This window comes from Rhodopirellula baltica SH 1, assembly GCF_000196115.1.
GTDB lineage: Bacteria > Planctomycetota > Planctomycetia > Pirellulales > Pirellulaceae > Rhodopirellula > Rhodopirellula baltica.
Genome location: NC_005027.1, coordinates 6,291,104 through 6,348,774, shown reverse-complemented (window position 1 = coordinate 6,348,774; position 57,671 = coordinate 6,291,104). Strand labels below are relative to the sequence as shown.

At 56.3% G+C, this 57,671-nt stretch carries 31 protein-coding genes (2 of these 31 running past the window's edge); 10 read left to right on the top strand and 21 right to left on the bottom strand.

The annotated features are described in order from the left end of the window. Positions 1–13,769, bottom strand: partial view of a Calx-beta domain-containing protein gene (locus tag RB_RS24475; protein WP_011123429.1) — the 5' portion only. It extends 10,753 nt beyond the left edge of the window; only the first 13,769 of its 24,522 coding nucleotides appear in the window; its start codon is at positions 13,767–13,769; the stop codon falls past the left edge of the window. A gap of 1,653 nt (positions 13,770–15,422) precedes the next feature. Between RB_RS24475 and RB_RS24470 the strand changes: the two genes are divergently transcribed. Continuing rightward, on the top strand, positions 15,423–16,901 hold the full coding sequence (locus RB_RS24470; protein ID WP_011123424.1) for a Gfo/Idh/MocA family protein: 1,479 nt from the start codon (positions 15,423–15,425) through the stop codon (positions 16,899–16,901). 1,137 nt (positions 16,902–18,038) lie between these two features. Beyond that, positions 18,039–18,860: a methyltransferase domain-containing protein gene (locus RB_RS24465; protein ID WP_011123419.1), complete on the top strand. Its 822-nt coding sequence runs from the start codon at positions 18,039–18,041 to the stop codon at positions 18,858–18,860. A 95-nt stretch (positions 18,861–18,955) separates the two neighbouring features. Here the strand turns inward: RB_RS24465 and RB_RS24460 are convergent, their stop codons facing one another. The 11 genes from RB_RS24460 to RB_RS24410 form a co-directional block, all read right to left on the bottom strand. Beyond that, on the bottom strand, positions 18,956–19,459 hold the full coding sequence (locus RB_RS24460; protein WP_011123417.1) for a hypothetical protein: 504 nt from the start codon (positions 19,457–19,459) through the stop codon (positions 18,956–18,958). An 80-nt stretch (positions 19,460–19,539) separates the two neighbouring features. Beyond that, a protein-coding gene (locus tag RB_RS24455) for an IS3-like element ISRba6 family transposase (protein ID WP_164921275.1) occupies positions 19,540–20,711 on the bottom strand; the annotation gives its coding sequence in 2 pieces (ribosomal slippage) (positions 19,540–20,462 and positions 20,462–20,711; 1,173 coding nt in all). A gap of 390 nt (positions 20,712–21,101) precedes the next feature. Beyond that, positions 21,102–22,613, bottom strand: a complete 1,512-nt coding sequence (locus RB_RS24450; protein WP_011123415.1) for a DUF1501 domain-containing protein — start codon at positions 22,611–22,613, stop codon at positions 21,102–21,104. A gap of 1 nt (position 22,614) precedes the next feature. Then, the gene (locus RB_RS24445; RefSeq protein WP_011123414.1) at positions 22,615–25,473 is read right to left on the bottom strand and encodes a PSD1 and planctomycete cytochrome C domain-containing protein; all 2,859 of its coding nucleotides are present in this window, start codon (positions 25,471–25,473) and stop codon (positions 22,615–22,617) included. Positions 25,474–25,817: 344 nt separating this feature from the next. Next, a complete protein-coding gene (locus RB_RS24440; RefSeq protein WP_011123411.1) occupies positions 25,818–27,107 on the bottom strand; it encodes a DUF1559 domain-containing protein in 1,290 nt (429 codons plus the stop codon). 168 nt (positions 27,108–27,275) lie between these two features. Further along, complete coding sequence (locus RB_RS24435) at positions 27,276–27,458, bottom strand: hypothetical protein (RefSeq protein WP_164922460.1); 183 nt, start codon at positions 27,456–27,458, stop codon at positions 27,276–27,278. Between the two features lie 499 nt (positions 27,459–27,957). Continuing rightward, complete coding sequence (locus RB_RS24430; RefSeq protein ID WP_007328055.1) at positions 27,958–28,737, bottom strand: NRDE family protein; 780 nt, start codon at positions 28,735–28,737, stop codon at positions 27,958–27,960. A 293-nt stretch (positions 28,738–29,030) separates the two neighbouring features. Continuing rightward, positions 29,031–29,879, bottom strand: a complete 849-nt coding sequence (locus tag RB_RS24425; protein WP_007328056.1) for a sugar phosphate isomerase/epimerase family protein — start codon at positions 29,877–29,879, stop codon at positions 29,031–29,033. A gap of 74 nt (positions 29,880–29,953) precedes the next feature. Continuing rightward, positions 29,954–30,631 carry a hypothetical protein gene (locus RB_RS24420; RefSeq protein WP_007328057.1) on the bottom strand — a complete coding sequence of 226 codons (678 nt, stop codon included), beginning with the start codon at positions 30,629–30,631 and terminating at the stop codon, positions 29,954–29,956. A 78-nt stretch (positions 30,632–30,709) separates the two neighbouring features. Beyond that, positions 30,710–31,738: a hypothetical protein gene (locus RB_RS24415; RefSeq protein WP_011123405.1), complete on the bottom strand. Its 1,029-nt coding sequence runs from the start codon at positions 31,736–31,738 to the stop codon at positions 30,710–30,712. A gap of 8 nt (positions 31,739–31,746) precedes the next feature. Then, positions 31,747–32,541, bottom strand: a complete 795-nt coding sequence (locus RB_RS24410) for a CAP domain-containing protein (protein ID WP_011123404.1) — start codon at positions 32,539–32,541, stop codon at positions 31,747–31,749. 63 nt (positions 32,542–32,604) lie between these two features. On the opposite strand from RB_RS24410, the gene RB_RS24405 reads away from it, so the two are divergent. Then, the gene (locus RB_RS24405) at positions 32,605–32,898 is read left to right on the top strand and encodes a hypothetical protein (RefSeq protein ID WP_231845949.1); all 294 of its coding nucleotides are present in this window, start codon (positions 32,605–32,607) and stop codon (positions 32,896–32,898) included. A gap of 100 nt (positions 32,899–32,998) precedes the next feature. Here RB_RS24405 and RB_RS24400 read toward each other — a convergent pair whose 3' ends face one another. From RB_RS24400 to RB_RS24380, 4 genes are all read right to left on the bottom strand, one after another. Then, the gene (locus RB_RS24400; protein ID WP_011123401.1) at positions 32,999–34,942 is read right to left on the bottom strand and encodes a DEAD/DEAH box helicase; all 1,944 of its coding nucleotides are present in this window, start codon (positions 34,940–34,942) and stop codon (positions 32,999–33,001) included. Further along, positions 34,942–35,535 (bottom strand): hypothetical protein, encoded by a 594-nt coding sequence (locus RB_RS24395; RefSeq protein ID WP_011123400.1) that lies wholly within the window; start codon positions 35,533–35,535, stop codon positions 34,942–34,944. Before RB_RS24395 ends, RB_RS24400 begins: the two co-directional genes overlap by 1 nt. 306 nt (positions 35,536–35,841) lie before the next feature. Next, complete coding sequence (locus RB_RS24385) at positions 35,842–37,284, bottom strand: trypsin-like peptidase domain-containing protein (protein ID WP_164922459.1); 1,443 nt, start codon at positions 37,282–37,284, stop codon at positions 35,842–35,844. A 507-nt stretch (positions 37,285–37,791) separates the two neighbouring features. Further along, a complete protein-coding gene (locus tag RB_RS24380) occupies positions 37,792–39,999 on the bottom strand; it encodes a tetratricopeptide repeat protein (protein WP_231845947.1) in 2,208 nt (735 codons plus the stop codon). Between the two features lie 225 nt (positions 40,000–40,224). Between RB_RS24380 and RB_RS24375 the strand changes: the two genes are divergently transcribed. The 4 genes from RB_RS24375 (at position 40,225) to RB_RS24355 (ending at position 47,246) form a co-directional block, all read left to right on the top strand. Continuing rightward, positions 40,225–40,995 carry a hypothetical protein gene (locus tag RB_RS24375; protein ID WP_007328068.1) on the top strand — a complete coding sequence of 257 codons (771 nt, stop codon included), beginning with the start codon at positions 40,225–40,227 and terminating at the stop codon, positions 40,993–40,995. 141 nt (positions 40,996–41,136) lie between these two features. Beyond that, entirely contained in the window at positions 41,137–42,000 is an 864-nt protein-coding gene (locus RB_RS24370) for a Nif3-like dinuclear metal center hexameric protein (RefSeq protein ID WP_007338546.1), read from the top strand. 70 nt (positions 42,001–42,070) lie between these two features. After that, the gene (secA, locus tag RB_RS24365) at positions 42,071–45,787 is read left to right on the top strand and encodes a preprotein translocase subunit SecA (RefSeq protein ID WP_007338547.1); all 3,717 of its coding nucleotides are present in this window, start codon (positions 42,071–42,073) and stop codon (positions 45,785–45,787) included. A 145-nt stretch (positions 45,788–45,932) separates the two neighbouring features. Beyond that, a complete protein-coding gene (locus tag RB_RS24355) occupies positions 45,933–47,246 on the top strand; it encodes a 3-deoxy-D-manno-octulosonic acid transferase (protein WP_011123393.1) in 1,314 nt (437 codons plus the stop codon). Between the two features lie 1,516 nt (positions 47,247–48,762). Here RB_RS24355 and RB_RS24350 read toward each other — a convergent pair. Further along, positions 48,763–49,236: a hypothetical protein gene (locus RB_RS24350; RefSeq protein ID WP_007327389.1), complete on the bottom strand. Its 474-nt coding sequence runs from the start codon at positions 49,234–49,236 to the stop codon at positions 48,763–48,765. A 285-nt stretch (positions 49,237–49,521) separates the two neighbouring features. On the opposite strand from RB_RS24350, the gene lepA reads away from it, so the two are divergent. Both lepA and RB_RS24340 read left to right on the top strand, forming a co-directional pair. After that, complete coding sequence (gene lepA / locus RB_RS24345) at positions 49,522–51,318, top strand: translation elongation factor 4 (protein WP_007334775.1); 1,797 nt, start codon at positions 49,522–49,524, stop codon at positions 51,316–51,318. A 258-nt stretch (positions 51,319–51,576) separates the two neighbouring features. Beyond that, positions 51,577–51,777: a hypothetical protein gene (locus RB_RS24340; RefSeq protein WP_144043561.1), complete on the top strand. Its 201-nt coding sequence runs from the start codon at positions 51,577–51,579 to the stop codon at positions 51,775–51,777. A gap of 205 nt (positions 51,778–51,982) precedes the next feature. Here the strand turns inward: RB_RS24340 and RB_RS24335 are convergent, their stop codons facing one another. The 3 genes from RB_RS24335 to RB_RS24325 all read right to left on the bottom strand — a co-directional run bounded on the left by RB_RS24335 (position 51,983) and on the right by RB_RS24325 (position 55,562). Continuing rightward, entirely contained in the window at positions 51,983–53,050 is a 1,068-nt protein-coding gene (locus RB_RS24335; RefSeq protein WP_164922457.1) for an alpha/beta hydrolase, read from the bottom strand. A gap of 116 nt (positions 53,051–53,166) precedes the next feature. Beyond that, the gene (locus RB_RS24330) at positions 53,167–54,612 is read right to left on the bottom strand and encodes a sigma-54-dependent transcriptional regulator (RefSeq protein WP_011123376.1); all 1,446 of its coding nucleotides are present in this window, start codon (positions 54,610–54,612) and stop codon (positions 53,167–53,169) included. After that, positions 54,609–55,562, bottom strand: coding sequence for a two-component system sensor histidine kinase NtrB (locus tag RB_RS24325; RefSeq protein WP_011123375.1), 954 nt, complete (start codon positions 55,560–55,562; stop codon positions 54,609–54,611). The genes RB_RS24330 and RB_RS24325 overlap by 4 nt, the downstream gene beginning before the upstream one ends. Before the next feature lie 104 nt (positions 55,563–55,666). Here RB_RS24325 and RB_RS24320 point away from each other — a divergent pair, with 104 nt between their 5' ends. Continuing rightward, entirely contained in the window at positions 55,667–56,068 is a 402-nt protein-coding gene (locus RB_RS24320; protein WP_164922456.1) for a hypothetical protein, read from the top strand. Positions 56,069–56,769: 701 nt separating this feature from the next. Here RB_RS24320 and RB_RS24315 read toward each other — a convergent pair. Next, a protein-coding gene (locus RB_RS24315) for an MFS transporter (protein WP_011123371.1) crosses the window boundary here: on the bottom strand, positions 56,770–57,671 show its 3' portion. The gene runs 451 nt beyond the window's last position; the window shows 902 of its 1,353 coding nt (coding positions 452–1,353); its start codon lies beyond the right edge, outside the window; it ends in the stop codon at positions 56,770–56,772.

Genomic DNA, 57,671 nt, shown 5'->3' with positions numbered 1-57,671 from the left:
TCTGCGGTCGAGACCACGACACTCACGTTCTTGTCGGCGTCCAGGTCGCGAGTGATCGTGAACGTCGCGACGGTCGGCGGCGGAACCGCTGGGTCCCCTTCGTTGACCGTCACATCTGCGATCTCAAAGCTGACGACATCGTCATTCAAAATCGTACCTGTGCTTGTATCCGAGGTGACGATATCGCGAGTCCCCACTGGAGTGGTTGGACTGACCGCAAGCGATGATGTGAACGTTTCGTCACTTTCGACCAATGTCTCGTCCACTGTGGTGACAGTGACGGTCTTCGTCGTCGCGCCGTCAACAGCAAAGAACGTGACAGTCTGAGTCGTCGCGTCGTAATCCGTGCCGTCGGTCGCGGTCACACCCGCAAACGAAACGTCGATGGCGACATCAATGTCGATGGCCTCATCGAGTGTCACAGTGAAGACCAGATTCCCTCCCTCAGTCACCGAGACGTCATCGATAGTGAAGGTCGCGGTATCGTTGTCAACGATCTCGGTATTGACGGTGATGTCGGCAACAGCCGTTCCGGTGCCATCGTCACCCAACAGACGCACGTCGGCACCCGTCGAGCTGCCAGGATTGTCAATCGTGATCTCGACGTTCTCAGTGCCCTCAACCAACGAGTCATCGGTAGCTACCACGCTGACGACCAATGGATTCGTCAGTGCCGTGTCCGCACCCGTTCCATCCCCATTGCTACCGGCAAGGTACGTCAGGACAACAGGGGCAGTTCCACCCGCAAAAGTTGCAGTCAAGAAACCTGAAGCCGGGTTGGCAGTGTTCCAAGCTGTCACGGCACTCTGAATTGCTGTCACTGCGTCGGCGTAGTCGACTCCGTAATCAGTCGTCAATTCGTCGACCTGAACTTCAACCGAGGCATCTTCACCTGATTGGAACAGGTAAGGTGCCCCACCGCTGCCGCTACCGGTCAGCGAGAACGTGTAATCCACCGTGCCACCTTCGGTCACGGGTGAGCCACTTTGAACCAAGTTCCACTCCGCCAAGTCGTTGTCAATGATCTCGGTATTGACCGTGATGTCGGCAACAGCCGTTCCGGTGCCATCGTCACCCAACAGACGCACGTCGGCACCCGTCGAGCTGCCAGGATTGTCAATCGTGATCTCGACGTTCTCAGTGCCCTCAACCAACGAGTCATCGGTAGCTACCACGCTGACGACCAATGGATTCGTCAGTGCCGTGTCCGCACCCGTTCCATCCCCATTGCTACCGGCAAGGTACGTCAGGACAACAGGGGCAGTTCCACCCGCAAAAGTTGCAGTCAAGAAACCTGAAGCCGGGTTGGCAGTGTTCCAAGCTGTCACGGCACTCTGAATCGCTGTCACTGCGTCGGCGTAGTCGACTCCGTAATCAGTCGTCAATTCGTCGACCTGAACTTCAACCGAGGCATCTTCACCTGATTGGAACAGGTAAGGTGCCCCACCGCTGCCGCTACCGGTCAGCGAGAACGTGTAATCCACCGTGCCACCTTCGGTCACGGGTGAGCCACTTTGAACCAAGTTCCACTCCGCCAAGTCGTTGTCAACGATCTCGGTATTGACCGTGATGTCGGCAACAGCTGTTCCCGTGCCATCATCACCCAACAGACGCACGTCAGCGCCAGTCGAACTACCAGGATTGTCGATCGTGATTTCGACATTCTCGGTGCCTTCAATCAGCGAATCATCCGTAGCGACCACGCTGACAACCAACGGGTTGGTCATTGCTGTGTCGGCACCCGTTCCGTCACCGTTGCTACCGGCAAGGTAGGTCAGCACAACTGGAGCTGCTCCACCGGCGAACGTTGCTGTGAGGAAACCCGAGGTTGGGTTGGCAGTGTTCCAAGCTGTCACGGCACTCTGAATCGCTGTCACTGCGTCGGCGTAGTCGACTCCGTAATCAGTCGTCAATTCGTCGACCTGAACTTCAACCGAGGCATCTTCACCTGATTGGAACAGGTAAGGTGCCCCACCGCTGCCGCTACCGGTCAGCGAGAACGTGTAATCCACCGTGCCACCTTCGGTCACGGGTGAGCCACTTTGAACCAAGTTCCACTCCGCCAAGTCGTTGTCAACGATCTCGGTATTGACCGTGATGTCGGCAACAGCTGTTCCCGTGCCATCATCACCCAACAGACGCACGTCAGCGCCAGTCGAACTACCAGGATTGTCGATCGTGATTTCGACATTCTCGGTGCCTTCAATCAGCGAATCATCCGTAGCGACCACGCTGACAACCAACGGGTTGGTCATTGCTGTGTCGGCACCCGTTCCGTCACCGTTGCTACCGGCAAGGTAGGTCAGCACAACTGGAGCTGCTCCACCGGCGAACGTTGCTGTGAGGAAACCCGAGGTTGGGTTGGCTGCATTCCAAGCGGTCACTGCATTTTGAATTGCAGTCACTGCGTCGGCGTAGTCGACTCCGTAATCAGTCGTCAGTTCGTCGACTTGCACGTCGACCGATGCATCTTCTCCGGCTTGGAACAAGTAAGGTGCCCCACCGCTGCCGCTACCGGTCAGCGAGAACGTGTAATCCACCGTGCCACCTTCGGTCACGGGTGAGCCACTTTGAACCAAGTTCCACTCCGCCAAGTCGTTGTCAATGATCTCGGTATTGACCGTGATGTCGGCAACAGCCGTTCCGGTGCCATCGTCACCCAACAGACGCACGTCGGCACCCGTCGAGCTGCCAGGATTGTCAATCGTGATCTCGACGTTCTCAGTGCCCTCAACCAACGAGTCATCGGTAGCTACCACGCTGACGACCAATGGATTCGTCAGTGCCGTGTCCGCACCCGTTCCATCCCCATTGCTACCGGCAAGGTACGTCAGGACAACAGGGGCAGTTCCACCCGCAAAAGTTGCAGTCAAGAAACCTGAAGCCGGGTTGGCAGTGTTCCAAGCTGTCACGGCACTCTGAATCGCTGTCACTGCGTCGGCGTAGTCGACTCCGTAATCAGTCGTCAATTCGTCGACCTGAACTTCAACCGAGGCATCTTCACCTGATTGGAACAGGTAAGGTGCCCCACCGCTGCCGCTACCGGTCAGCGAGAACGTGTAATCCACCGTGCCACCTTCGGTCACGGGTGAGCCACTTTGAACCAAGTTCCACTCCGCCAAGTCGTTGTCAACGATTGTGGTAGTCTTGTCGATCAGACTGACACCACCGAGCAACTGGATGTCGCCGCCAGTTCCAGCATTGCCGGGGTTTTCGATGAAAAGGTTCAGATCCTCAGAACCTTCAACAAGTGAGTCATCGGTGGCAATAATCTCGACATTCAAGTTAGTCATGGCAGTCGGATTGCCTGTTCCATCACCGTTGTCGCCAGCGGTATAGGTCAGCACGACCGGGGCCGTTCCACCCGCAAAAGTCGCCTCCAACAATCCGGCGCCCGGACCATTGTTCGTATTCCAGTCGCTGACTGCGTTCATGATCGCAGTGACGGGACTCGGATAGTCGTCTCCAATGCTGGTATCGAGTGGATCAAGCTGGACCTCGACAGTTGCCTTCTCGCCGGCCTGGAACAAGTAGGGTGCTCCACCGCTGCCGCTTGCGCTCAACGAGAACGTGTATGTCTGCGTATCGCCTTCATCAATGGTGTCGTCAGGGCTTTGAATAAGCCCCCACTCAGCTTTTTCATTATCCGTGATCTCGGTATTGACGGTGATGTCGGCAACAGCCGTTCCGGTGCCATCGTCACCCAACAGACGCACGTCGGCACCCGTCGAGCTGCCAGGATTGTCAATCGTGATCTCGACGTTCTCAGTGCCCTCAACCAACGAGTCATCGGTAGCTACCACGCTGACGACCAATGGATTCGTCAGTGCCGTGTCCGCACCCGTTCCATCCCCATTGCTACCGGCAAGGTACGTCAGGACAACAGGGGCAGTTCCACCCGCAAAAGTTGCAGTCAAGAAACCTGAAGCCGGGTTGGCAGTGTTCCAAGCTGTCACGGCACTCTGAATCGCTGTCACTGCGTCGGCGTAGTCGACTCCGTAATCAGTCGTCAATTCGTCGACCTGAACTTCAACCGAGGCATCTTCACCTGATTGGAACAGGTAAGGTGCCCCACCGCTGCCGCTACCGGTCAGCGAGAACGTGTAATCCACCGTGCCACCTTCGGTCACGGGTGAGCCACTTTGAACCAAGTTCCACTCCGCCAAGTCGTTGTCAACGATCTCGGTATTGACCGTGATGTCGGCAACAGCTGTTCCCGTGCCATCATCACCCAACAGACGCACGTCAGCGCCAGTCGAACTACCAGGATTGTCGATCGTGATTTCGACATTCTCGGTGCCTTCAATCAGCGAATCATCCGTAGCGACCACGCTGACAACCAACGGGTTGGTCATTGCTGTGTCGGCACCCGTTCCGTCACCGTTGCTACCGGCAAGGTAGGTCAGCACAACTGGAGCTGCTCCACCGGCGAACGTTGCTGTGAGGAAACCCGAGGTTGGGTTGGCTGCATTCCAAGCGGTCACTGCATTTTGAATTGCAGTCACTGCGTCGGCGTAGTCGACTCCGTAATCAGTCGTCAGTTCGTCGACTTGCACGTCGACCGATGCATCTTCTCCGGCTTGGAACAAGTAAGGTGCCCCACCGCTGCCGCTACCGGTCAGCGAGAACGTGTAATCCACCGTGCCACCTTCGGTCACAGGCGATCCACTTTGAACTAGATTCCACTCAGCCAACTCATTGTCGGTGATGGTGACCGTCTGATCGGCTGTCGTACCCAGCGAAACTTGGCCACTCAATGTGGTCAGGTTTTGCAACTCAAGGTCGACCGTTTCGTCACCCTCGACCAAGCTGTCATCAACAGGTGTCAGTGTGACAATCTGCGTATCACCGTCGACGGAACCAACGTTGAATGTGACACTGGTCGCACTCAGGCTGTAATCTGCGGGATCAATCGCACTTCCCGTCAGTAGATCAGATACATCGACAGTGACTGCGGTGCCTAAAGCGGTAGATGTACCCACCATATTCAACTCAACAGTGATGTCGAGGGCAGTTGCTTCGTCTGTGCTCTGTGTTGCCGCAGTGAATTCAACTTCAGCTAAGTCGTTGTCGGTGATCGTCAACGCAGCAGTGTCGCCGGTCGGTGCGGTGGGGGTACCACCCGTTGCAGCAATCGTGATATCCGGGTCAACCATCCCTGGGAAAGTGAATTCCGTCAATTTCACAATGACGGACTCATCGCCTTCGACCAACGAGTCGTCAATCGTATCGACACTGATCAGCTTTGGAAGCGTCGAATTGCCAGTGAACAATACCGCCGAGCCAAGGATGGCTTGGTAATCTTGGCCGGGCTGAGCTGTCTGTGGAACAACTTGGTCAGTGAAGTTGACCGAGACACTATTCTGGCTCGGGTTGGACATCGAAACTCTGAAGATTCCGTCGGTCCCTGACCCAACCGGATCCTCCGACGCCTGCTGGATTGCTTCGATTGTGATTTCAGACGAGTCATCGTCAGTCACCGTGGTCGCTTGCGTCGCGGCACCTGTAATTCCGATCGCGGGAACAATCGATCCGCCTGGATTGCTGATGTCGATGCTGAAGGACTCTGTGGGTTCAACCAAATTGGCCAAGTGCCCCGGTTGACTTGCGTTCGTATCATCGAACGTCGTCAGGTCGATCGCAAGCGTCGGCGTGTTAGCCAATCCGTCACCGGTGAAGGTGACGGTTCCCATCGAGTATGTGAACGAATTATCGTCGCCAGGTGATCTTGCAAGGGGGCCGCCACCGCCCGCCGCATTGTAAGCGTCGACAGCTTCTTGAATTGCCTCACCCAATGTCTCCGTAAAGTCGGCGGCCGTCATTGGGGAGTTGAGCGTACGAACAATGTCAATCGTCGCTGTCTCGCCAGCGCTGACCGCAGCACCGGTCAGACCCAGCGAGTACATCGCCGAATCAGCCTCATCGATTGTAGTCGGTCCGGTCTGCAACAACTGCCAGTTGGTCGAATCATCGTCGACGATCGTCGTCGTTACCGTGTCGGCTGGAGTGACCGTGTCCACCGCAACCGTTGCACCACTGGTACTCGGCGCGATCGGCGTGATGGTTAGGGTGAAGTCCTCGGGACCTTCTGAAGCCATGTCATCGAGAATCGACAATAACAATGGCAGTGTCGCGGCGGTGCCGCCTGTGTTGTTGCCTCCGGTGCCGGGATTCGTGTCGGTGTACGTGATCGCTACGCCGGTGCCACTGGCCACAGCGGTGTAATTGGCACCAAGCCCGGCCGCCGTGATCGAGTTGTTCACGTCCATCAGCAGCGAATTGGTGAAATCAGAGGCCTCAGCGGGATTATTGCTTGGCAACGCATTGGGAAAGGTCACTTCCAACTGAACCGCAGCGACTTCTCCCGCTTGGAAAGTCCCAGCCAGTGCCAGGTTGTACATCGCGTTGGTCGCACCTGGCCCCGGTGTGGGTGTCTCGTTGACCTGATTGGCAACGGTGTTGTTGTCTGTGAGCGACCACGTTGCCGGATCATTATCGGTAATCGTGGTGACTACAGCATCAGGAGTGCCGATGATGATATTGGAGAGAGGGATGCCGGTCGTGCTTCCGACTGGTGGGTCAATCAGAACTCGGAAATCCTCGGGGCCTTCGACGAGGCTGTCATCGTTTGTGTTGATCGTGATAGCAAAATCATTGGCCGTCCCGTCGGTCATGCCATGGGTGTATTCCAGCCGCGATCCGGAAAGCAATGCATACGTGCCGCTATTGCCTGCTAGAGGATTGTTGTAGGCAGCAATTGCAGTATTTAGGTCGGCAGCAAAACCGTTGAGATCACCTCCACCAAAGCTCTCAGCGGGATCCATACTCGGCCCGGTACCCAGGCCACCGCGGGAGATATCAACGGACACCGACTCACCTGCTTGGAATGTGCCATCGAGCTTTAATTGATACACAGCCCCCACACCCTCAATGACTGTCGTATCACCAGTGATCGACCAGGTGGCCACATCATTGTCGGTGATCGTCGTGTCGACACTATTGTTCGTGCCATCGATCAGAACGCTGGCACCGGTGCTGCTGGGCATGACCGCGGGAGAGTTCGCCGTCGGAACCGCATTCAGGCTGACCGTGTAGTCTTCTGGACCTTCCACCAAGTTGTCATCGTCGATTGTGATATCGAACGACAACGAATCGACGGTGCCATCAGTGCCACCATGGGTGTACTCAATGAGCACGGTGGTGGGACTGGTGACCGTCGGGGTAAACATGCCACTGGTCGGAGCGGTGCCGGAAAGGGCTATGCTGATTGCGTCGAGCAAGTCTGCCGCGTCCATGCTCGTTCCGCCGGCTGGGAAAGTGACTTCCAGCTCCACAGCCGCGTTCTCACCGGCCTGAAGCGTCCCACCCAAAGCCAACACGTAGGTGGCTACGTTGTTGCCTGTTGGATCTTCTTCAACGCCGGCTTCACCAGTGATCGACCAGGTCGCATCGTCTTGGTCAGCGATCGTCGTGCTGACACTGTTGTTCGTGCCGTCGATCAGAACGTTCGCACCCGTCGTGCTAGCTGCCGAAGCGGCCTGCAACGTGATGCGGTAGTCCTCTGGACCTTCCACCAAGTTGTCGGCGTCATCAATCGTGATCTCAAACGCAAGGCTGTCGACCGGTCCGTCACCGCCAACACCATCGTGGTCGTAGATCAACTCAACGGTCGTCGCAGTGACCACACCCACGCTGTACGTCCCGCTGGCGTGAGGTGCATTGGAAATCGCAATGTTGATCGCGTCAGCCAACTCCGCTGGATCAAGGTTCGGAGCAACATTTGGGAAGTCAACTTCCAAAGTCACCGAAGCGTTCTCGCCTGCTTGAAGGTTCCCGCCAAGGGCCACCGTGTAAGTCGCTACGTTCGATCCGGTCAATTCGCTCACTGCCGTGTCGCCACTGATCGACCAGGTCGCATCGTCTTGGTCAGCGATCGTCGTGTCGACACTATTGTTCGTGCCATCGATCAGAACGTTCGCACCCGTCGTGCTAGCTGCCGAAGCGGCCTGCAACGTGATGCGGTAGTCCTCTGGACCTTCCACCAAGTTGTCGGCGTCATCAATCGTGATCTCAAACGCAAGGCTGTCGACCGGTCCGTCACCGCCAACACCATCGTGGTCGTAGATCAACTCAACGGTCGTCGCAGTGACCACACCCACGCTATACGTCCCGCTGGCGTGAGGTGCATTGGAAATCGCAATGTTGATCGCGTCAGCCAACTCCGCAGGATCAAGGTTCGGAGCAACATTTGGGAAGTCAACTTCCAAAGTCACCGAAGCGTTCTCGCCTGCTTGAAGGTTCCCGCCAAGGGCCACCGTGTAAGTCGCTACGTTCGATCCGGTCAATTCGCTCACTGCCGTGTCGCCACTGATCGACCAGGTCGCATCGTCTTGGTCAGCGATCGTCGTGCTGACACTGTCGTTCGTGCCGTCGATCAGAACGTTCGCACCCGTCGTGCTAGCTGCCGAAGCGGCCTGCAACGTGATGCGGTAGTCCTCTGGACCTTCCACCAAGTTGTCGGCGTCATCAATCGTGATCTCAAACGCAAGGCTGTCGACCGGTCCGTCACCGCCAACACCATCGTGGTCGTAGATCAACTCAACGGTCGTCGCAGTGACCACACCCACGCTGTACGTCCCGCTGGCGTGAGGTGCATTGGAAATCGCAATGTTGATCGCGTCAGCCAACTCCGCTGGATCAAGGTTCGGAGCAACATTTGGGAAGTCAACTTCCAAAGTCACCGAAGCGTTCTCGCCTGCTTGAAGGTTACCGCCAAGGGCCACCATGTAAGTCGCTACGTTCGATCCGGTCAATTCGCTCACTGCCGTGTCGCCACTGATCGACCAAGTCGCGTCGTCTTGGTCAGCGATCGTCGTGCTGACACTGTTGTTCGTGCCGTCGATCAGAACGTTCGCACCCGTCGTGCTAGCTGCCGAAGCGGCCTGCAACGTGATGCGGTAGTCCTCTGGACCTTCCACCAAGTTGTCGGCGTCATCAATCGTGATCTCAAACGCAAGGCTGTCGACCGGTCCGTCACCGCCAACACCATCGTGGTCGTAGATCAACTCAACGGTCGTCGCAGTGACCACACCCACGCTATACGTCCCGCTGGCGTGAGGTGCATTGGAAATCGCAATGTTGATCGCGTCAGCCAACTCCGCAGGATCAAGGTTCGGAGCAACATTTGGGAAGTCAACTTCCAAAGTCACCGAAGCGTTCTCGCCTGCTTGAAGGTTCCCGCCAAGGGCCACCGTGTAAGTCGCTACGTTCGATCCGGTCAATTCGCTCACTGCCGTGTCGCCACTGATCGACCAGGTCGCATCGTCGTTGTCGGTGATGGTGACTTGGTGGGTTGTTTGCGTGCCAGCGGTCACTTGTCCGCTCAGCGCGGGCAGGTTGGTGCCAGTATCCACCAAACTGAAGTCAACGGTCTCAGGACCTTCAACCAATGAATCATTATTGATTGTCAGTGTGATTGGCACGATGGCACCATCAACCGAACCTGCGGGGAAGGTCACTGTTGCAGAATCAACCGTGTAGTCATTGGCGGCCCCCAACAATGCTGTGCCAGCACCGGTGGTCAACAAATCTTCCACGTTGATCGTGATTGGCTGCCCGGTTGCAGTCGCACCGCCCGTCAGATTGAGCTTGAGATCAACTTCCAGCGTTCCACCGGTCTCGGCAACACTGCTGCTTGCGATGTTGAATTGAACCGTTGCAGTGTCATCATCGGTGATTGTGATGGTTTCTGGGCCGGTCAGGTCGACCTGGCTGTTGATCGGATTAGTGGCACCACTGGTGTTGTTGCTAACAAGATTGGCGAAATTGACCTGAAATTGCTCGTCGCCTTCGACAAGTGAATCAGTCTTGGCGTTAACGGCGCCCACTGCAGTGAGCGTTGCGGGAACGGCACCCGCACCGATGGTGAAATTTGACCCGGTGAATTCATAGTCGGCTGGATTCAGGGCGGTCACCGTGCCACCATCAACCAGGTCGAGCTCAATTGATGCCCCAACCGGCAAGACGGCATTCCCGACGCCATAGGTAGCTCCGCCGTCGTTGCTGGTCGTGACAGAAATCGCGATGTCACCAGCAGCGGTGCCTTCGGCAAATGACTGATCGGGACCGACCAACGATCCAGATGGGTTAACGTCGAATTTGATGAAGTCGTTATCGACGATTTCGTGCGTTGTGATCGACTCCACCGGACCGGTTGGGCTATCAACGGGCCCGAGCTGAAGCGCGGTCGTCGTACCAGGATCCAAGGTGATGTTAAACTTTTCTGATCCTTCGATCAGATTGTCGTCAAGCAGTTCTAAGAATGCGACGCTACTGCCGTCCGTTTCAGGTGGAGTGCTAGCACCGTTGGAATCAACTCGATCCAAGATGAAAGTGGTGCCAGCGCTGTAATCCATCGCCGGCAGAATCAATTCCGTGCCAATCTCGAAATCGCTTCCGACTGACGCCGAAGGACCAGCAATCGGCGAGGTCGAGAATCCTAGGGTTCTCGCAGAAGCCGGCAGACCCGTCAGGTCACCTTGAACCAACAAGGTCGGGACATTTGCGGAAGTCGCCGAGACTTCTTCTTCGTCTTGTGAAGTAGTATTGCTCTCGAATTCGACGTTTGCAAAGACCGACGAAAGCGTGACGTCATTTCCGGTTCCACCGGTGTAACTCAATCGAAAGAACGAGTCATTGAAGCCGATAATATCACCCTCGGCCAAAGTCGCCGTTGTGACTCCGGCAACGGCGGGAACCAGAGTTTCGGACTGGTAGAGATCCGCACCCGAAATTGCTCCGAACGTTCCCGTGACAGCACCACCGCCTTGGTTGTTGACGATCGTAATGACTTGATTGGCAGCGGGGCTATAGCCGGGCAACACTGTCAAATCCAAAGTTGCCCCACCTAAGTCAACCGAATTGGTAACGACGTACTGGTCGTAGTCCGTCCCGGCCGTGCCAGCAGCATTGATTTCGATGTCGAGCATATCGCCCGCTCCGAGAGTCAAATCCGTTGAAGTCATGATGCCCGGGCTGAATCCAGGAACAACGCTGGATGTCCCGGTGCTGGATGCTCCGGTGACATTACCGACAACAGTCAGCGTTCCCATGATTTGGGAATTGCCAAACAAACGAACATCGCCGGTGACACTGCCACTACCGACGATTGTTTCGCTGCCAGCGATTTGAACCCCATTGGCTGCAACAAGCGAGCCACCGGAAATGACCGTCGAAGTGCCCAAGAAAGAAGTGTCAGAGTCCAATAACGTCACCGACGACGAACCGACGTTCATCTGACCCAAAGTCGTAAAATCACGAGGTGTTGCAACACTTCCGAAAGTCAGGCCTGTACCAGTCGGTGTGATCACGCTCGACGCCGAGGGGCCGGAGAAGTCAGCGTCGACAACTCCAAATCCTGTCAGCACCTCACCATCCAGAACTGCAGTTCCCGAAGCACCATTGAGCCCAGTGATTCGTCCACCAGCCAGCGTGTAAGTGTCAGCATCAACGCCGCCGTTGATTTCAAGATCGCCGGTGTAGTTTGGTGCAAGATCTTCAATGATGGTGTTGTTGATCCCGTCACCGGCATTGATGACGATCTTGGTCAAACCGACGGTTGATACCACGGTCGTCACTTCACCAGCAGCGTCGGAATCGATCTCGAGCCCCGCACCGGACTTTTTCAACGTGATGTTTTCATCGGCGGCGCTGAATGTGAACGTTCGCTCGCTAGCTAACAGCGAGTCGGTAACAGGCTCGAGTCCGGTGTAAGTAATTGTTGGGCCGCCGGAGATTGCTATGTTCCCATCGTTCTCATTGGCAAAGGTGTGCGTGATTGAGCTGAAGGTTGTCAACCCACTGTCGATTACTTCCAGTTCGTCATTGCCATCGGTACCGCCTTCGTACACGATCGGCAATTCACCCAGACCATTGATGTCGACGGTCAGGAGATCGCTGTCTGTCGCCCGCCCAATAACGCTCACTGATAACAGATTTGAGAAAACGGGTGGTGGCGTTACCAAATCATTGTCGTTGTCATCGACGAAACGAAGTGTATCGAGCCCCCCAGGACCAGTGCCGGGGGACTTGAGTACCGTCACATGCCCATCAAATACGGCAATCGCACTTAGATCGACTGAAAGATTTTGCTCCGCAACATCCCCGATTGACACTTCAACTCGTTCGACGAAATCAGGGAAGGTATCTACGTCGTCACCGTCGACTCCTATCAATGCGACCAGAGAGGTTCGCCCTTGACTAAGCAACGCTTCAAAATCAACATTCGCGTTTAAATGCAATTCATTGCCGTTGACGATCGAAAAGGAAGTTGCGTCCGTGCCCCCAAGTGCAACAACTGTTGACGTTGAACCGTTTGCGGCGACTATAAGATCAGCGACCTTTGTCTGCGGCGAGTTTTCATCAACTGAACTAACGATTGACGATGCCGTTACGGTAGGCGACAGTCCTGCGTAGTAGTCCAACGGCGTTCCCAATGAGACAAAGCTTACGCCAGCTGCTGCCGCTAAAGCCGCATTGCTTGCCAATGTGACCCCATTACCAGCACTGTTAAACCTCAGGATTTCAAATCCATCTGCAAAATAGAAGTTATCCGCTCCATCAAACGCGAAGCCGCCTTCGACATTGTGACCAGATACGCCCGCCGTGCTCAGCTGCGTTGCGCTTAGAAATACAGTTGTCGTACCGGAAGGAGTAACCCGAATCAAGTTATTGGTGCTGTCTGAACCGACAATAAAATCGCCGTTACTAGCCAACGCGCCGTAAACGTCCAGGTCCGAGAGCAGCGCGTCTGTTGAAATAAGCGTACGGTTGCCATCGCGATCAATCGCAAAAACGCCATCGGACTGACCATTGACAGTGCCATCCGTCGCCAAGTATGTCCCCTCGTATGGCCTTGCGACCATCGAATAAGGAGCGTGAGACGAGCCAGCAGGCTGGGCTGAATAGACCTCAAGCGTCGACGACCCAGGGGTGATTGACAGGATTGAGCGAGAGCTGAAATCCGTGATATAGACGGTACCGTCTTTGGCAATACCAACATCACCAACAGACGGCGACACTCCCGTCGCTGCGATGAAGTCTGCCTGAGCTGCGACCGTTGTCACCGCTGTCCCATCAAACTTCAATAGTGACTGACTGGCCCTGTCTGAAAAGTACAAATCACCATTCGGCGCGAAAGCAAGCCCGGCATCTGTAAAGCCGACGCCGGACAATCCTGTAACGGCGGTTATCTCCGCTTTCGTTACGGCAACTGAAACCGCACCCGAAGTTGCGTCGACTTTCAAGATAGTATCCGAACTGTCCTCAGCCACGGCAACACTGTTCGTAAAGTCCACCGCGAGCAACTGCCGCTGCTCCAGCATTTCGGGGCTGAGGCGATTTCTGGTGGTGCTCTTGCGCTTGCTGCTTCCGCGACGCTTCTTGTCTTCTTTTTTACCGAAGCTGATGCCAAACGGCAGCATCGCGGTGAAGGCGACGGCGGGGCGTTTTTCGATTTTTACGAAAAACGGTGGGTTCGTGATGAAGTTCCAGATCGCTGCCAGCCCCAAGCCGATCTTGGTGATCCAGCTGCCTTTGAACGCTTCGCGGTAACGCTCGATCCGGGCTTTTTGACGCTCGATGAACATCGCCTTGCGTTCGTTGGCTTTGTGCTCCCAGCGATTGAAACGCTCTCGCATTTTCTGCATGCGAGTGGCGGAGGTGTTTTGAGTGCGGCCGGCGAAGTTGTGATGACTGGGGCGAATCGACATGGATATTCTCTAGAAAGCTAAGTCAAATGAATTCGGGAATGAGGCCTTGGGGAAACAAACTTCTGGTCAAGGCTTGATTGGCTTCAGCGACGTGTTCGTCGCGGGTGCGGCATGGCCCAGAGGAGCCAGCCAGGGACGTTGAATCAGGTCCCAATCAAAGGGTGCGGAGGGCGAAATACTTGCCAACGTGATTGGCAAACTCGCCCTCGTGTGAGCGTGGAAAAGAGGATCAGTGACGCACAAAAATCGCCCTGTTTCGCCTCACCAATCGCCCTGCGGCGATTTCGTGGAGTCGCGGTTGCTTTGATGCACCCAACCATTTCGTCTTCTCAACTGAGGAAGATAGTCGCCGCCCAAAAGCGGCCTCAAATCAATCCGCCCGAACCCAGCCCCCCCTTCCAAACACGGGAAAAGCGATCTGCGCGCACCCCATGGAAGGGGTACTAGCTCGAGTGTGAGGAGAGATCCTAACTGGGGGTTTTGGGGGAAACAAGCATTCAATCGATTAAAATCCGAAGACCCCCCCTCCCTTGGAAAAAAGTTCCGGCATTGAGCGATCTCGCACCGGACCACAATCATTGGGAAAGCCTCGTTACAAAACGTTTTCTGTGCAAAACGCGTCCGAACAAGCTGGAAAAATTTATTTTCCATGAGTACGAATCCGGCGGTCGAGCGTACAGACGTTCATTTACTGAACTTACACTTGGAAACAAACCACCCAACCGGACGAGTGACATTTCGTTCTCTATTGTGATCCGAGCGTCTCACCTTCTTGATACCAAGCACCGCTATCAGGCCTATCTCCTATGAAGACGTTGTCTTCATAGCCGGGGGACCGCCCAAGCACGCAATTGACCATCCCCATTCAGGCTGCATCCACCGGAAAAACCGGCCAGTACACGTGAACCGCAGGGTCAGCCGGACAGGGCAGTTCGACCTCGTATGCGAACGAAGCCTGGCGTTGGGTCAGTCGTCTCAGCGATGGAGGACGGCGATCGGAAACCTTGCCAACCACCCGTTGGCAATAGGAGATTGCACGCCATTGCGAATACTGCTTGCGGGGTGCGTTGATCGCAGCGTGAGGACCGAATTCTGGCGGATGCGGCTACGGGTGAATTGACCTTGCTGACGCGGCGGGTTGTGACGAGAGGAGGCCAATTGAACGATGGCCAAGCGTGGGATTCCGGCCACCGCCAGTCATAACCCGAAACGTTAGTGAGGCTACGCGGGATGATGTAGTGGCCTTGCTCACGCGGCGGGTTGAGGTGGATTGGGCTGCTGAACGAGCGTAGCCGGATTCGCCGAACATCCGGAGGGTGAAATACTGGGCAACATTGGACGTCCGAATTCTGGCGAATCCGGCTACGGGTGAATTGACCTTGCTGACGCGGCGGGTTGGGACGAGAGGAGGCCAAGTGAACGATGGCCAAGCGTGGGATTCCGGCCACCGCCAGTCATAACCCGAAACGTCAGTGAGGCTGCGCAGGATGTTGCAGTGGCCTTGCTGACGCGGCGGGTTGGGACAGGAAGAACCAAAGGTGAAACAGAGCAGGGCCGCGAGACACAAGTCGGCTTGGGTTCAGATAGAATGCGTGGCCCCGGAAAAACTTTCCGAGACTCCCTCCCCAACATCCCACCCTTGGAGCTGACCTGATGAATCGTGATGTGAATGCTGTTGATGGATCTGAATGCCAGGATGTGAAGTCCGACTGCTCGGCACCGGACGGCTTGCACCGTTCCGCTAACGATGGGGATGCGTTGGCTCGTCGTGGCTTTTTGAAATCAGCAGCTTTGGCTGGTGGGGTTGCTGCGGGGGTGACTCTGGATGCGCCTGCCGTGCATGGGCAGGAGACTCCGGATGTGATTCAAGTTGCTTTGGTTGGGGCGGGTGGTCGTGGGACGGGGGCGGCTAATGATTCGCTGCATGTGGACAACGCGAAACTGAAACTGGTCGCCATCGCGGATGTCTTTCCGGAGAATGTCGCTCGCAGCGTGAAAGCCCTCTCGAATGAACACATCGATGCACCGGAGAAAGTGGACGTGCCGGAGGAACGGCAGTTCGTTGGCTTCGATGCCTACAAGCGTGCGATGGATACGCTCGAACCGGGCGACATTGTGATCCTGGCAACGCCGCTGGCTTTTCGATGGGTGCACTTCCAGTACGCGATCGACAAGGGCCTGAACGTGTTCATGGAGAAACCGTTGACAGCCGATGGGCCTTCGTCCAAACGGATGCTGGAACTTTCCGCCAAGGCCGATGAGAAGAATCTGAAGTGCGGCGTGGGTTTGATGGTTCGTCACTGCCGGGGACGCCAGGAGCTGTTCGAACGTATTCAAGACGGCCAGATCGGCGACATCATCATGATGCGTGCTTATCGCATGCATGGCCCGATCGCGTCAGCGTTCACCAAACGTCGCTCGGACGACATGCCAGAAACGCTGTGGCAAATCAAGAACTTCCATAGCTTCCTGTGGGCCAGCGGTGGTTGCTTCAGCGATTTCTACATCCACCAAATCGATGAAACGTCCTGGATGAAGAACGCTTGGCCGGTCAAGGCTCAGGCTCTCGGCGGACGTCATTACCGCGGCGATTGGATCGACCAAAACTTTGATACCTACGCGGTGGAGTACACCTATCCCGATGGCAGCAAGCTGTTCTTTGACGGCCGCTGCATGCCAGGGTGTCGCAATGACATGTCGAGCACCGTGCACGGCAGCAAGGGGTCAGCGATCGTGAGCACGTCGGGGCACACGCCGGGCAAGGTGCGGATCTTTGAAGGCCAAAACCAAAGTCGCCGCGAAGTGGCTTGGGCGTACCCGCAACCGGAGAAGAATCCATACCGGCTGGAATGGACGGACTTGGTCGACGCGATCATTCACGACAAGCCTTACAACGAGGTGCCGCGGGGCGTGCAAGCGAGCTTGGTGACCAGCATGGGCCGCATGGCGGCTCATACCGGACAAGAGATCACGTTCGATCAAATGCTGAATTGCCCACACGAGTTTGCCCCCGGCGTGGCAGAGTTGACCGTCGACGGTCCCGCCCCTGTGATCGCGAATGCGGATGGATCGTACCCGGTTCCTCAGCCCGGGATCTTGAAAGAGGTTGAATACGAGTTGTTTGATGTGTGAAGGATGATCGGCCTTGCTAACGCGGCGGGTTGCGACGTGAGGAAGCCACACGAGAGGCTCGGGGCATTGCAGTCATAACCCGAAACGTGAGTGAGGCTACGCGAGATGCTGCGGTGGCCTTGCTGACGCGGCGGGTTGTGACGGGTTGGCTCGCAATCATTGGTAGCCGGATTCGCCAAGAATTCGGGTGGGTGACTGGCTTTTACCACGGAGGTCACAGAGAGCACCGAGGTGATGGTCCGAGGAAAGTATGCGGGCTTTGCGAAGATCGATTGCTGGGCCTTGCTTACGCAGCGGGTTGTGACGAGAGAAAGCACAAGCGAGAGAATCCGGCCGCCGCCAGTCATAACCCGAAACGTGAGTGAGGCTGCGTGGGATGCTGCGGTGGCCTTGCAGATGCGGCGGGCTGCGATGGGCGGACTTGCAGGGCAGTGAGGTAAGTTCGCTGCGTCATCTTGGTGAGATCTGCGCTGTCTGTGGCAAACGAAATGTCGTGGGCAGAGACAGGGGATTGCTGGATGCCTCGCTTCTGGTGAAGCATCGGCTGGGTGTCATGTGAGACATGGCCTACATTGGTGCATGGACAATGTGCTGGGAAAGCGTAAGCGTCCGAATTCTGGCGAATCCGGCTACAGGTGAGTGGCCTTGCTAACGCAGCGGGTTACGACGAGAGGAAGCCAAGCGAGAGAATCCGGCCGCCGCCAGTCATAACCCGAAACGTGAGTGAGGCTACGCGGGATGTTGCAGTGGCCTTGCTGACGCGGCGGGTTGTGATGAGCTGGAGAGCGGATGCGGCGGTGCCGTCAAAGCGTGCTTTTGGATCGCCACGGAGATCACGGAGTGCACTGAGAAGGGGTTTGGATGATATTCGTTATTTCATCTCAGTGAACTCTGTGCTCTCGGTCGCTGAACGATATGCAGCGGGCAGGGAGTGAGGATTGCTGGACGCCTCGCTTCATTCGAAGCATCGGCTGGGTGCCATGTGAGACATGGCCTACAGTGGTGTCCCGCTTGTCTGATGCAGCCTTGTTTGCCGAGAATAAAAATTCGAATGAGGGCGAGCCGGAAACGGCGCGGGACGTCCGAATTCTGGCGAATCCGGCTACGGGTGAGATTGAATGAAAGAGGAAAACAAGTTTGTTTGAGTTGCGTTGCACGGTTCGAAACTGCGGGTTGGCTTTGTCGCCGGTGGAGGGTGGGCTGCGCTGTGAAAAGCGGCACCACTTCGATCGGGCTCGCGAAGGCTATTACAGTTTGTCCCAGCCGCAGGATCGCAAGTCCAAACAACCGGGCGATGCGGATGCCGCTGTGCTGGCCCGCCATCGTTGGCTTCAGCGTGGGCATGCCAGCGGATTGATCGATGCCTTGCGGCCTTGGGTGGCAAGGCAAGCGGGGAACAGCAACTCCCGAACGATTGACTTGGGTTGCGGCGAAGGCACCTTTGGGCCGTCTCTGTTTGGTGATTCGCCAGGCAGCTACTGCGGGATCGATTTATCGAAGAAGGCGATCAAGCTGGCCGCTCGCGGATGGCCGGAAGCGACTTGGATCTGGGCCAATGCGGACCGGTCGCTGCCGGTGGCGGATGGCAGTGTTTCTTGCGTGATGTCGCTGTTCGGTCGTCGGCCGGCATCTGAAATTGCTCGTGTGCTAACGGAAGATGGAAGGCTGATCGTTGCCGTGCCTGGCGAAGAAGACTTGATCGAACTTCGCGAACATGTGCAGCAATCGGGGCAACGCCGGAGTCGTTGGGAGAAGGTCGTCGACGAGATGGCCGCCGAGGGATTGGAGCTGATTGAACATCGACTGTGGCAGCAGCAGGTTGACCTCGACAGCGAAGCGATTGCGGACGCGATGGCGATGACGTATCGCGGCGTGCGGTTTTCGCAGAACGCTCGCGTGCAGACGGCCACGGCCATGCCGGTGACGCTGGCCGCGGATCTGATGCTGATTGGGCGGTGAGGTGTAGCCGGATTCGCCAAGAATTCGGAGGGACGACGAGCAGGGACAACCGAATTCTGGCGAATCCGGCTACGAGTGGGGTGAGGCCAATGCGGCTACGAACCTTGTTGCAACCCGTTGGATCGCAGGTAGGAAACGATCCGCCAATATCGCGTCCAATAGTCGGCGGCGAATGGAGTCAACTCGGGATAACCGGGAACCAAGCATCCGGTGAACTTGTAGTCGGCGTAGCCGTCGATTGGCACCAAACCGGCGCGCTCTGGGTTCCGAGCGATGTAGTCACAGACGGCCTCAATCGATTCTTCCTTGCGTTCCTCATCCTTCAAAACGTCATCGTAGGCCTGCCCCTGCAACTCCACCTGGAGTCGCTCCAGCACGTCATTGAATCGGTCGCGAAAGTGACGCATTGCAAGACGCTGATCACTGCTCTCAAACAACCCCATCCAAAGCATGTGGATGTGGTCCGGCATCAGACAGTACACCGGGCAAGCGATGGCGTATCGAAAGGCGGTGTGCGTTAGAAGCTCACGAAACTTGTAGAGCAAAATCGGTTTGCACCAGCCTTGCTTGCGGTCCTGAATGACAAGACTCCAGTGCACACAAGCATCCCCTGGAATTGCCCACGAAAAGTTGACAGTGGACCGGTCTTAAGGGAAAGGTAAACGGTGAGTCCTGTGAGTCAGGACTCACTTACGAGTGACGGTTCTTTGATCGCTTGCTCGAAATCGATTGGACTGAGGTAGCCCAGCGACGAGTGCAAGCGATGAGGGTTGTAAAATCGTTCGATGTAGTCAGATACGCCGCGTGTGGCGTGTTCGTGCGTGTCGTAAATCTGCTGTGCTTCCTCGGTTTTGTAACTCTTGAAGAACGATTCCATCGGTGCGTTGTCGTAGCAGTTCCCGCGACGGCTCATGCTTTGAACTAGCCCACTGGCTGCCAGGCGTCTGCGGAAATGATCGCTCGCGAATTGGGAGCCACGATCGCTGTGAACGATCAGGCCCGCGTTTGGCTTGCGAAAAGTAAGTGCTTGATCGAATGCCCCGACCACCAATTCCGAATCCATGTTCCGGCTCGTTTTCCAGCTGACAATCTTGCGGGAATGCAGGTCAACGAATGCACAGAGGTAAGTGGAGCCTTCTTGGGTTGGGATGTAGGTGATGTCCGTTAGCCAGACGCGATTGATTGCCTCGGTCGTGAAGTTTTGGCCAAGCAAATTTGAGGCGATGGGCTGATCATGATTGGAGTCAGTGGTCGATATTCTGAATTTGGTGCGGCGATTGGCTTGTATTCCCGCATGACGCATGCATTTGGCGACGGTATTTCGGCAGCACACCACACCGCGTTTGACTATTGCTCGTTGCATTCGCGGGCTTCCATACGCATCGTGATGTTTTTCCAGTCGGATTTCCTTGACGGCTTGAATGATTTGGGTTTGCTTGATCTCGGTGGCTGTGGGACCGCGACCGGCGAATCGGTAATAAGCGGCGCGAGTGACTTCGAGGGTTCGGCAGAGCACTGCGATCGGCCAGCGATCGCGGCACTCTCCAATGAACTTCAACCTCAGTGACTTTCTTTGGCGAAGAATGCCGTCGCTTTTTTTAAAATGTCGCGTTCCATCTTGAGTTGACGATTCTCTTCGCGAAGTCGTCTCAGCTCGGCTTCAATGGATTGGCTACCAACTACTTCGGCCTGGAATGTTCCGTCTTCGTCAAAAGACTTCTTCCACTTGCGAATCAAGCTGTCCCCGATCCCCAAGTCTTTAGCGACAGCGGTGTACGACAAGCCTTGTTCGATGACTTTCTTGACTGCGGCCAGCTTGTATTCGCGGCTAAATGTTCGACGTTTGTCCATGGATCGGTTCTCCTGTCAGAGAAGTCTGACGTGCGCCGGCCCACTGTCAACTTTTCGTGGGCAATTCCACCCACGATAAAACTCGGGTGGGAGACGCTTGAGGTAGGAGTGCTTGCTGGACAGTCGCTTCATGAGCCTGATCTGAGAGCAGGTGGAAGAGCATTGCTGGGTGTGGAACCGTTTCGATGTAGCCGGATTCGCCAAGAATTCGGAGGGGCAACGAGCAGAGACGTCCGAATTCTGGCGAATCCGGCTACGAGTGGGGGCGGTGAGGAGTTTCGACGTAGCCGGATTCGCCAAGAATTCGGAGGGGCGACGAGCAGGGACATCCGAATTCTGGCGAATCCGGCTACGGGTAGGGCGAATCCGGCTACGAATTGCATAACCGACCTAAGTCAGGATTTCTTCGACGACGCGGCTTTGTTTGACTCCGGTGAGGCGTTGGTTGAGGCCTTTGAAGGGATAGACCATCCTCTCGTGGTTGAAGCCAAGCAGGTGCAGCATCGTGGCGTGGAAGTCTCGCAGGTGCACGGACTCGGTCGCCGCGGTGTAACCGACCGCATCGGTCTCGCCATATGTGAACCCGGGTTTGACGCCCCCACCAGCCATCCACATCGTGAACGCTTCAGGACTGTGGTCGCGACCATGGAATGCCATCGTCGTTCCGCCGCGGTTCTCTCGCATCGGTGTGCGTCCGAACTCGCCGCCCCACACAACCAACGTGTCTTCCAACATTCCACGCTGCTTCAAATCAGCGAGCAACGCCGCAATGGGCTTGTCCGTTTGCTTGCACTTGTCGGGCAATCCATGCTCGAGCGATTCGCTGCGATTGGATCCGTGCGTGTCCCAGCCCCAATCAAACAACTGCACAAAGCGGACGCCTTCTTCGACCAAACGCCGCGCGAGCAAGCAGTTGTTGGCAAAGGATTCTTTGCCAGGCTCGGCGCCATAGTTCTCAAGCGTTTCCGCCGTTTCTTGCGACAGATCCATCGCTTCGGGAGCAGCCACTTGCATCCGATAGGCCATCTCGTACTGAGCGATTCGGGTGACCGTTTCAGGATCGCCGTATTGCTGCAACGACTCTTGATTGAGCGCTGCCAACGCGTCCAAGACTTGCCGTCGTTCCTGTCGCGAAACGCCTTCTGGATTGGCGACATTCAGAACCGGGTCGCCTTTGGATCGGCACTGCACACCCTGATAGACCGAAGGTAAAAACCCTGATCCCCAAAGAGCCTTGCCGACACGAGGCAAACGACCACCGGACAACAGCACGATGAACCCGGGCAAATCTTCGTTCTCGCTGCCCAAACCATACGTGACCCATGAACCGATCGATGGCGATCCCATCGGTGCGGCTCCGGTGTGCACCATCAACTGAGCCGGTCCGTGATTGAATTGGTCCGTCTTGACCGTTTTCAAGAAGCACAAATCATCGACTTGCTTGGCCAAGTTGGGCATCAACTCGGACACCCACGCCCCAGATTCGCCGTGTTGCTGGAAGTCATACTGAGGCCCCAGCATCCGCGGCGTGCCGTTAATGAAAGCAAAACGCTTGCCCTCCAAGAACGACTGCGGGCACTCTTTGCCGTCGAGTTCTTTGAGGTCGGGTTTGTAGTCAAACAACTCCAGTTGGCTGGGTGCACCGACCATGTGCAAGTAGATCACTCGCTTGACCTTGGCCGGTTGAGGCGGCGCCAGTGGGCTGAGCGGATTGGTGGCGTCGTGCTGGGGATCAAAACCATGTTGCAGCGAAGCGTTCGCGTGCGCAGCGTTGCCACCCGCTTGCTGAGTCGCCAAGTAAATGGCACCCAAGCCAGCAGCCGACTCGGTCAGAAATTGCCGGCGACTGGTTTGCAACAACGACTGACGAAAAAGTTCTTGAGAGATCGATTCGCGATGCATCTTATTTGCTCATGATTTCGTCGAGGTTCAACAAGGCAGACGCGACAGCTTCGTAGGCGTCTTGCTCTTGCTCGGACTGTTGCTTGGCTTGCTCGTACAGAGCCACCAAAATCTTCTGCTCAGCGGACGTTGGCGACCGAGAAGTCACCAATTGGAAACCTTTCGCCAAACGCTCTTCCAGTTCCCCATCCATCGCCTCGATCTTCTTTGCCAGTGCCTGCATGCACTCCACAAACGTGACGTCATTGAGTGTCGTCAAGGCTTGCAGAGGCGTGTTGGACCGCAACCGCCGTGGCGTGCAGAACTCACGAGAAGGGGCATCGAACGCGGCGAACATCGGATACGGGATGCTGCGTTTGGTGTAGGTATAAATCGAACGACGATAGCGATCGGGGTCACCGACATCCGGCGTGCTCCATTTGTCGCCACCTTGAAAAGGCTTCCAAACGCCATCGGGAATCGGCGGATGCACAGGGGCACCGTGCACTTCCGGGGAAAGCAATCCGGACACAAACAAGGCTTGATCGCGAACCATTTCGGCGGGCATGCGGAAGCGGGGCCCACGAGCCAACCATCGGTTTTGCGGATCGACCAAGTCCGACTTGGGATCCATGACCGCGTCTTGTCGGTAGGTGCTCGACAACACGATGGATCGGATCAGTTGCTTCCAACTCCAGTCGTACTCGTTCTGGAATTTGAGAGCCAAGTGATCGAGCAACTCAGGATGCGTCGGCCGTTCGCCACTGGAACCAAAGTCTTCCTCGGTCGGAACCAAACCGATTCCAAACAGACGAGCCCAGATGCGGTTGACGGTCACGCGTGCCGTCAGCGGGTTACTCGGATCCACCAACCACTTCGCCAAATCCATCCGGTTGAACGGACCTTCGCCCGCGATGGGTGGCATTGAATTAGGCACGTCCGGTTGGACTTGTTGATCCTTCGTCAGGAACAAACCGCGAATGAACACGTGGCTGGGGCGAGCCAGATGCTCGGGACGTTCCAACATGATTGGGATGCGAACCGAAGGGATCTTGCGTCGCTGGCCTGACAACTCAGACAGCTCATCACGCTGTGCCTTCAAGTCCGTATCCGTCCACGCAAGCAGAGCTTTTTCGTCCGAGCAAACATCAACACTGCCACGACGAACGACCAAGGGGAACGCCCCCAAGGCTTGTTGCCGGCAACTCATATCGAGCTTGAGCTTTGCCCCCTTAGGGACCTCAACTGGTTCCTTCAACAAGAACACGGCCACGCGAGGATGGTGAATGCGAGTGAAAGCCGCGAATCCGTCGCTGTTCTTCGGATCCATGCTGGATCGAGCATGCTTCAGCGGTTCGGGTTCATCAGCGATGACGTGAGAGAATTCGATTTGCGTCTCGGCGTCTTCGTCGCCAATCAAGACCGCGTTCAAATGCGACAGCACAAATCCCCATTCGGAATCCGCCAGTGCGGTTTTGGGATTGCGAGGCAACAGTGTCAGACGGATGGCGGTGAGCTTGTCGGCCGACTCAGGCATCTCACATTCGAGCGAAATCGTGGTGCCGTTGGACAGTGTGTCGATCGTGTAGAACTCCGTCCGCCCATCGCGTTCTTCGACGTCGACTTTGGTTTGCTTGGTGGCCGACGCGGTCATGGAGTCGATGTGCTTCCAGTCCAATTCGTCGTCGCTGACCGCTTCAAATTCCTGGTGCCAAATCGATTGCTTGAGCGAACGAATTCGGCGATCCAGTTCCGACGCACGTTCCTCATCTTCATTGGCCAGCGGCACCGACAACAAAGGCTCTTCGCCACTCAGGTCGCAATCGACCGAGTTGTTGAAGAATGCCATGAACTCGTAGAACTCTTCGTGTTCGATCGGGTCGTACGGGTGACTGTGACACTGGACGCAACCGAACGTGATGCCTTGCCAGGTTTGCCAAACGGTGCTGACTCGGTCCATCACCGCGTTGATACGAAACTCTTCGTCGTCCGTGCCGCCTTCTTCATTGGTCTGAGTCAAACGACTGGCCGTGGTTGCCAAGAAATCGTTGACCGAAGGATCCGGCAACAAGTCACCAGCGATTTGCTTGATCGTGAACTCATCAAACGGCATGTCGTTGTTGAGCGAATCGATTACCCAGTCGCGATACTTCCACGCGTTGCGACGTCCGTCCAAACCCAGGCCACGGCTATCGGCATATCGAATTTGATCGAGCCAAATCGATGCCCAGCGTTCGCCGTAGCCCGATGACTGAAGCAGTTCATCCACCTTTTCGGTGTACGCCGCATCGCCACGTTCCTTCGCGGCTTGGTTGAAACTTTCGACTTCGGCCAGCGTTGGTGGCACACCGGTCAGGTCCAACGTGACTCGTCTGAGCCATTGGTGCGGCGGGGCATCCTTCGCGGGCTGGATGCCTTGTTCTTCGAGCGTACTGCGGACGAAGCGATCAATCGATTGACGGCAAGCGTCCGGGCTGGCAACGTCAGGAACTCCGGGGGTAACCGGAGGCTCATAGCCCCAGGATTGTTTCCACTTGGCACCTTCTTCAATCCAAGTCTTGAGCAGGGCGATCTTTTCTTCAGTGAGCGGCGCACCATGTTCCGGTGGTGGCATGATCTCCGATTCGTCATCCGCCAGAATCCGATCGATCATGTAAGAGCCATCGACGTCGCCCGGTTCGATCACCGCCAGCGCACTGTCGCGATGAATGAACGACAGGTCACCGGCTTGTTTGACACCGCCATGACAGGCCACGCAGTGCTCGTTCAAGATCGGCTGAATGTCATCGGCAAAGTCGACGGCATTCGCGGACGACCAAGTCCCGAAACCGGTTCCAAGCCAAGTGGCAGCAATACAGAAGAGATAAAATCGTTGTGTCATGAGCAGACAAACAAAGGAAAGGCAACTTCACTGTCGGTTAGCAAAGTCTTGCAGCAAGTCAATGAAAGATGGCACTGGTGAGTTGCGTTCAGAACCGTCGACCTCCGGCGGGCTAGCCCCCAGAGTGTCATTCTCCCAATGGCATCGCCGAACGCCGTAATACCGACAAAGGGAGCGGTCCCGACCACAATAAGCGGAACCTTGCAACTCAGCAAATGACAATTTCGCACCGTCAAAGCGTGCTAAATCGGCGAAACATGAGAAACGCCCGGCATATCAGACGATACGCCGGGCGTTGTTGTTTCAAAGAAAACGCAAAGTTGCGTGAGGACTAAGACCGAGAGTCAGAACTCTTCGTCAATCACCTCGCGTGCGGCGCGAGTCCCCAAGGACCCCCACAATCCATACGGGCTGGCTGCGCCAGGTGGGTTGCTGCTTTCCTGAGTAGCGTTGCGATGCCAAATCGTTTCCGCCCGGCTGTTCCCGGCCTCGATCGAGTCGGTGATGAATTTCACCGCACCATCAGCCATCAACACGTGCACACCGCCTTGGTGCCGACTGCTGGCGGTTGTGATGCCTTCCGTGCCATGATTCCCGCCCAAACAAACTTCGCTATTGGGTGGAAGGATGCAAAGGAACTGCGAGTAGAGCGGACGAAAGTCAGCCCATCGTCCGCCACGTGTCGTGGCACCACCGCTGACCGTCGTGCTGGCCAACCAGAAACTCGGACGAGCCGGATCGATCAAGGCGTTGTCTTCGCAGGTCTTGGGATTTCCCATGATGCCATTTCCCCACTGGCCGCCGTGGCCTCCGTTGTTAAGCGAAGCGGCGGAGCGGATGTCTCGGTCACCCAAGTCCGTCACGATTTCGCCACACATGATCGTGTTCGATGTCCCGTCCAGGATGTCTCGGAATCGAGTGTTCCCACGAGGCACAAAGACGCCGCGAAGGTTGGCTCGGCACTGCCGAATCAACCAATTTTCATCTTGGTACCGCCAACGACCTTGAGCACCATTGAACCGCGAACCACCGATTTGGGTTCGGCTGGTCGCGTCGCCAGTGCAGGCGGCGTAGTTGCTTCGCCCGACCGTCGGCAGTCCACGTCCCGGGTCGCTGGGGCATCGATAGGTCGGAACATCGGTCCGCCATGGCAAATAACGAACCGCGTAAGGTGCTGGTCCCATGGCGGGCCAAGTCCGATTGGCTTCGTCGGTCAGCGGGTTTGAAATGTGTTCCCACATGCCTTGCTGTTCAATGAATGGCAGAATCCCGACCATGTAGCTGAGCATGTGGCGGCTGAATCCGATGGGCGGAGCCGGAGCGGTTCCATGGTCATCGGCCAAAGACCACAAATCATTCGTTTCATTCGTCGCTCCGGTGCCATGCATCGGAAACTGGTTGTAAGCCGCGTGATAGTTGTGAACGCCCAAGCCAATTTGCTTGAAATTATTGCTGCAACTCATTCGCCGAGCAGCTTCGCGTGCCGACTGCACGGCCGGCAACAAGAGCCCAACCAAGACGCCAATGATGGCGATGACGACCAACAACTCAACCAGCGTGAAGCCACTGAAGGAGACGCTTCGCTTGCCTTTCTGATGCGGCGGAAACAGATGCCCGCGTTTGTGAATCAACATTTCACCGATTCCAAAAAAGAGAAGAGAGAATGAAGATCGCCGATGGTGACAACAAAGATCAGCGATCGCTTTCAGCCAGAAATTTCGAGCCGAAAGATGTCAGCGTGGATCAGCCGAGACGCACGAGCCTGCAAGCTCAACAGAAACGGCTTTGCGTCGCCTACTCCGTCAGGGAGCCACTTCGTCGGCGTTCTCAGCAGCCTCCGCTTCCGCCCCCGCCATTGCGGCGTCATAGGCGGCGAACTCGTCTTCATCCTCGGGGATCACCGTCGGCTCGGCTTCGCAACCAGCCCAAACGCCAACCAACAAGAGTGCCAAAAGAGACTTTGCAAACAGAGAAGCCAGTTTCATCGTCCGTACCAATCGAAAGAGAGAACAGAGACGCCCGCTGCCAACGGACGCGAACCACCAATGGTGCCCGTGCTGTCACTGCAGGCACTCAAGGCGACTTTCCACGACATCGAGTTCGATGATGGAGGATCGCAGGGGAGAAGTTAAACTCAAGCTGGGGGGCAGCTGGGCATCATCCAGCAATGGCGCAGCATTCGCTCAATACGAAGAAAATGCGTAAGTCTCGCAATGACTCGTTATCTTAGCCCCGGCCGTGAGAAGATCGGTAGAAAACGAAAGATGCGAGGGTGTGAGATTTCCCCGAGGAAAACTCACAGAAAAACATTTTTTTCGTTTTTGGCCGAAACTTTTGCAAACGCAGCCAAATAGCCGTTCACAGGACGTCCTCTGCCTTCATCGCGATGAGCTACTGGCGCATTAAAAACGCCAATGCAGCAAAGGCTTGCAGCATTGGCGTGATGTGATTTCGAATGGCAGCCGAAGTCAGCTCAACAAAGGATCAGGAGCCGACCTTGGCTTTGGTGCGAGCTTCTCGTAGACCGCGACTGAGGATGTCTCGCAACATTGGTGAGTAGTCTTCGTACTTGCTCTCGTCCGGAGCACCGCTGCTGAACTGGTAAATCGCATCGCGTGGCTTGACGCCCAACGCAATCAGCGTGCTGCTGACGGTCGCGTAGTCACCGTTGCGAATGACCATGCTTGGTCGACCTTGGCCGACCGGCGAACGTGCGAACACTTTGCTGGCCACGGCCAGGAACTTCACTGGCGAGTCCAGCGTCTGAAGGGTTAACAGGCGGCGAGCCAACTGAACGCGTCCGTCGTCCGGGTCGTTCAAGTTGCGAGCCCCGATGATGTTCAGGCCTTCTTGCAACTCGACGACTTCTTGTCGCTCGTCAGCATGAATTGCAAAACCAGCCTTGGCATCTGCCAAGATGATGTTGCAACCTTCGTAACGATTTTTGGCGAACTCAGCGTGGGCTTTTTCGAGTGCACGACGTGAAGAAGTGCAACGCAATAAATCCATCGCCAATTGGCCACGAGACCGTTGTCCGAACAAAGGAGTCGCGGTGGCACGATTGGTTAAACCAACAAACAAACCGTTTTGGTTTACCCCCAACCAAGTTCCACCGGCCTTTTGGTCGATTCCACACAACACGCGTGGTTTACCGGATTGAATGGACGGCGTTTGGCTCGGTCGGTCAACATACTCTTCGCGGTTGGCCGCAACGAGGATGGGACTTTCGGGAACCAAACGGTACTGAACAGCAAGCAAGCACATCTGGGAGACATCCAACTTTCAAAGATCGGTGATTTCCAGTCTCACGCACGTGATCTCTCGCCAATTGATCGGGGACCCCCCGGCGAGCCTGGTGCGATACACGTGGGAACAATGTAGCCACGCGAAATCCGGCACCACACCCCCGCATGGGTGGTTTCGTAGATATTTCTCTGATCTGGCGCGGAAGACGGCCGGTCAGGGGAGATCGACCGAAACCGGTGCTGTTTGCCGTTTAGGCAGTCTATTTCGGGCCTTCCGTGAATCGGAAAGGCCCGAAATCAGCTGATTTCAGATCAGGCGTTCCGTGCGGCCAATTCAGCTTTCATGAACTCGAGGCCCTCTTTGGCGAGTGTCAGCTCGTCGGAGAACATCTTCCGCCAAATCTTGGTCGCTGCGGCGATTTCCGGCAGAGCCAGCCCGAAGGCTTCGATGGTCAGGTAGCCGTCATAGCCCGACTTCACAATCGCGTCGAAGTTCTCTTTCCAGTTCACGCCACCTTTGCCCGGCGTGCTGCGATCGTTTTCGCTGATGTGAATGTGGAACAATTTGTCACCGCCGGCCTGGATCGCTTCGGTGATCGACTTCTCTTCGATGTTGCTGTGGAAAGTGTCGTACATCATTCCACAGGATGGGTGATCCACGTCGCGAGCAAAGCGGGCCGAGTCGGCGTGGCAGTTCAGCAAGTAGCATTCAAAACGGTTCAGAGCTTCGACGCCCAATTTCACGCCAACGGTCTCGGCGTATTCGGCGGTTGCTCGCATCGATTCAACGCCCCACTTCCATTCATCTTCGGTGGGTCCGGCACCGCTGAACAATCCGATTGCCGAGTGATAAGGGCCGACCAGAATCTCAACGCCAGCCGCCGCACAGCAATCCAACGTCTTCTTGTTCAACTCGACGCCCTTGGCTCGCACCGCGGCGTCGCACGAAATCGGGTTGTCTTCTTCGCCACGAATCGTGACAGCGGTTCGCCCCAATCCGATCTCATCGAGACGCTTGCCAATCTTGGCGTAGTCCAAATCGAGATTGAACATTGGCAATTCGACGCTGTCGTATCCGATTCCTTTGAGCTGCTCACAAACGGGCAGCATTTCCTCGGTGACTTCGCCGGACCACAACAGCAGGTTCATGCCGTACTTCATAATGTTCTTCTCTACAGAGTTCTCGAAAGGGGATATCAACGGAGTTTCGTTTCGGATTGATCGACCGGAACAACCTAGTTCAGCTCAGGATAGGCCATCGGACGACCTCCGGGGGCGAGTAGACGTGCGTGATGAAGTCGCACCTCTTGGCGTGCTTTTGGCAACCAATCGCGAACGGCATTGGGCAATGCCACCAGCCCGACTCGGGCCATGACCTGGTTCAGCCGCATCAGCAGTGTGTCGTCGGCCAAGTAATCGTACAAGAACCGGGTGGAAGCGAACCGCCGCATCGTCGCGGGAATCTTGTCCGTCGATTTCCCAGTGATTCGCTGAACCGAAGCCGCAATTTCGTCCTCAGGAATCTGATCGAACAGAGCGTAGTACCGGTCACCGATTTCGGGCCGATCCTCGATCACATTCGAGTCCAGCAACATCTCTATCAAAATGTGCCCCACAAAGCTGGGGCGAAACCCGGCGTCTCCTGGCAACAGGTCTCGCAACTGGACCGCAAATTCGAGGTTCATCCGCGCGAACGTCTCGCCCCCATGAAACCACTGATCATCGTCGATGTGTGCCAGCACGCCGCGAGCGACCTGCCGAAGCACCGGATCGGAATCCTCGATGAATGGAGCCGCCAATCGTCCGCGTGCTCGGATCTTGCGATCGATCACGGACAAGAAGTCTGGGATGCCTGTCGAGACCGCCATCACCGGATCATCCAAGTATGGAATGGCGTGGCAGAGAAAGTTCATGGGCGAGGGTTGGTGATCGGCTGGAGTATTCGAACGATGCCAGAAATCCGACCGCGTTCGTAGAAGAGTCAGAGATGGTCAGCGAGTGGTGCTGTCCGCATCTGATGATGGCAACGATGCTGAGTGCCATTGTCCCAACCATTGCATCATCGACCACCGCAGGTCGGATTGATGTTTCGCAATCGCTTCGTTCAAACGATCGGCCAAACGAGTGTTCTCTTTCTTGAGCCACAACCGAATCAAAGTGTCCTCTGCCAAGTTGCCCAGCTCTTCGGCCGCGTCACCACCCAGCTTGCTGATTCGTTCGACGTTGAATCGATCCATTCGCATCTTGGCATGTTCGACGTTCACATCCAACTGAATCGCGGGAGGCACTTCGCTGTAGTCGGCGGACATGCCCATCACGAACTGGCACTCCAGGTTCACGTCCATCGTGCCATCGACGCTGATACTAAAAGCCTGCACACCCAGGTTCCAACGTTCCAGCCGAATGTGAAACCTGGCGGGTGTTCGCACAACCGCATCGACGAGCCAACCAGGATTGCCGGCAGGCGTTGTGGAAGGGACGACCGATCGAATGGTGAGTGGAGACTGCGCGAGCGGAGAGTCAGATCGCGGCGACGAAGCACTGATGGGCAGGGCGGACGGCCAAGCGAATCCGGACAACAATCCCGCAGCTGAGACGGCGCGGCTTTGTCCATCGCTGCCGGTCGCAACATCCGCTGGATCCATTTTTGGCGTGGCAATTTCTGACTTGGAAAGCGCCGGCAACGTGACGTCATAGCGAACCCAACGTCCATGACGAACCTCTTTGCGGCGCCGGTTGGTTTTCAGCTTCCAACCTTCGCGTCGGACTTTCACGCCCGCCCACAACGATTTTGTGTTGCCCCAATCATCATCGCCGTCAAAGCGATCGGGGACATGCGTGAGAAGTTGATCCGCCAGCCACTGAACCGATTGGCGTGCTTGATCGGGCGTCATTTCGACGCTGGTTGCCGGCAAGATTTGCGGCGCGGTCAGCGGTGCTTGCCCACTGCACCGCGCCAGACATCCAATCGAACCCGATGGTACAACCGCCGACTCAGCCAGAGCGACGGCCATCACCATCGCGGGAATCAGCGATACACGACGCAGAAGTAGACGCCATCGCGACCGCGCGCCATCGCGGCTCCTGCAACTCGCATGTTGGGATCGCTGGTGTAACAAGCCGAAACTCCGGCGGGCGTGTGGGAACTGCTCCATCCGACGCCCTCATAGCGTCCGGGGGCAAACGATCCTGATGGATGAGTTTTCAAACCCGTCGACGCCATCAATTGAGCACGCCGTTCCGCGACCGCTTGCAACTGCGGATCATACGCAAGACCACGTAGTCCCTGTCGAGACCGTTGTGCGTTCAAAGTCGTCAAGACATTCGAAACGGCACCGCCCAGCAGATGTGAACCGGACACCGAATGCGATGCCGGCAACACCGTCGGCTTGCTCGCTTGATGAACGACTCGGCCCGAGTGAACGATCTGGCCCGAGTGAACGACTCCGCCGTTGTGAATGACTTGGTTGCCGTGAAAAACCGGGGTGCTCTGAACAACAGCATCGCCATGAATGACCTGGCCGTGCTGCACCGGAGTTCCGACTGAAACGGTTCGGCTGGAAACTGGCGCACGAGTCACCACGTTGCGGTTTTGGCCACAATTGGTGCAACCAGATCCCGTCGGGATCGTTGTCACCTGAACGCCTCTGCCATTGGCCGCCTGTGATTCAGTTGGCGTGACCAACACTGAGCCACAAGTGATTCCACCAATCGCAATCAAGGCGGGCAGATGAGGCACGAACAGTCGAGGCACAAAGCCTTGGATGAGTTCGACCAACGAATTCAGTTCGGGCAGACGGGAAGCTTCAATCAATCGAGACATTCAACACTCCTAAAGAGAAGGAGCCGGTGGAGCCAATCCATGGTCCAAGTACGAGTCACATCCGTGCGTGGCACCGGCGAAATTCCGTTGCCGCGAACCATTGCGATAACCCGCATCGCGAAAAGGCCTTTTCTGAAAGAAAGCGATCTGAAGATTGGTTTACGAAAATTGCAGGTGACGGAAGTCACCATCCGTTCACCACTTAGAAAAAGTGCGATCGCTCAAAGAAGTTTTGAATGTCTTTCGGGTGAGTCGAAACCACCTGTCAAACTAGGCAAACCTGCTGCAAGCAAATGTGCGGCGAGCCTTGTTGTCAGTGCGCAAACTCGCCCAATTGCTGCAACTTCGCCTTCGTAGCCGGATTCGCCAGAATTCGGACTCTCAACCAACGCGAACCTCTGAATTCTTGCGAATCCAGCCACGACCACTTCAACACGCCTCCTATGCAGGCCTAAGCTCAGGCCACCTTTTTGCCGCCGGGGGCTCGCAAGTCGAACAGCCCAAAGATCTCGTCTCGTGACAATCCACCGGCTTGGGACAACGGCCCAGACTTCGCCGGACCGTCGCCGGCTGCGTTCTTTGATGAATCGCGTTGATCAGCGAACAGCATGTCAAACATTTCTCGTTTTTGGTCCAGCACCGCCGCGATTCGTTGCTCGATCGTGTTGACCGCCATCATTCGCGAAACAGTCACACTGCCGGCCGCACCAATTCGGTGAGCGCGGTTGATCGCTTGATCTTCGATCGCGGGATTCCACCATCGATCAAACAAGAAAACATAGCGACAGAATTGAAGATTCAACCCAACGCTGCCGGCCCCGTAACTCATCAAAATGATGTGGCTGTTGGGATCGTTCTTGAACTGTTCAATCACGCCTTCGCGTTTCTTGTGCGGGATCTTGCCGTGGTATTCCAACGGACCAAATCGTTCGAGCGTTGGTCGCATCTTGTCGATCGTCTTTGTCCACTGGCTGAAGAGGATCGCCTTCTGACCGCTGGCCGCGACCTCTTCCATGTCGGCTTCGAGTCGCTGCAGTTTGGCGCTCGAATTGGTCACCGGATCGAAATTGCAAATCTGCTTGAGTCGCAACACCAATTCGAACACGTGTTGGACGGTCAGTGATTCCTCCAACTCCTCCAAGTGAACCACACCTTCCTTTTCAGCCGTTTCGTAGCGAGCCCATTGCTCGGGCGTCAGATCCACATCGGCGTCGCGATACAATTTGGGCGGCATGTCATCGAGCACCATGTCCTTGGTGCGTCGCAAGATGTAGTCCCCCGCCATGCCGGCCATCTGCGACATGGGCATCCCGGTTTGCAGATATCCGGGCGAGAGAAAATCAAAGATGCCGACCAGATCATCCGGCGAGTTTTCGACCGGTGTCCCTGTCAACGCCCATGATCGGGTGCGAGGGATCGCGCGGATGATCTCGCTGGTCGTGTTGTTGCTGTTTTTGATCCGCTGGGCTTCGTCAAGGGCCACCAAGTCAAAGTGCAAGCCGCCCTCGAGCACGATGTCTTTGTCACGCATCAACAATTCGTAGTTGGCGATCTTGACTGGCACATTGGGTTCACGCCATTGGAACTCTCGCTTGGCCGCGTTGCCTTCGATGGCAACCACCGGAATCTCCGGCGCCCAAACGCTGAATTCACGAAGCCAGTTGCTGACCAATGGCTTGGGGCAAACCAACAGCACACTGCGCAGCTCACCGCTGCACAACAGCATCCGCATCGTGCTGATCGCCTGCATGGTTTTGCCGAGTCCCATCTCATCGGCCAACACACACGCGTAGCGAGGAAACAGGAAAGCAATTCCGTCGAGCTGATAAGGAAACGGTTCAAACGGGAAATTCAATTGCCCGCTGCCGACCAACAAATCAAGTGGCGGTTGCAACAGGTAATACAACCGATCTTGCAGCTTCACGATGTCGTTTGGCGGCTTGATTCGCGAACGTTTGCCGATCGACTTGCAACGCTTCTTGCTACCCTGTTCGGCCTCGGATTTGCCCGATCCTTCGGGACCAATCGAACCGGCAACCGCGTCGGTGGGTTTCTCGGTTGGCTTCGGAATCCAAGACGCTGATTCCGGGAACAGAAATCCCGTTGTCTTTGCGACAAGCGGTGGCAACTTGATCGGCACGCGCATCGGTTGCAACGCCGGCAAAGTCCACTCGCTTGTTTCCAACTCGAAGGCTGTCGCGCAATCCCAGCTGTTGACTTCATCGACCTGGCACGTCATCGCGGGTCGTTGGGATGAAGCCGACGGTCGGGTTTGCGTCGGCGACGCGACATTCGACTGCGTCACGTCGTCCGATAGATTGCCCGAGGTTGCGGACGATGGCGTCGAACTCGATGGCGAGAGTGGATCAGCAGAAACCGGTGACGATTTTCGGAACCACACTACGCCGCCCTCGATATTTGGGATTGAGCCTCTCGGATCGCCTCACGAATTCGTTCGAACGGTTCAATCACGTCGGGGAAGTCGCCCATCTGCTGAGCGACTTGTTCAGCCGCTTCCATTTGCTCCATCGCAACCAACACCGATGCGCCGCAGACTTTCAAGGAACAATGCCCATCGGGTTCTCGAGACACGTAGGCCTTGCCATCATTTTCCGGCGTGGCAACAAACCCAATTGTGCAACTGGCATCGGCCATTCGCAGCGACTCAGTTTGCTCGCACATCAGCATCGAGATCGGCGTGCGACACTTCTTTAGGAGCGTGGGGCCAATGACATCGCAAATCAGATGCTGACGCAGCGTGTTGCCAAACAAAATTTCGTGAGCCTTGGATGGACGCAGCGGCAACGTGCACTGGAATTCCAAGGGACGTCCGCCTCCATTGAGAACGAGCAATCCTCCCGTCCATCCGGTGCGTTCTTGTTGAACGATCGTGAAATAACCAAGCGTCGCAGGTGCCAATTTCGACTCCATCGTGGATTCGGTCAGATGAATGGTTGGTTCAGTCGGGAAAGTTTCGCGGGCGAACGGACGCAATTGACATGCGGGTGTCAACTGCGTCCGCCCACTCGGCGAATGGACGATCGATCACGTCCCGGCTGGGTCGACGAACGAGCCCGATGCATCTGCGGGAGATGCATCCGACTCGTTCGTCCCAGGACGAATCGATCGGTGAATCTGAAAACCTATGAGTGACTCGGGTGACGAAAGCACGTTTTCAAGCGGATAAAAACGTTGGCGATTGAAAGAAAACACTTTGGCAATCGCCGCGGTTCCCATCGGGTAACCAGAGCTGCCAGCCAAACGGTGTCGTTGCTTTTCCCAATCGTTCCTTCTCACCTACTAGCGTCGCGTCAGTTGGTTTCCTTGAGAAGCTAATTGAAGATGGCCATATAGAGTCTGGTCCTTCCGAACGAGGTAGAACTTGGCCTTGGAACCGCGTCGAATGTTGGGTTGGTCGAGGATCTCGGCCAAATCTTCCAGTCCGGCGGTTTGCCAAACATGGATACCCAGCAGAACATCGCCAGCCGTGATGCCTTGTTCGCTGGCAGCGGAACCGGCACGGACATCGGTGACAATCAAACCGCCGCGGTAGTTGGTTCGCAGTCGAGAATTCATGCGGCGAACAAACGACTCGCCCGCCGGTCGCACCGACACACCCACGACTTGCCAAGCAAGTGCCGCGGCCGGGTCACCGAACTCTTGCGACGTCACCGCGGTCGCCAATTGAGTTTGAAAGAACTCACCGTCGCGTTCAAATTCCACTTGCATCGGATCGCCCGGGCCGAGTTCCAACACGGACAATTCGTAGTTCAGTGGATCAGCAATGTTTTGTTGATTGATTCGCACCAAGCGATCGCCCGTCTGCAAACCGGCTTGGTGAGCCGACCCGCCTTCGGACAAACGGGTCACTTGCACGCCACCGCGAGAAACGGCGGATCCGTCCATCCCAATCACCATTCGGCGGTTGTTGTGACGGTTGATCATCTCGGTGACGGTTTCGAGAACTTGATCGATTGGAATCGCAAATGCGATCTGCTGGGCACCAACACGAACGGCAACGTTGACGCCAATCATTTCGCCGTCGATGTTCAACAACGGGCCGCCGGAGTTCCCGGGATTGATGCCAGCACTGGTTTGAATCAGATCGCGATACTGTTGTGTCTCATTGACCGGCACATCACGGTGCAGGGCACTGATGATGCCTTCGGTGCTGGTGTGCACATAACCAAACGCGTTCCCAATTGCGATGACCGTTTCACCGATCATCAAATCGTCGCTGTGTCCGCGAGGAATGGTCGGGAACGGGCCTTGGCCACGCAGTTTCACCAACGCTAAATCGCTTTGCGGATCCGATGCGATCAAGTCCGCCCGGGTGGCTTCGCCGTTGTGCAACGTCACGTTGAGTTCGCTGACATCTTCGACCACGTGATAGTTCGTGATCACATAGCCGCGAGGATCGATGACAACCCCCGTGCCCATGCCATTGACTTGACGGAACGAATCCGGTGCCCCGCCCGCCATGCTGGCTGCGGTCGTTCGGATCGTCTTTTGACCGTGCAAGTTCACCACCGATGGTGATGCACGACGAATCGCGGTCACCGTAGGCGTTTCACGCAACGAACGCGATGACCGACCGGTCGATCGTGTGTCACGCACACTGGCTTCGCTGCTGCGGAAGCTGGTCGCCGTTACGCTTTGCAAATCATCGGCTCGCACCGATTCATCACCGCCGGTACCAACGGTCAATCCCGCCAGCAACCCCATCGACAGCAACACACCCATGGATGGGGAACGATGCGCCGACACGCCGTGACGTGTAGGCGAATGTTTTAGAAACCAACGCATGCAATCCCCGCACTCACGCAATCAAGCGGAAGTCATTGAAACAACCAGAACAACACACTGCCGAAAACAGAGCGTCGCTCCTGTGATGTCACTCGCCCGATCCGACAAAACGGAAGCAAGCGGAGTGACCGGTACGAGGGTTACCATCGGACATCGCCGCAAGGTCGCTTGATCAGTCAGAGACCGCGCCGCAAGGTTTGCCAAACTTCACATTCGGCGGAAAATCGAAGATTTGGTTGAAGCCAAATTCTCAAAAAACACATGCCATTGCGGTAAGAAAACCTCATCAAGGCCGCGAGACCGGTTGCGGTACGAGAGCGTTGCACGCCGGCCAATCGACTCGCCGGATCGCGTTCGTCAACGAATCACTTGGGTACGAGCGGATTGACTCACCTGTGACAGCGATTCGCTACGAAGGAGTGGCCAAACTTGAGCCAACTGCGCTCAATTGTCCAAAAAACTCAGGGGTCCATCGGGAGGTACCACACCGAGTCGACGTTGCCGGTCGGTTAGCTCCTGCGGCGAAGCTTTTGCGATTGGAAGCTCGACCTCAGGAAGCTCCTGCAGTGACTTGCCCGGGTTCGCATCCAACCAAGCCTCTTCAAACATCTTGAGCTGACGTCTGAGCGGAGGAGAGTTCGGGGTCAACTCAACCGCCTTTCGCTGAGTCACGATCGCGGCGGGCAGATTCCCCACCGCGTAATAGCAACGACCACATGTATCCAGCAACGCGTCGCTGCCGGGGCTCATCTCCAACGACTCGATGCTGCGTTTGAGAGCTAGGTCATAGTCGCCTTCGGTATTGCTCACCAACCAAGCGTATTGGTTGTAGAAATTCGCCAACAACATTTCGCGAATCGCGGTTTGGCGTCCCGGACGACCGTTGCCGGTCTCGCGAAACGTTTGCTGCGTCTCATCGATGTCTTCATCGATCTCAGCCAATACCGATTCAATTTGGCCGATCACATCAACCTTCCATTCTTCATTCCAATCCAGGCGATACATCGCGATCAAAATATCAATGTTCTCTGGGTTCATTGAGAAAGCGTTTTGCATCCGTTCGCTGGCAGCCGCCGGATCGCCTTTGTTCGCCAAATCCAGTCCGGCCTGAAAATCCAAATGACTGCGGAGCGACTGATAATCAAAATCGTGAGCCATCAACTTGTGCCGAAAGTCGTCGTCTTTCTCCATCCGATCCACGAGCGGTTGCAACAAAGCGACCACTTCAGCAGGCTGCTGCAACTCCGCGAGATGTTCGGACAACTCCCAACGGGCTGTCGTGGAATCCACATCGTGCAATGGCAATTCATCGATCAGTTTGCGGTACTCGGCCTGAGCCCAATCCGACAAACCACGTTCGATTAGATTTGCCGCGATACGCAAGTGAGCCTTGGCATGACTTTCCAGCAGGACGGGATGCAATTGTGGTTGTTCTGGGTCTTCTGAATTGACCACCGGGTTCAATGCCAACGCCTGTTCGGTTCGTTCAACAGCCAACTCCGGCTGCCCCGATTCCAACAACGCCTCGGCGGATGCGTACAACAACGAAGGCGACTTCTCGAACAGTGACTGATGCTTGGCGTGCGCCGCTGTGATGACATCAAACAACCTGTGATCAATCGCCCACAATGCCGCATCGGTCAACTCTCGTGTGCGTGGCGGAATCACATCGATGTGCCGCGTAAAAAATTGTGAGGCATCGTCGATCTGTCCCAGCACGCGAGCCCTCTCCGCGTTCAACCAAGTCAGTCGAAACATTTCATCGCCGCTGATCGTCGCTCCGGCAGCAATCGCACCACGAGCCGCGTTTTGTTCCGACGCACCTTCATCGATGTCCCAACTGGATTCCATCGCTTCAATCAGCTCGGCCCAGCCTTCCGGTTCGAAACGTCCGGATTCCAACTCGCTTGCGTACTGGAGCATCCACTGACCGCTGAACTCAGTGTCCTTGGCGAAGACTTGTTGCAAGTGCGTCACCATCAATGACCGATCGTAGGCACTCAGTCCCAACCAATCGTCTCGCGAGCCCGCAGTATTCGCATCTGCATTTGCCGTGGTCCATTCGGAACGCAACTCATTCGTCGCCCGAACAGGTTGTGCTAATAAAGCCATCGCCGCAAAACGGCTGAGCTTGGGCTCGGGTTCATAACGAGTCAAACGCACCAGCGCGGGGAAAGCCTCCATCGTTGGAAGCGCCGCCAATCGTCCGATGCGTTGTCGGCGGGCCAAGACGGAACGTGAACCATATTCATTGAGAATCTCTTGAACGATTGGCGAGTCCGTACTGACCGCCCAAGGCACCTCGACACCGCTGGTCAACTTGCGAGCCACAATCGCAATTTCGTTGTCGGGATGGTCGCGGGCCTGTCGCAACGCGTCAAAAGCGGCCAAACCGATTCTCGACAATCGTTGACGGCAACGCACACGAGTCGCGTAACTTTGTGATCCCAATCCCTCGATCAGTTCGGCAATTTCTTCATCATCGACGACGGGCACCGTTCGAAGCCATTCGCTATCGGCCATCGCCGTGTTGCTGACAAACGATCCGCCACCGGGCCCGAGCAAACCCGCCAATGGGACGAGCAGCGTGCTCCCCACCAGGAAGCAAACCACCATCTTCAGAGGTCGACGGGTGGGATTTTGGATTCGCATCGTTAGGACTTCGTGTGAACGAGAGAACCGGTCCAAAAAAATTCGCATTCCGAATTGTAGCAACCTGGGACGACCACACGGGGCTCTCACCCGTGACAATTGACGGTGACATCTCCACTTTGGGTCAGACGCTTCAACGTTTTGTTTGATTCCCCCGGGGCAGACAATTAAGCTGCAACGGTCTGTTGTTGAACTATCCGCCTTTCGTACAGGGTCCCCGTCGCGATGAAGATTCGCTTTGCCTCGCCACTTCTCCTTTTCGCTTTGGCGATTGGCTTTCTGACCGCCACTCAGACCAATACCGCCACCGCTCAATCTGCTGTCCTGGCAGAAATTTACGGTCGCGGTGTCCACGCCTACAACGCTGGAAACTACAGCAAGGCGTACGAATTGCTTTCGATGGCGATCGATAACAACATCCGTGACCCGCGAGCGTATTACTTCCGTGGGCTGGCCGCCAACGCCAGCGGAATGGGATACGCCGAAGGTGATTGGCAAACCGGTGCCGAGCTGGAAGCCCGCGGCGGCGACTCGCGATCAATCGGTCGCGCCTTGTCTCGAATTCAAGGCTCGCAGCGTCTGAAACTCGAACTCGTCCGCGAAAAGGCTCGTTTGCAAGCTCTCGCGACCGGCGCCGCCCGCTCGCAAATCCGTTCGAATGAGCTTTCCGCTCAAGGCCAGCCTTCCGCTCCTTCGCGGGCCCCGGCGATGCAACGTGGTGCCACGCCTCCACCCGCTCCCGCCTCGGACGACAATCCATTCGCGGACGATCTGGCCAATGAGGACGCCGTGGTCGAATCCAACGATGCATTCGAAGGTGCGATGGACAATCCGTTGGCCACCGAAGCTGCCCCCGCCGATGCGTCCGCTGCTCCCGCCGACGGTGGTGCCAGCCCGTTTGACGGTGGCGACGCACCGGCAGACCCGTTCGCGCCCGCTGGTGACGGCGACCCATTTGCCCCTACGGGCGATGACGATCCATTCAGCGGATTCTGATTTAAGACAAAAGCCGGTTTGAGAGGCACGTTGTATAGAAACGCGTGCCTCCTCGAGCTCGGATTCGTTGTTCCCACAATGATTCGCCGTCCGTAAAGTGTGTTCCCCCGAGCACCTTTCCTCCAAACGGTCGCGAATCCTGTGTCTCCCACCATCGAATCCATTTGCCAATCCCTCTCCGCCATCGCTCCATTGAAGCTGGCGGAAGAATGGGACAACGTTGGTCTGCTGTTGGGAGACCGCTCGGCGGAAGCCCACCGGATTCTGACCTGTTTGACAATCACTCCGGCGGTGGTCGAAGAAGCGACCGAGCTGGCGGCGAATCTGATCGTCGCCCATCACCCGTTGCCATTCAAACCGATGGCTCGGATCACGACCGATTCGGCCGCCTCAGCGATGGTTTGGAATCTGTGTCGAGCCGGAATCGCGGTTTACAGTGCCCACACCGCTTACGATTCCGCTCGTTTGGGCATCAACGAACAGTGGGCAAATCGTCTCGATCTGACCTCGATCAAGCCCCTGACTCCGTCGTTGGACGACCCAACGCTCGGTTCGGGCCGCTACGGCGAGCTTTCTGAGCCGATGACGGCGAGAGAGTTTTTGAGCTTTGCTGCAAAATCGTGCGGCTCAACTCGGCCTCGTTTGGTCGGCGATTTTGACCGCTCAATCCGGCGTGTTGCCATCGGTTGCGGCAGTGGAGGCTCGTTCGTTGGTGCCGCCCGCCGAAAGGGATGTGACGTGCTGCTGACTGGTGAAGCCACCCTGCACACGTGTTTGGAGGCGGAAAACACGGGATTAACGATGGCTTTGGTCGGACACCACGCCAGCGAACGCTTCGCCATGGAAACGCTGGCCGAACAACTGCTCCGTGAGATCCAGCCCCTGCACGAAACCTTTGCCGGCGACCAGGATTCGTCGCCCCCGGACCCGTCGGGCAATTGGGTCCGTAGTAGCCAACGCGAACGAGATCCGATCGCAGTTGACCCAATTTCTCTGAACCCGTAACGTTGGAAGTTGGCATGGTTTACGCAAGCCGCACGCTTTCACACCCCCAATCGCACTGATTTGATCTTTTATGTCCATCCTGGAACGTCTTTGGGACCTCCTTGGCCTCGTCTTCGGTAGCACGTTCGAACGTGTTGGCAGCCTGGCCACCAGCGTGTTTGGCTCCGCCAATGCCCGACAAGTTGCGAAACTGCAGGAATCCGCCGACCGAATCACGGCGATGGAACCCAAGTTCGCGGCGATGTCCGACGAGGAACTTCGCGATCAAACCGTCTTGTTCCGCAAGCGACTTCGCGAAGGCGAAACGCTAGACGACATCATGGAAGAGGCATTCGCGGTTTGCCGTGAAGGCGGCAAGCGATTCCTCGGAATGCGTCACTACGACGTTCAGTTGATCGGTGGCATGGTGCTGCACTCTGGCGCGATCGGCGAAATGGTCACCGGGGAAGGTAAAACCCTGGTCGCGACCCTGCCCGCCTACCTGAACGCTTTGGAAGCCAAAGGCGTTCACGTCATCACGGTCAACGATTACTTGGCCCGTCGTGACATGGAATGGATGGCTCCGCTGTACATGAACCTCGGCCTGACCGTCGATGCGATCCAGTCCGGCATGTCGACCAGCGAGAAACAAGCCGCCTACCAGTGCGACATCACATACGGAACCAACAACGAATTCGGTTTCGATTACTTGCGTGACAACATGCGTCCGGCCGCCAAGGGCGACGATCGATTCCCAAGTGAAGTGCAACAATGCCAAGGCCCACTGAACTACGCCATCATTGACGAAGTTGACAATATTCTGATCGATGAAGCTCGGACGCCGCTGATCATCAGCGGACCCGCCGACTTGGATTTGGGGCGTTATGGCGAAGCCGATCGTGTCGCTCGACAATTGAAGAAGGAAGAACACTTCACCGTCGACGAAAAACAACACAACGTCACGCTGACCGATGAAGGCGTTCGTGCGGCCGAAGAATTGGCCGGCGTGGAAAGCTTCTACACCGCGGGCAACATGGAATGGCCGCACCTGATCGACAACGCTCTCAAAGCACATTACCTGTACAAGTTGGACGTCAACTACGTCGTCAAAGACAAACAGGTCGTCATCGTCGACGAGTTCACCGGTCGATTGATGGACGGACGGCAGTGGAGCGATGGTTTGCACCAAGCCGTCGAAGCCAAAGAAGGCGTGCCGATCAAGCAAGAAACACAAACGTTCGCCACCGCTTCGCTGCAGAACATCTTCAAGATGTACAAAAAGCTGTCCGGGATGACCGGTACGGCAATGACCGAAGCCGACGAATTCTGGAAGATCTACAAACTCGATGTGGTCGCGATTCCCACGCACCGTGGACTGCAACGGATCGAGCATCCCGATTTGATTTACTTGACCGAAAAGGACAAGTTCAAAGCCATCGCCGACGACGTCGAACGTACTCACAAATGGGACGTTGTGGTTCTGAAAGACGGCACGGAGATTTGGGGCAACATCAAATCCGAAACCGATTCAGTCGTTGAACTGCTGCCCAAAGGCGAGAAGCAAACCGAATCGTTCTCTCACGAAAAGATTGTTGCGATCGAGCGTGCCGGTCGTCCGGTTCTGGTCGGTACGGTCAGCATCGAAAAGAGCGAACGCCTCTCGGCACTGCTGGAACGCCGCGGCATCAAACACGACGTTCTGAACGCGAAACAACACGGCCGAGAAGCCGACATTGTTTCACAAGCCGGTCGGATCGGCGCGGTCACCATCGCAACGAACATGGCCGGTCGTGGTACCGACATTATCTTGGGCGGTAATCCCGAGACACTCGCCTGGTCTCAACTGCAACACAAATACCCGACGCGTTTGGAAGTGCCAGACGCCGAATGGAAAGCGCTCGTCGACGAAATCGACGAACGCGAAAACATGAGTGCCGAAGGCAAGATCGTTCGCGAAATCGGCGGTCTGTATGTGCTCGGTACCGAGCGACACGAATCACGTCGAATTGACTTGCAGCTTCGCGGTCGTTGCGGTCGTCAGGGCGATCCCGGCGGCAGCCGCTTCTTCTTGTCACTCGAAGACGACTTGATGCGGATCTTTGCTGGCGACTTTGTCAAAAGCATGATGGAACGCATGGGCATGAAAGAAGGCGAAGCCATCGAATCATCCCTCGTCACTCGCCGAATCGCCGCGGCTCAAAAGAAGGTCGAAGAACGCAACTTCGAAATTCGAAAGAGCCTGCTCGAGTACGACGAAGTGATGGACGAACAACGCAAACGCGTTTACCGCTATCGCCAAAACCTTCTCGACGGGCACAGCTCTCGCGAGATGCTGCTGACGTTGATCCACAACGAAATTCAATCGCAAGTCGAAACGTTCCTCGATCCCAACTACGGCGTCGACACGTTCTCGACCTTCGCCGGCGGAAAGTTGGGTTGCCAATTGGACGCACGCGATTTCCAGAACATGGATTTCGAAATGGCGGATACCTACGCGAAGGATCAAGCCGAACGTGCTTCCGAAGTCACCGTCGCCGAAGCCGTGGAAGAGAACCTTCCTGAATCAATGGAAGACGAGTGGAACTGGAAGGCCATGGCGACTTGGGCCAACACTCACTTGGGCACGAATTACCAAGACCACCAGCTGAAGAACAAAGATCGCGAAGAGATGATCGACGAGTTGATCGCTCACGCGCACAAGCAAATCGAAGAGACGGATCTGAGCGAAGGCGAACCATTGTTGGAGGCCGACTATGGCCTTCGAGTCCTTTGCGCCTGGATGCGCCATAAATTTGGAATCGAAACCACGCCGGAAGAATTCCGCGATGTGGAAGATCGTCGCAAGGTTACCGAGGAACTCAACCGACGTGCCGAAGCGGCCTACACCGAGAAAGAAGCCGAGTACCCGGTCCTGACCGGCATCTCGCGATTCACTGACAAACAGGGTGCCCAAGTCTCGCTGGACCGTGAAGGTTTGGTCGATTGGGTACACGGTCGCTTCAACCATGAACTCAGCGTCGATGAGGTCAAACTGAACCGCGACGACCTGAAGGTTCAATTGATTCAGTACAGCAAGCAAACCGCCAGTGCCTCTGGTGGAATGCACGCTCAAGCCGCCGAGAAAGTCGAAGATCTGTTCGGTCGAGCCGACGCTGATGTAACGGCCTCACTTGCCAGCGGACAATCCGGCAAACTGGAAGCCTTGGCGACTTGGTTGCAAGAAGAACTCGGCAATCGAAACACCGCCGAGGACCTTTCGCGAATGAACCGCGCCGAGCTGACCTTGGCCGTCAATGGTGCCGTCGACGACAAATTCCACCCCGAGATGCGTCGGATGGAACGGCAGATCCTGCTGAACATCGTCGACGACTCGTGGAAGAACCACTTGCTGACGATGGACCATTTGCGAAGCAGCGTCGGATTGAAGGGCTACGCCCAAATGGACCCCAAGGTCGAATACAAACGCGAAGGCATGCGTCTGTTTGAATCCATGTGGGATTCAATCGGCGAACGAGTGACCGACCTCATTTTCCGCATGGAGTCTTTTAACGATGACTTCATTCGCAGCACGTGGGTCGACGCGAGAACGCGTCATGACGACGCCCATGAAGCAGGCCGATCAGCTCAGCAAGCTGCCCAAATGGAATCCAACACCGCTGCACAACGTGCCGCCGCGGGAAGCGAAGGACGAGCCGAAGGCAGCGTCGACACCGTGCGAGTCGAAGAGCCTCGGATTGGTCGAAACGCACCGTGCCCCTGTGGCAGCGGCAAGAAGTACAAGAGCTGCTGCATGCGTCGCGACGGCTGATCAAAAAGTGGCATAGGCTTCCAGCCTGTGTTTCAAATCCTAGCGGCAGGGCGCAAGCCCTCCGGTTTCGAACCACCGGACGGCTTGCGCCGCTCCGCTTAAACACCCGGCATCAACGTTCCACTCCCCGCCAAGGACGGCAATCATGTGGCTCAACTTCGCCTATGCCGCTGCACTGACCGCGGTCTCGCCGTTGGTGCTGCATCGGATGATCCGCCACGGTCGCTATCGCCGTGGCATCGGCCAAAAACTGTTGGGGCTTTCATCGGACCGCGCCGCTGAAATTCGCGGTGATGCCGAACGAACGATTTGGTTGCACGCGGTCAGCGTCGGCGAAGTCAATTTGCTTCCCGAGTTGGATCGCCGGCTGAAGAAACTGCACCCCGAGATTGCGCTCGCGATCAGTTCTTCAACGGACACCGGTTACGACCTCGCTCGCAAGCACTTTGGTGATGAACGAGTCTTCTTTTGCCCATTCGATTTCACTTGGACCGTTCGCCGCACACTGAAGAACCTGCGATGCGAGCAATTGGTTTTGGCGGAACTCGAATTGTGGCCCAACCTGATTCGCTGTGCCAAGGAAGCGAACTGTTCCGTTCGAGTCATCAATGGTCGGCTCGGCCAAACCAGTGCGGCACGTTATCAGCAATTCGCGAAACTTCTGCGTTCGACGTTCGCACGTTTGGATGCCGTTGGCTGCCAAGACACCTCAGCCGCTGAGCGTTTTGTGGCCTGCGGAGTCCCATCCGAAAACGTCACCGTCACGGGGTCTCTGAAATTCGACAACGCACCTCGCACTCGTGACACGACTGAGGTCAACGAGCGCATCAACTGGTCGGGGATGGATCCTTGGCACCGGGTGTGGTGCTTTGGCAGCACGCAGGCCGGTGAAGAAGCGATGGCACTACGTGTCTATCAACGTCTTCGATCAAAGCATCCGGAACTTCGGTTGATTTTGGTGCCACGTCACGTGGAACGATTTGAAGAAGTCGCATCACTGATTCAGTCGCAAGGTTTGTCGGCCGTTCGCCGCAGCAGTAATGACAGCCAATACGCTGACCAATGGGAATCGGAAGAAGTCATCTTGATCGACACCATTGGTGAACTTCGTCACTGGTGGGGCGTCGGTCAAATCGCGACGGTCGGTGGCAGCTTTGGTGATCGCGGCGGCCAAAACATGTTGGAACCCGCCGGTTATGGATGTGCCGTTTCGTTCGGCCCCAACACGAAGAACTTCGACACGATCGCGAAACAATTGATCGCCGCCGAGGCAGCCGTGCGAGTGGCGAATGAAACAGAACTCGAACAATTTGTTTCACGCTGTCTGACCGACATTCCAGCTGCCGATTCCCTTGGCCAATCCGCTCGCGACTTGGTCAACCAGCACCGAGGTGCGTATCAGAAAACGCTTGAGATGTTGATTCCAATGCAAGTTCAGTCACGTCAAAAAGCCGCTTAACTAAAATTCCTCCGTAGGCCGTACCGAGCAACGCGAGCTACGGCATCCAAACCCAACCTGTCGCACGTTGGTCCTCAACGTGAACCACCCACCAAAAAACGAACCGCGAGCAAACACCCGGTCCGAATCAAACCGTGCCGAATGATTGCCGGAACTCCGCTGCCACTGCGGTCCGGCCTACGGATGGGTCACATGGCAAACGTAGCTGAGCATGCCAAGTAGGCCGTACCGAGCAACGCGAGTTACGGCATCCACACATAACCTGTCGCAGGTTGGTCCTCAACGTGAACCACCCGCCAAAGAACAAAACCCGCGATCAAACACTCGGTCGGAATCAAATCATGCCGACTGATTGCCGGAACTCCGCTGACGCTGCGGTCCGGCCTACGAATGAGTCACATGTCAAACGTTGCCGAGCAAGCCAAGTAGACCATACCGAGCAACGCGAGTGACGGCATCCAAACCCAACCTGTCGCACGTTGGTCCTCAACGTGAACCACCCACCAAAGAACAACGCCCGCGATAAAACGCCCGTTCCGAATCAAATCGTGCCGACTGATCGCCGGAACTCCGCTGACGCTGCGGTCCGGCCTACGGATGGGTCACATGTCAAACGTCGCCGAGCATGCTAAGTAGGCCGTACCGAGCAACGCGAGTTACGGCATCCACACATAACCTGTTGCAGGTTAGTCCCCAACGTGAATCACCCACCAAAGAACAAAACCCGCGATCAAACACCCGGTCCGAATCAAACCGTGCCCACTGACTGCCGGAACTCCGCTGACGCTGCGGTCCGGCCTACGGATGGGTCAAATGTCAAACGTTGCTGAGCAGGCCAAGTAGGCCGTACCGAGCAACGCGAGTTACGGCATCGACACCTATTCTGTCGCACGTTGGTCCCCAACGTGAACCACCCACCAAAGAACAAAACCCGCGATCAAACACTCGGTCGGAATCAAACCGGGCCGACTGATTGCCGGAACTCCGCTGACGCTGCGGTCCGGCCTACGGATGAGTCACATGGCAAACATTGCCGAGCATGCCAAGTAGGCCGTACCGAGCAACGCGAGTGACGGCATCCAACCCTAACCTGTCGCACGTTGGTCCCCAACGTGAACCACCCACCAAAAGACAACGCCCGCGATCAAACGCGCGGTCCAAATTAAATCGTGCCGACTGATTGCCGGAACTCCGCTGACGCTGCGGTCCGGCCTACGGATGGGTCACATGTCAAACGTTGCTGAGCATGCCAGGTTGGCCGTACCGAGCAACGCGAGTGACGGCATCCAAACCCAACCTGTCGCAAGTTGGTTCCCAACGTGAACCACCCACCAAAGAACAAAACCCGCGATCAAACACTCGGTCGGAATCAAACCGTGCCGACTGATTGCCGGAACTCCGCTGACGCTGCGGTCCGGCCTACGGATGGGTCACATGGCAAACGTAGCTGAGCATGCCAAGTTGGCCGTACCGAGCAACGCGAGTCACGGCATCCAAACGCAATCGTTCAATCAATTCAACGATATTGAGGAGCCCAAGGCGCCGTAGCCGAGTCCCACCGATTCTGTTCAGCGGCTTGTGGTTGTGCGTTGTAACCTGGTGGCTGATACGCGTTCGGGTTGTAACCACCTTGGTCGCCATAACCCGCGTTGGGCTGTGCGGCAGGGTAATTGTTGTATGCCGGCGGTTGATTGTAATTAGGTGCGCCGTAGTTGGGAGTGTTGTACCCAGCCCCCTGTACCGGCTGACCGCCCTGGGGTGGCCAAGCGTTCGGATTCGCTGGCGCAGCACCTGGATAATAGCCAGCTTGGCCTTGAGCAGGATAACCGCCTTGTTGGGCAGCCTGCTGAGCGGCCTGTTCACGTTGACGCTCGTCCAGAATGTCTCGACCGCGATCGATCGCGGAACGTGCATCGCTGCGAATTTCCGTCTTGTTGATTTCGATCCGTGTCTTGTCGCCATCACGCTCGATGGTGAACCATCCAGCCATGAAAGCCCCACCGATGGCCAGGCCGAGTAAAAGTATTGTCCGCATGACACATCCTTGAAAACAGAAAAGACGAAACGGTCCTCCGAACGTTCGATCATCTCGAAGATCGAGTTTCGGCGGAAGATCAATTCATCAAGTTGGATCGGCATTTGAAATCCAGAAAATTCAGCCGATCCCGATCTTTTGTCGAAATCATCACAATCGGCCCGAACTGCAAATCCCTATTGAATTGACACCTGATTCACTACGATGTGACGTCCACGCCGCGTTGCACGAAACAAAACCATGAAACATATCCGCAATTTTTGCATCATCGCCCACATCGATCACGGTAAATCCACCCTGGCGGACCGGTTGATTCAGTCATGCGGCGGTGTGACTCAACGTGAGTTTCACGACCAAATGCTCGATTCGATGGACATCGAACGGGAACGAGGCATCACGATCAAAAGCAACACGGTCACGCTGAACTACACCGCAAAAGACGGTGAGGCGTACCAACTGAACTTGATCGACACCCCCGGCCACGTCGATTTTTCCCACGAAGTCCGCCGATCGTTGATGGCCTGCGAAGGTGCCCTGATGGTCGTCGATGCCTCCCAAGGGGTTGAGGCTCAAACCGTCGCCAACCTGTACTTGGCCCTCGAATACGACCTGGAACTATTGCCGGTCATCAACAAAATTGATTTGCCCGCCGCCGATGTCGACCGCGTTCGCGGAGAAATCGATGAGGACCTGGGGCTCGATCCCTTTGTCGCGATTCCAGTTTCCGCCAAAACCGGCCAGGGAATCGAAGACGTTCTCGAAGGAATCGTCAAGAACTTGCCCGCGCCGAAAGGCGATCCGAAGGCACCGCTGAAGGCACTCGTCTTTGATGCGTTCTTTGACAAGTATCGCGGCGTGATCCTGCAATGCCGTGTCATGGAAGGAACCCTCAAACCCAAAGACGAGATCCACTTCATGCACGCCGATCGCGACTTCACCGTCGATGAACTCGGCTACAACCAATTCAAACTGGTACCGAAGAAAGAATTGACCGCTGGTGAAGTCGGCTACATCGTCGCTGGTGTGAAAACGGTTCAGGACATCGAGATCGGGGACACAATCACGCTGGCGAATCGACCAGCAGACGAACCGATCCCCGGTTATCAACCGGCACGCCAAGTCGTGTTCTCATCGGTTTACCCAATGAGCACCGACGAATACCAAGACCTCACCAAGGCTCTTGAAAAGCTCTCGATTAACGACGCCGCACTGACCTTTGAAAAGGACAGCTCCGCCGCTCTTGGATTTGGATACCGCTGCGGGTTCCTCGGCTTGCTGCATTTGGATGTGGTTCAAGAACGATTGCAACGAGAGTTTGACATCGGGTTGGTCATTTCCGCCCCATCGGTGCAGTACAAAATCAAACTCAAGGACGGCACGACACAGGACGTCGACAACCCAACCTACTGGCCCGATCCCTCGACGATCGATTCCGTCAGCGAGCCTTATATCAAGGCCCAGATTCTGATTCCGGAAGAGTACGTTGGCCCGGTGATGGAACTTTGCCGCGAGCATCGCAGCGAGAGCCAAACGATGAACTACCTGTCGGCCGGACGCTTGGAAGTCACCAGCGAAATGCCTCTCGGGGAAGTCTTGTTCGACTTCTATGGCAAACTGAAGATGATCACTCGCGGGTATGGCTCGTTCGACTACGTGCCAATCGAGTACCGCAAAACCGACATCGTCAAAGTCGACATCTTGGTCAACAAAGAACCGGTCGACGCACTCGCTTACCTCGTGCACCGTGACAAATCACGCGCCCGTGCAATGCACTACTGCGAGCAACTCGCCGAAGCGATTCCTCGTCACCAGTTCAAGATCCCAATCCAAGGTGCGATCGGCGGCACCGTGATCGCGCGAACCACCATCGCTCCATATCGCAAAGACGTGACCGCGAAACTTTACGGTGGTGACGTCAGCCGCAAGAAGAAGCTTTTGGAGAAGCAGAAGAAAGGCAAAGCCAAGATGAAACAGTTTGGCAGCGTCAACATCCCACAAAAAGCCTTCATCTCCGTGCTCCGCACCGACAAAGACTAACGACTTCGCCCCAACGGGGCAGCGCTATCACAGCCCAGGGCAACGCCCTGGGGGTACGGCGGGATTAAGATTGCAAAGCCCCAACGGGGCGGCCCTAGCGTTTTTTTGGGGACACTCTGTTAGGGCCGCCCCGTTGGGCCTCGCGATGGCATTTTGAAGTTGCGCTTTTCTCACAACCCGACGCGTCAGCGAGGGACCCACCGGCGCGTTGCGATGGCACGCGGTCCCTCGCTGACGCGTCGGGTTATGAAAAACCCAATGCCTCACGCAAAAACGCAACTTCAAAACGATGGCGTCTCCCTCAAGAAACCCCAGGCGATGCCTGGGGCTATTATGGCGCTGCCCCGTTGGGGCGCGGGACAGAACCCAAATGAGCGCCACAACACCAAAGATTCAGCAACCCAGAGCTATCAGGCTGTTGATTTGTTGAGCCGCACCGCGTTAGCGGCGGTTGATTAGACGCCAACCGGGGCTAACGCCCAACGGCTAATGATTGTCACTCGGTATGCGACTAAATCAACAGCCTGCTATCCCACGGTTACCGGAGACGAACCGGACGCGGTCGCGTTCCGGCTGACTAAATCGACAATCCGATAGGCAACGGGCGGTGACGCAGAGGTCGATACCAATTGAACTTTTTCAATCATCCACCCGCGGGCATCCGCTACTCCGCGTCCGCCTCGTAGCCATACCACATCCACGCCAGCGTATCGGCCAAGGTGGCTTCGAACACCTTGCGATCGCAGTGACGGGTCGCCTTCGAGAACACATACCGATATTCGTAGCCCTTCGCTTCCAGCGCGTCGGCGGTGCGTTCGTTCGCCATCACCCAGTTGTGATACGTCGACTCGGGGTCGTTCGCTCGATTGTCGTTCTCCGCAACGTGCGTGAAAATGCGAAGCGGTTTCTTCTCGCTGTTTTCAATCAGCTTCATGCTCGAGTGATACTCCCAAGCCCCCAGCGGGTACTCAGCTTCCTCAGGAGCATCGTCGTCCTGTTGATCCACAAACGTTCCTGAATACGTGATCAAACGGCGAAACCATTCCGGGCGGAACCAACCCATCGTCAGCGCCGCGGCACCACCGCTGCTGCATCCCATCACGCCACGCCCCCACGGGTCATCCGTCAGCTTGAAGTTTGGATAGGCTGCACGAATCTCAGGATGGTTCTCAACGGCTGGCAGAACCTCTAATTGAATGAACCGAGCCAGCCGGTCTGACATCGTGTCGTATTCCAAACCACGTTGGCTGCCTTTGCTGTCGTTGCCTCCGTTTTGAACCGCAATCGCAACGAAGGCGGGAAGTCGACGACTCGGATCCTTTGAGATCGTCATGTTATCCAGTGCGTTTCGAACCAAGTTCAAACGACTCGGACCATCATGCATGACCAGGAACGGTGCCGCGGTCCCGTCTTGGTAAGCCGCTGGCACATAAACCACGATCTTGCGTTCCTTGCGAACGTCCTTGCGTGGATTCAAAGTCGAATCCGTGCCGTCGAAAATCTTGCTTTCCGACAACGGCATCATGAACTCAAATTGTTTTCCCTTGGGCGCTCCCTGATCTTTCAACTCGGGTGCCACCTGATAATCCGGACCAATGACAATGCGTCCATTCTTCAAAGGCGAAGACGCTTGGTCGTCGGCCAATGCCGCCGTGCTGATAAATCCAAGACAAGCGAACGGGGCCAGCATCCATGCCAAGTATGGCAACGAGAAACGGGAAGCGGTCTGCATGAGGTGGGCCGTGGAAGGAGGTGGGGAAGGGGAGAGATCTCGAAGAAGCGACCATTCTAACCAACACATTGTTCAGGGTGCCCGTCCCTCAGGGCGTCGATCACTCAGGGTACCCGTCACTCTGGTTTCAACCTGAGGTGCTTCATCCGACTACGAAGCGTTGGACGACTGATCCCCAGACGCAAACTCGCTTCGCTGAGATTGTTTCCGGTCGCTTTCATCACCTCGCGAATCAAGATTCGGTCGACCTCGTTGTGGATGTCTTCCGAAACCGTGCAGCTCCCCGATGCAAGCCGCCGATTGATTTCTTTCGACACCTCGGATTCCCAGCCATTGGAAATTTCCACGTTGTTCCCAGGGCTGGAGGATTCTCCAAACCCACTCGGTAAAAATGCGGGAACGATGACCGGACCGCTTGCCTTGAGGAGCGTCTGCTTCACGATCCCCTGCAATTCTCGAACATTGCCCGGCCATGAATGAGCCATCAACCGCTGCATCGTTTCAGGTGCAATGGAAACAAAGTCCTTGCCAAGTTGGTCAGCGAACAGCGAAAAGAAATGCTCCGCCATTCGAGCCACATCCTCCCCACGTTCACGCAGCGGCGGCAGTTCAATCGTGAATTCGTTCAAACGATAAAACAAATCGCTGCGGAACGATCCGTCGGCCATCGCCGATTCCAAATCGCGGTTGGTCGCGGCCAATATTCGAACATCGGTCTTGATCGGTTTGCTTCCGCCAACCCTCTCAAACTCTTTCTCCTGCAACACACGCAGTAGTTTTGTTTGCATCACCGGCGTCATGTCTCCGATCTCGTCGAGAAACAATGTGCCTCCGTTGCAAATCTCGAACTTACCAATCCTTCGTTGATCGGCTCCGGTGAACGACCCTCGTTCATGACCGAACAACTCACTCTCGAGCAACGCTTCCGGAATCGCGGCGCAGTTGATCGCGTGAAAGACTTGATCATGTCGTTGGCTGTGTTGGTAGATCGCCCGAGCCACCACTTCCTTGCCCGTCCCGGTTTCGCCCAAGATCAGCACCGCTGCATCCCGAGACGCGACTCGGCCAATGCTTCGAAAAACATCGACCATGGCTGGGCAACTGCCGAGAATCAAATCCGCCGCCGTTGCCTTGGAACGATCGAGTGGCTGCCCCGAATCGGTTGGCAACTCCGCGGGACGTCGAGCCATCCGGCTGGTTTCGAGTGCTGAATCAATCAGCGGGAGAATCCCATCGGGTTCAAACGGTTTGGTGATGTACTCGAACGCGCCGCCACTGATCGCCGTGATTGCGGTCTCAGCGGTTCCATGGCCCGTCATCAGGATCACTGGAACCCGACGATCCATTTCGCGAAATTCATGAATCAATGCGAGACCTGATTGATCCGGCAACTGGATGTCCAGCAACACCGCATCAGGGTCCGTCTCACGAAACAACTCCAGCCCCTTGGCAGCGGTCACCGCCGTCACCACGCGGTAGTCCGGTGCGGGCAAACACAATTGCATGCACTGCAAAATGAGAGGGTCGTCGTCGACAACCAACAGGGTTCTGCAATCGTTCATGAAGTCGCAATCGGTAGGATGACATTGATTGTGGTGCCTTCCCCAAGAACCGAGTCCACTTCGATGGCTCCACCATGGCTCTTGATGATACCGATGGTGGTGCTCAGCCCCAGTCCCGTTCCCTGACCACGTTGCTTGGTCGAAAAGAAAGGTTCAAAAATACGGTCTCGGATCGCATCCTCCATGCCACGACCGGTATCCGTCACACTGACCATCACATACCGACCCGGTGGCAGTACGGTGTAAGAAAACGATCGATCCCCGCTGAGTTCCCAGGACCTCGCTCGGACACTCAGTCGCCCAGCACCGTCCATCGCATCACGGCCGTTGATCGCCAAATTCATCACCACTTGGCTGAGCTCCGTTTCATCGCCGATCACATCGGGCAAATCGGGTTGCACGTCCAGCACCACCTCGATTTCACCGCCCACCGTCCGTTCCAAGATACGCACGATCTCTGGCAGCAACTCGCTCAACGCAATTCGTGCCGGAACGCCATCGCCGCCTCTTGCGAATGTAAGCAACTGAGCGATCAAGTCCGCCCCGCGACTGGCACCACTGACAATCGTGTCCACCAAAGCCGCCCGGTCCAAGTTCGGCGTTTCGCGTTGCAGCATCTTGCCGCTCATCAAAATCGGAGTCAGCAAATTGTTCAGGTCGTGTGCAATCCCGCTGGCGAGCGTCCCCAATGATTCGAGTCGCTGACGGCGTCGCTCGATCTGCGACAGCATCATCGTGTCGGGCGGAGGCACCGGCTTTGATGGCCGAATTTCGCAGCAACGACTGCCCCCCAATGCAATGAGCAACACCAACATCACCAAATAGCCCACCCAAGGCGAACCGTTGGCATACGCCACCCCAAGCAGAACCAAATTGGCTGCCAGAGCGATGACAAACGAGATCAAAAACAAACGGTTGCGAATAACGGCAATTGGGAGTGAATGGAACACGACGCAGGAACACCGTTTGCAATCAACGGCTCCGCGATACCAATTGTATGTTGGCGATCGTCGGATGGTATCAAGCGAGTCTCGTCTTTCCCCAAGCTTTTAGAATGTCGGAATCATTGCGGCAAACCATCGACTCGGCACAAAGTGGTTGGGTGGGCTGTTGCTGGGAAACCGCATTCGGCTCGCGAAAGCTCAATCTTTGCGGGCTCACCAGCCGGCAAGCCTTGCTGGCCGCACGCGCCCTGCGTGGCGAAGAGGCATCGTGCTGGCGAGACGCGGCCGAATGGCTGCGGCGAGTCGAGGCGGACGCCGCAAAAGCCAAACAACTGGCCGAACAAGCCTGGACGCAAGCCACAGCCAACCACTTTGTGATCGCTCATGAGCTGCTTTCAGAATCAGCGACCCTCGAAGCAAAGTACCCGTTGGCGGCCCGCTATCGCGAATGTGCGATCACCCTGGATGGAATGATCCCTGAGAAGAATCGCAACCCAGGGCGTTGCTTTTGAAGTTGCGCTTTTGCATTCGGTTTTGTTGGCCAAAGGCCTTCGTCATCGTAGCCTGGGGCATCGCCCCAGGGATCGAGAACGAAGGGAAATGAGTTGGCCAACGGCCAACATCAACCCACATGTTTTGAATTGAATTTGGCCGTTGGCCAAAATGGGGTCGTGTTTTTCTGCTCCAGGGGCGATGCCCCTGGCTATGTTGAACGAGGCCGTTGGCCATTCGAGGAAAAAGCGCAACTTCAAAAGGCGTTGCCCTGGGCTGTGATAGGGCTGCCCCGTTGGGGCAAGAACTTGCGCAGTCCAGAACCAAGTCAACCCTCCAGTTTGACAGCCCAGCGATCGTCTGGGCTGCGAAATGTTTGGGCTTGTGTCGGCCATGCGTTTGCGCAAGTTTTCATCCCGGTAGGGATGTCAGATGGTAGCCGTCGGTCAGCGATAGCGCCACCGACGGACACCCGTCCCACGCCGTCACTCTCCATCCCGCCGTGGCCAAAGGCCACGGCGGGATGGAGAGTTTTATGGGAGCTCGTGTTCCGGGGGTACGCTGCGACGCAGCAACCCCCGGCTACCATCTGAAATCCCTACCGAGATGAAGAAAGACATTGGCCGGAAGAAAAATTGCATTCGCTATCAGAACGCGAATAGCAAACATTTTGCAGCCCATCGTTCGCCCCAGTTGTACGCGGTAGCAACAACGCTATTGCCTACGCTTCTTCTGCCAATGGTTCTGGCAACCAGAACGACAGCACCGATCCGGCCAGATAAACAAACAACACCACGCAAGCTGCCGCGATCGCGGTGCTGCCCGAAGGCAACATCGTCGTCAGCCATGCGGTGACGGCGGCGAACGAAGTCCCGATCATCCGGCCGCCAATGTTCGCGGCAAAACTCTCGCCCGTCCCGCGAAGATGCAACGGGAAAGCTCGCGGAAGATAGTTGCCCCAAAAACTAAACTGGGCCACCGTGAAGAAACCGCACAACAGGATTCCCCACTTGAGCAAATCCAAGTTGTCACGAGCCGGAAAGAAGAACACCAATGGAACGATCACCAAACCAGGCCACTGGAACAGCCGCAGCAACCAACGCCGACTCACGATCGCAACGGCCAACGCCGCCAGCGCAAAACGCCCTAGCAAGCCGCCAATCTCCTGATAGCCGTTGACCGTTGCCGCGGTCTCTTGCTCGATCTTCTTCGCCGCAGGCACCGGCAAACCATCGGTCTGAGATCGCACCTGTGGCAGTCCAGGCACGATCGATGGAACTTGTTGCAACGCTCCAAACGCCGCACCATAGCTGCACGCGAACATCAACGTCGTGATGATCGTTGTGCGACGCAGATTCGGTGCAAACAAAGCCGCGATGCTGGGACGCTGCAACGTGCCGGCCGCCTTCTTGGCCGCCCACTGAGGTGACTCAGGAAGAAACGGACGAATCATGATCAACGGGATTGCGGGAATCACACCGGAGACAACCGTGTAACGCCACGCCTCATGGCCGCCCGCAATTTCCGGCAACGAACTGGCATACTGAATCGCCAAATAATTCGCGGCCGTGACCAGCAAACCACCGACGGAAGAGAACGCTTGTGTGTACCCCAGCGCCGCTT

Coding starts and splice junctions, on each gene's coding strand:
- RB_RS24435 (WP_164922460.1), bottom strand. CDS start 27,458: ATGAAACTGGCTTCTCTGTTTGCAAAGTCTCTTTTGGCACTCTTGTTG.
- RB_RS24470 (WP_011123424.1), top strand. CDS start 15,423: ATGAATCGTGATGTGAATGCTGTTGATGGATCTGAATGCCAGGATGTG.
- RB_RS24320 (WP_164922456.1), top strand. CDS start 55,667: ATGTCGGAATCATTGCGGCAAACCATCGACTCGGCACAAAGTGGTTGG.
- RB_RS24355 (WP_011123393.1), top strand. CDS start 45,933: ATGTGGCTCAACTTCGCCTATGCCGCTGCACTGACCGCGGTCTCGCCG.
- RB_RS24385 (WP_164922459.1), bottom strand. CDS start 37,284: ATGGGTGTGTTGCTGTCGATGGGGTTGCTGGCGGGATTGACCGTTGGT.
- RB_RS24375 (WP_007328068.1), top strand. CDS start 40,225: ATGAAGATTCGCTTTGCCTCGCCACTTCTCCTTTTCGCTTTGGCGATT.
- RB_RS24350 (WP_007327389.1), bottom strand. CDS start 49,236: ATGGCTGGATGGTTCACCATCGAGCGTGATGGCGACAAGACACGGATC.
- RB_RS24440 (WP_011123411.1), bottom strand. CDS start 27,107: ATGTTGATTCACAAACGCGGGCATCTGTTTCCGCCGCATCAGAAAGGC.
- RB_RS24415 (WP_011123405.1), bottom strand. CDS start 31,738: ATGGTGATGGCCGTCGCTCTGGCTGAGTCGGCGGTTGTACCATCGGGT.
- RB_RS24335 (WP_164922457.1), bottom strand. CDS start 53,050: ATGCAGACCGCTTCCCGTTTCTCGTTGCCATACTTGGCATGGATGCTG.
- RB_RS24330 (WP_011123376.1), bottom strand. CDS start 54,612: ATGAACGATTGCAGAACCCTGTTGGTTGTCGACGACGACCCTCTCATT.
- RB_RS24425 (WP_007328056.1), bottom strand. CDS start 29,879: ATGAAGTACGGCATGAACCTGCTGTTGTGGTCCGGCGAAGTCACCGAG.
- lepA (WP_007334775.1), top strand. CDS start 49,522: ATGAAACATATCCGCAATTTTTGCATCATCGCCCACATCGATCACGGT.
- RB_RS24340 (WP_144043561.1), top strand. CDS start 51,577: ATGCCTCACGCAAAAACGCAACTTCAAAACGATGGCGTCTCCCTCAAG.
- RB_RS24430 (WP_007328055.1), bottom strand. CDS start 28,737: ATGTGCTTGCTTGCTGTTCAGTACCGTTTGGTTCCCGAAAGTCCCATC.
- secA (WP_007338547.1), top strand. CDS start 42,071: ATGTCCATCCTGGAACGTCTTTGGGACCTCCTTGGCCTCGTCTTCGGT.
- RB_RS24445 (WP_011123414.1), bottom strand. CDS start 25,473: ATGACACAACGATTTTATCTCTTCTGTATTGCTGCCACTTGGCTTGGA.
- RB_RS24380 (WP_231845947.1), bottom strand. CDS start 39,999: ATGCGAATCCAAAATCCCACCCGTCGACCTCTGAAGATGGTGGTTTGC.
- RB_RS24420 (WP_007328057.1), bottom strand. CDS start 30,631: ATGAACTTTCTCTGCCACGCCATTCCATACTTGGATGATCCGGTGATG.
- RB_RS24450 (WP_011123415.1), bottom strand. CDS start 22,613: ATGCATCGCGAATCGATCTCTCAAGAACTTTTTCGTCAGTCGTTGTTG.
- RB_RS24410 (WP_011123404.1), bottom strand. CDS start 32,541: ATGTCTCGATTGATTGAAGCTTCCCGTCTGCCCGAACTGAATTCGTTG.